Source organism: Corynebacterium sp. HMSC072A02 (genome assembly GCF_001810085.1).
Taxonomy (GTDB): domain Bacteria; phylum Actinomycetota; class Actinomycetes; order Mycobacteriales; family Mycobacteriaceae; genus Corynebacterium; species Corynebacterium hesseae.
In genome coordinates, this window is the sequence record NZ_KV799847.1 from 159,219 (window position 1) to 215,842 (window position 56,624).

A 56,624-nucleotide genomic window follows, 5' to 3' on the forward strand; every position below is an offset into this window, starting at 1 on the left:
GATGGCCTTGGCATAAGCATGCCAGGTTCTTCGGGTGGGTTGGCCCGCCTTCAGCCCAGTTATGCCGGTGATCAAGCTGGGTAAGAAAGGCAGGTTTCTCACACCCGCCGACCCGGCAGGTCCCGTCGCGGCCTTCGACGTGTTTGCGCATAATCAGGCCCGGTTGGTAGCCGTCTGCTTCGTCGATGTCACCGGTTAAATCCCGGGCTTTATCATGCGGCATAGCCTCTTGCCGCCAGCCGAAGCCTTCAATAAAGGTCGGGGCATTCTCAATATCGCAGGCCTGATAGGTATGTAGCACCACAGCGGCTGGAGGCTCAATCTCACCGGACAGCAGTTTCTTGACAGCATCAGGAATCGTCAGGTCGTGCTTGGCAGCGGTTTGGTGGATGAAGGCATCGAGTTTAATGCCGGTATCTTCAGTAACTTGGAGTTCTAGCCACGCAGAGGTGCCATTAGAAGAAAACCGGTAGGCATCCTTGGGGCGGGTATCACGAAAAGCGATGGAGTCATCCAGGGTTTTACAGATATCGCGGACTTTACGCCTGATCTGGCTACGGGTAGGAAAAGCCTGATTCGCCTTAGTGGGGGTGAAAAAGTCAGCCAGGATGGTGTCGATAAAATCCAGGGTTTCATCCGTCAGGGCTGTCAGGGCCGACATGGGCTGATCAATAGCAATCAAGGACTCGATGTCGAGCAGGCACGAGGTGTCTTGTATGGCTTTGACTTTCGGCAGGCTATCAAGCCGGTGGATAGCACGCAGACCTGCTTTGATGTGACCTTCGGGCAGCGACCAAGCAGCCACCAGGGATAGTGCGGTGGTGTTGATATCAGCCTGCAGGCTAGGCATAGCACCAACCCAGGTGTTGTAGATAGCGCGGCGGGCTGCCGCACGGGCCATCGCGTGTGGGTTATGAGGGTTGGTGGTGGAAAAGAAATAGGTTGGTGGGTGTGTGGCGGTGGTGGTCATGAATGTCTCCCCCGAGAAACATGAGTTAGAAGAAATGTTCTAACAATGATTCTACCGACCCTCACCGAACATGTCGATAATTAGTAGTGAATTCACGTCAAGTCGTTACTATAAACGGGGGTATCCGCGTCAAAATAGATTGGATGTGCGATACAAATGTGACAGGTTGCAAAACCGCCTAAACGCCAGTGAACTACGCAATTGATCGAGGTTTATGGCGGCCCTCTCTGCCCTGTCCAAAACCCTGCCGGCGGCGGGGATAGACTGGGCACAGCTGACCGTATGAACACGTATGAAGGGATTGTGAATGACTATCAAGGTGGGTGTCCTTGGCGCTAAGGGCCGCGTGGGGCAGGCAATCGTGGAGGGCGTCAACGCTGCAGAAGATCTGGAGCTTGTCGCTGAAATTGATCGCGAAACCCCGCTGGAGAAGCTAGTTGAAGCAGGCGCCGAGGTCGCCGTCGACTTCACTCAGCCCGCATCGGTTATGGATAATCTTGAGTTTTGTATCGCCAACGGAATCCATGCTGTTGTCGGCACCACGGGCTTCGACGAGGAGCGGCTAGCCAAGGTAGAGGAGTGGACTAAGAAGGAGGACGCTGGCAACGTTCTCATCGCTCCGAACTTTGCTGTCTCAGCTGTATTGACCATGGTGTTTGCTGCCCAAGCGGCGAAGTTCTTCGATAGCGCCGAGGTTGTTGAATACCACCACCCGAATAAGCTTGACGCGCCGTCCGGCACGGCGGTTCATACTGCGCAGGGAATTGCGAAGGCTCGTAAGGAAGCCGGCCTGGATGCAATGCCGGACAAGACCGAGCAGTCCCTTGACGGTGCACGAGGTGCAGACGTTGATGGCGTCCACGTCCATGCAGTTCGCATGCAGGGAATGGTGGCGCATGAAGAGGTAATCTTCGGTACCCAAGGGCAATCCCTGACCATCCGCCAGGATTCCTATGACCGCTCTTCCTTTACTCCCGGTGTTTTGCTTGGTGTGCGCGAGATTTCCTCCCACGCAGGTTTGACCGTGGGGCTTGAGAAGTATCTGGGGCTGTAATGGCAAAGGTCTCTGAGCTTGATGTCCAACTCATCGCGGCAACGGCGTTTCATGCACCACGCGGGGTGGATTGGAAGGCGGACGAGGGGGCGTCGGAAAGCGAGGCGTTAGTCGAGTTTGCTGGGCGTGCGTGTTACGAGTCCTTCGATAAGCCAAATCCTCGTACCGCGTCGAACCAGGCTTATTTACACCACATCTTGGAAGTGGGTCACGACGCGCTTCTGGAGCATGCCACCGCGACGCTGTATATAAGAGGGCTGTCGTGCTCGGCAACGCATGAGTTGGTGCGCCACCGGCACTTCTCCTTCTCCCAGCTTTCACAACGCTTCGTACACTCCGACGAAGCAGAGGTAGTGCTGCCCAAGTTCATTGCAGAAGATGAGCAGCTAACGCGGTTAACGCTACAAGCGGCCGATGAAGCGAGGTTTGTCTACGAAGAGCTGCTCGACGCCCTCGAGTCCAAACTGGAAGAGGAACCAAACGCATTGCTTCGTAAGAAGCAGGCGCGGCAGGCAGCGCGTGCGGTTTTGCCCAATCTCACAGAGTCCCGCATAGTAGTGACTGGGAACTACCGTGCGTGGCGCCACTTTATCGGCGCTCGGGCAACGGAGCAGGCTGATACTGAGATGCGCCAATTGGCGGTGACATGCTTGAAGCTGTTGAGAGAGCAATCGCCGGTGCTTTTCGACGACTTCCACATCACCACGTTGTCCGACGGGACCGAAATGGCTTCGAGCCCGTACGCTTAAAGGCTTTGCAGGAGACTCGCGCACGACCCCGATGCAGCCAATAGGGGCGAAAGCGGGTAATCTTGACGCCTATGAGCACAGGTATGACAGCACAGACAGGCGTCGACACCTTCGGACGCGTAGGCGTAGCTATGGTCACTCCATTTGACCAGGATGGCGCCTTGGATGTGTCCGCTGGTCGTCGCCTGGCAGCTCATCTGGTTGATAACGGTATTGATTCGCTCATTTTGGCTGGGACCACGGGTGAGTCACCGACGACGTCATTGGATGAGAAACTGGAGCTGTTTGCAGCTGTAAAGGAAGAGGTAGGCAGTCGCGCTAAGCTGTGTGCGGGAGCGGGAACCAATAACACCGCCACCAGCATTTCAGCAGCGCGCGCTTTCGCTGATGCGGGAGCAGACAGCCTCTTGGTTGTAACTCCGTATTACTCCAAGCCTTCCCAAGCCGGTGTGTATGCGCACTTTAGCGCTGTCGCTGACGCCGTGGACCTCCCCATTTGTCTGTATGACATCCCTGGCCGCTCGGGCATTCCGATTGAGACGGAGACCCTTCTTCGCCTCGCGGAAGTGCCGAATATCAAGGCCGTCAAGGACGCCAAGGGCGATCTTGTAGCGGCTGCACCGCTTATCCAGGAAACCGGATTGGCATGGTACTCCGGAGATGACGGGCTGAACTTGCCGTGGCTGGCCCTCGGTGCTTCAGGCGTTATTTCCGTGATTGGTCATATTGCCCCGCGTGCCCTGGCTGATCTCTACGTGGCCTTCGACGAAGGTGATATCGCACGTGCACGAGAGATCAACGCGAAAACTTTGTCCCCGCTCGTTGAGGCGCAAGGCCGCCTCGGAGGAGCAACTCTTGTTAAAGCTGCCTTGCGCCTGCAGGGCATTGAAGTTGGAGAACCTCGTCTCCCGGTTTCCGCGGCTGACGCGGATGAGATTGAGGTTCTCCGTCACGATTTGGAAAAGGCTGGAGTCCTTTAAGAATGACTGAATCCCGTAACCGTTCCCGCAAGGTGACCCGTAAGGCGGGTCCGCCTTCGGAGACTGAGACCGCCTCGAATGAGGCGGCTTCGCCGGTTTTCCAAGCACCGAAGGAATCGGCTGCTTCCGGCGCATCCTCTAAGGAGTCTGGAAACTCTGACGACGGCAACCGTCGTTCCCGTTCTCGTGGTTCCCGTGGCGGCCGTGGTCGCGGCCGCGGCGGCAACAACAACCACAACAACGGCAATAACAACAACGGTGGTCGTAACAACCGCAATCGCAACAACAACCGCGGCCGTCGCAACGTGCCTAAGTCCATGCAGGGCGCGGATCTGACCAAGCGTCTGCCGGAGCCGCCGAAGCAGCAGAAGGACTCTCTGCGTATCTATGCCTTGGGCGGTATTTCCGAGATCGGTCGAAATATGACCGTCTTTGAGTACCAGGATGAGATGCTCATCATCGACTGTGGTGTGCTCTTCCCGTCCTCCGGTGAGCCTGGTGTGGACCTGATTCTCCCGGACTTTGGCCCGATTGAGAAGAAGATTCACAAGGTCAAGGCGCTCGTCGTAACCCACGCGCACGAGGACCACATTGGTGCTATCCCGTGGCTGCTGAAGCTGCGCCCGGATATCCCGATTGTGGCATCCCGCTTCACTATTGCGTTGATTGCTGCCAAGTGTAAGGAACACCGCCAGAAGCCGAAGTTCGTTGAGGTCAATGAGATGTCCGATGTGAATTACGGTCCGTTCCGTTGCCGCTTCTGGGCAGTGAACCACTCCGTCCCGGATGCCCTCGGCGTCATGCTGGGAACCCCGGCTGGCAACATCATCCACACCGGTGATATCAAGCTGGACCAGACCCCGCTGGATAACCGCCCGACGGACCTGCCGGCCCTGTCGCGCTACGGCGACGAAGGCGTGGACCTCATGCTGTGCGATTCCACCAATGCCAACATCCCGGGTGTGTCCGCCTCTGAGGGTGACATTCCGGCAACGTTTAAGCGCCTAGTTTCTGGGGCCAAGCAGCGCGTGATCATCGCTTCCTTCGCCTCGAACGTCTACCGCGTGCAGGCGGCTATCGACGCCGCCGTGGCCGCCGGCCGCAAGGTTGCGTTCAACGGCCGCTCCATGATGCGCAACATGGAAATCGCGGAGAAGATGGGCTTCCTGAAGGTTCCGCGCGGCACCATCATCCCGATCGATGAGGCAGCCAAGATGGCTCCGCACAAGGTACTGCTCATCACCACCGGTACCCAGGGTGAGCCGATGGCGGCGCTGTCCCGCATGGCCCGTCGTGAGCATCGCCAGATCACCGTCCGCGATGGTGACCTCATCATCTTCTCCTCCTCCCTGATTCCGGGTAATGAGGAGGCCGTGTTCGGCGTTATCAACATGCTGTCCCAGATTGGCGCTGAGGTCATCACGAACAAGGAAGCTAAGGTCCACGCCTCCGGCCACGGCTATGGTGGCGAGCTGCTCTTCCTTTACAACGCTGCACGCCCGAAGAATGCCATGCCGGTGCACGGCGAGTGGCGCCACCTGCGTGCAAACAAGGAGCTGGCAGTCTCCACTGGTGTGGCCCGTGATCGCGTGGTCCTTGCGCAGAACGGCGTTGTCGTCGATCTGCGCAACGGCCGTGCTGAGGTCGTCGGCCAGATCCCGGTGGGCAACCTCTACGTCGATGGTGTGTCGATGGGTGATGTCGATGCCGATACCCTCGCGGACCGCACCAACCTGGGTGCCGGCGGTGTCGTTTCCATCACCTGTGTCATCGATAACCGCACGTCGCGCCTGCTTGAGCATCCGACGGTGTCCACGACGGGCTTCTCCGAAGATGACCGCGGTATCGTGCCTGAGGTCGCCGAGATGGTGGAGAACACCATGAACGACCTCGCCGCTGAGGGAGAGAACGATACCTACCGCATGGTGCAGAAGCTGCGCCGCAAGGTATCGAAGCTCATGGACTCCAAGTACAAGCGCGAGCCGGTGATTCTGCCGACCATCGTTCCGACGAACTCGGATATCCTGTTGCCTGACGACGACGAAGTTCACGCTTCGCGCGAATCGCTCTAAAGCTAAGGCCGCAAGCGCCCCAGTGTTCCCGCCTCCGGTGGGTATGCTGGGGCGCATGTCGTTTTCTTCAGCAGAGCGCGCCAAGATGGTGGCGTTGTTCCATGAGCTTGGCCCTGATGCTCCGACGTTGTGCGAAGGGTGGACAACCCGGGACCTAGCAACGCATTTGTGGGTGCGTGAGAACCGCCCTGATGCTGTGCTCGGTTCCTTTATTCCAGCGCTGTCCTCTCATACACGGAGCGTCGCGGATGGGGTCCGCGAGGGCATGACGTATGAGGAGCTGGTGGATGCGTGGGGGAGGGGAGCATCTAGGTTTAGCCCTCTGCGCTATGCAGACTCTGTGTTCAACGCGGCCGAGCACTTTGTCCACCACGAGGATATCCGCCGAGCTAATGGCCGCATTGAACCAAGAGATCTTTCACGAGCAGTCAACAAAGAGCTACTGGCGCCGTTGAAACTGCTAGGCACACGGCTGTTGTCGCACTCGCGCCTGCCCGTTGTCCTGGAGCCACAAGGTTTCCCGCCGATCGTGGCTGCGGATAGACACCGTGTGTCTGGACAAGGCGACGCTGTGGTTCGCGTACGAGGTACCGTGTCCGAGGTGCTCTTGTGGGCCTTCGGCCGCGACGTCGCTGATGTCGAGATTGAAGGCGATGAATCTGCAATCGTAAGGTCAAGCCTGTAGGCTGAACTGCTAATTTTCTTCGCCATACGTGTGTGGCGCATGTTGTTAATGGGGCTTTTGCTACTAGAGTGGCAATCATGTCTGTCAAGAACGCTCCGTCTCGCGCCTCCGGCCGAGGTCGCACGGCTAATCGCTCGCGACCGTCGGGCCGCACAAGCTACTCGCTGTCGTCTGCAACCCGCGCTGCCGAGACCTCCGAAGAGAGGACCGGCAGCGCCTTTCGTGCCGTTGGTCACGGGCTGGGCACCGTATTTGGCGCTACGGCCCGGGGCATGGGGAGCATGGCGCGGGGAGTCGGGCATGGCCTCGCCGGACTCAAGCCAGCTGAAGCGAGAGATCGGGACGAGGATCTTTATGATCCCGCTTATGATGCGTCCTATGACGAAGAGGCTTTTGATGATTACGACGATGTGAGGGAGCCAGGGGAAATTTCTGGACGCGCGAAGAATAAGAGAACTAGCAACAGGGCTGAGGGTGGCGCCTCGTCGAAAAGCAAGGTGACCCGTGCCCAGGACGTTGAGTCCGAGATGCCGACGACCATCATGGAGCGCCCCGCCCGGGTAGAGAAGAGCATTCGCGTCTCCAACCCGGATGCGGTCGCGCTCGTGCTGATTGGTGTGGCCATCGTCTTGGCATGCGCTACGTGGTTCCAAGTGGCTGGCATTATCGGTGAGTACCTCACCAATGCTGTGCGCTATGTGATTGGCGCGGGCGCCTATGTTCTTCCTGTTGCGCTCATCGCCGTAGCCATCGCGCTCATGATGGATCTTTCCGGCCCGGCCGGCCACTTCAAGCCGCGCGTGGTTGGCGGCACGGCCCTCATCGTGGTCTGCATGCTGAGCCTTATCCATATCTTTGCTGGGCTCCCGGACCTTACGTGGAATAAGAACGCCGCCGGAGAGGCCGGAGGCGCTATCGGTTTTGCTATCGGTGAGCTGCTCGTAGCAGCCTTCTCTAGCTACGTGGCCGTGCCGTTGCTCTTCCTATTGATTGTCTATGGGGCGCTCAACATCACCGGCATCACCCTGCGCGAAGCCTATGACTTCGTGGCTGCCCAATTCTCTGCGCTCGTCGGTGGACTCCGCGATCGGAAGGGCCGCTCGGAGTATGAGCTGCTTGACGACGCCTCCGCAGACGACTACGGCTATGTCAGCGATGACATCGACGCCATCGCCGAGGGGCGCGAGCGCCCCACGCGCCCGGTCCATACTCCGCGACCGCGCCAGCGCCAGCGCACGCAGCACACGCAGAGCTACCCGGCCGTTGCGCCGGATGAGAACGCCACGGTCTCCTTTGACTCGGCGGCACAGCCCATGAAGCAGGAACCGGTCCAACACGGCCGCCCCTCCTTTGATGCCGTGCCCGAGCGCCGCGTCGATGACACCGACGAGATCCCCGTTGTTCCGGAGCCGGAGCAGAAGCAGAAGGCAGCACCGAAACCTGTCGAGAAGCCGGTTGAGAAACCTGCGCACAAGCCTGCACAGCAGAAGCGTCCCCGCGTAGACGTTGGCGGTGCCGCCGGTGCGGCGCTGGGGGCGGCAGCCGCGGGGGCGTCGGCAAGCGCAGCGTCTGCTGGGGCGGCCGGGGAGGACGTTGTCTCTGCCGCACACTCCGAGGCCGTCCGTATGTTCCAGGAGCGTTCCGGGCGCGATGCGCGCACGGGCGCCAAGGTCGACGAGGATGTTCAAGACGCGGCGCAACAAGCACCCGCGGCCCCGAGCGGTGCGGAAGATACCGCACTGGGAGGCGGTTATGACGTGCCGACGACTGACCTGCTTACGGCCGGCAAGCCTGCGAAGGCTCGCACGGAGGCCAACGACCGCATCATCGAAGCCATCACTGAAGTCTTTGAGGAGTTTAAGGTCGATGCCCAAGTCACCGGGTTTAGCCGTGGCCCTACAGTGACGCGCTATGAGATTGAGCTGGGACCAGGCGTCAAGGTTTCGAAGATTACGAACCTGCAGTCCAATCTGGCTTATGCAGTGGCGACGGATAACCTGCGCCTGTTGACCCCGATTCCGGGCAAGTCTGCAGTCGGTATCGAGGTGCCTAATGCGGACCGTGAAATGGTGCGCCTGCGTGATGTTTTGGATTCCCCGGCATTGCGTGCTGATAACGATCCGATGCTCATCGGCTTGGGTAAGGACATCGAGGGCCAATTCACCTCCTTCTCCGTGAAGAAGATGCCGCACCTTCTCGTGGCCGGCGCAACCGGTTCAGGTAAGTCGGCGTTCGTGAACTCGATGCTGGTCTCGCTGCTCACTCGCGCGACCCCGGAAGACGTTCGCCTCATCCTGGTGGATCCGAAGATGGTCGAGCTCACACCCTACGAGGGCATCCCGCACCTCATCACCCCTATCATTACGCAGCCGAAGAAGGCCGCAGCGGCCCTGCAATGGCTGGTGGAGGAGATGGAGCAGCGCTACATGGACATGCAGGCTGCCCGCGTGCGCAAGATCGAGGATTTCAACCGCAAGGTTCGCAGCGGCGAATACCAGGCCCCGGCCGGCTCCCAGCGAGAGATGCGCCCGTACCCCTATATCGTGTGCGTCGTGGACGAGCTCGCCGACCTCATGATGACGGCGCCGAAGGAGATCGAGGATTCCATCGTCCGCATCACCCAGAAGGCCCGTGCAGCGGGTATCCACCTCGTGCTCGCAACACAGCGCCCGTCCGTGGACGTGGTTACCGGCCTTATCAAGACCAACGTGCCGTCCCGCCTGGCATTCGCGACGTCCTCGCTCACGGACTCCCGCGTCATCTTGGACCAGGGTGGTGCCGAGAAACTCATCGGTATGGGCGATGGCCTGTTTATCCCGCAGGGCGGGCGCCCAGTGCGCATGCAGGGCGCGTTCGTCTCCGACGAAGAGGTGCAGGCGGTTGTCGACGCCGCGAAGGCACAAGGCGCACCGAACTACACCGAAGGTGTCACGGAGGATAAAGCCAAGGACGCCAAGAAGGAGATCGACGAGGAAATCGGCAAGGACATGGACGACCTCTTGGAGGCCGTCGACCTCGTGGTCACGTCCCAGTTGGGCTCCACGTCGATGCTTCAGCGCAAGCTGCGCATCGGCTTTGCCAAGGCCGGCCGACTCATGGACCTCATGGAGTCGCGCGGTGTGGTTGGTCCCTCGGAAGGCTCCAAAGCTCGCGAGGTGCTGGTCAAACCGGAAGAGCTCGACACCATCATTTGGATGATCAAGGGGGCGGACCCAGCAGAGGCACCGAAGGAAGTCCAGGAAGCTGAAGGCACTGACGGTGCTGACGCGGAGTCAGCAGATACCCGCACCGTCGAAATCTCTGCCAACCCCTCCACGGGCGCGTTCTAAGTTCCGTGTAGGATAGGACGAGTCTTGGAGGGGAGTACCCCAATCCTCGGCGTCGATCGTCAACACGGCAACTGCGGTACAGTTCCCGGTCGCGCCGGCTAGCGTTGCTCTGCGTAAGCATCACTAGCGGGGGAGACCTCCGGTCTTTGTTGTCGCGTCGACCGGAGGGATAGCGCATTATGCACGTACCATTGTGGGTCTGGGCCATCACCATGGCGGTGATTCTGGGCTTTTTTATTTTCGATTTCTACAGCCACGTTCGCTCGCCCCATGAGCCTACGCTCAAGGAATCCGGTGGGTGGACGCTGTTCTATATGGCAATTGCCGTTGTCTTCGGCGGAGTTGTATGGGTGCTGTGGGACAGCGAACATGCCGCACAGTTCTACACCGGTTGGGTGACGGAACAGGCGCTGAGCGTGGACAATCTATTCGTCTTCTCGCTCATCATGGGATCCTTCAAAATCCCCCGCAGATACCAGCAGAAGGTGCTCCTCATCGGAATCGTTTTGGCCCTGGTATTCCGCCTCATTTTCATTTTGTTGGGCGCGGCAATTATCGCTGCATGGTCTGATGTCTTCTACATCTTCGCAATCTTCCTCATTTACACCGCAGTGAAGCTGCTCATCGATGAGATCAACGACGCCCCGGAGACAGACCCCAATGACATGTTGGTGGTCAAATGGCTGCGCAAGGTCGTACACGTAACCCCGCGCTACCACGGCGATAAGCTCACCCACCGTGAAGAGTCCGGGGAGAAGAAGGGGAAGTTCGCGCTCACCCCGCTGTTCGTGGCGCTGGCAGCAATTGGGCTTATCGACGTCATGTTTGCCTTCGACTCCATCCCCGCCATCTACGGCATTACCTCGGAGCCCTTCCTAGTATTCACCACCAACGCATTCGCGCTCATGGGCCTGCGTCAGATGTTCTTCCTCATCGATGGCCTGTTGGACCGTCTGGTTTACCTGCCCTATGGCCTGGGTATCATTCTGCTGTTCATCGGCGTCAAGCTGTTGTTCCACGCATTGCATGAGAACAACTTGCCGTTCATTAATGGCGGTGAGGATGTTTCCGCCGTGCCGGAGATTTCCACGCTGATGTCGCTGTTGGTCATCGTCGGCGTGCTCGCAATCACTGTGTTGCTGTCCGTGTGGAAAGACAAGCGCGACCAAGCTCAGGGTGGCGTGGTGATTTCCCACAACCACTACGACTGGGACGATGTTGGCAACAAGATCGTTCGTAACAAGCAGGGAGAGCTTGTGGGCAAGGCAGAGGACCTGCCGAAATCCGAGCTGCCCTAACTCCGAGTGCTGCCCGAGTCCCGGGCAGCATGGGGGAAGAGTTTAAAAGGAATTGATAACGGGATTCCACTCGCGGAAGGCACGGCCCGTAACGGCGCCTTCGGTGTAGAAGGGGTCCTGGTCCATGAGGGCGATTACCTCGGCCACCTCAATTGACTCGTCTTCAAACTGCAGGACGATGAGAGCCCCACCCTTGGAATCGGTGAAGGGGCCCGATCCGCAGATCTGGCCTTTCTCATGGAGCGCGCCGATGAACTCGCGGTGTTTCGGGCGAACATTTGCGATGACTGGGTTGGATGGATTGTATTCATAGGAGACAGCGAAGTACTTCATATTTTCCATGGTAGTGCTCGCGCGAGGGGTAGGGAGGCCACGGTAGGATGAAGGGCGTGAATGATTCTCAGGCTGCGCACAACCACTCTCAAACCGCGGATGTAAATCCCGAGGTCTCCAATTGGAATCTTCCCAATATCTTGACCAGTTTGCGCATCCTCTTTATCCCCTTGTTCGCCTGGTTGGTTCTGGCCGGACATGAGTGGTGGTCCTTTGTATGCTTTGCGCTCCTCATGCTCACAGACAAGCTGGACGGCGATATTGCACGCTCGCGTGGGCTCATTACAAATTTCGGCAAGATTGCGGATCCCATCGCGGATAAGGCTCTGATGACTGCGGCCTTCGTGTGCCTCAACATCACTGGTGCTCTGCCCGTGTGGATCACCGTCGTCATTCTCTTCCGTGAATTTGGGATCACTATTTGGCGCTTCTTCTTGCTGCGCCAAGGAAAAGTGGTGCCGGCTTCCCAAGGTGGAAAGCTCAAGACAGCGCTGCAGACCTTGGCGGTGGCGTTGTATCTCTGTCCGCTGCCGGGGTGGATGGACCTTCCGAGCTTCCTCGTCATGTTGGCTGCCGCCTTCGTTACTGTCCTGACCGGCATCCAGTATCTCATTGATGGCCGTAGGGAGAACCAGTGAGCATCGAGGAGCAACTAGTGTCCAGGCTCCGCGAGCGCGGCGAAACCGTGGCGTTCTGTGAGTCCCTTACTGCCGGTTTAGCCGCTGCCACGGTGGCGAGCGTGCCGGGAGCCTCGGCGGTGTTGCGGGGCGGTCTGGTGACGTATGCGACAGAGGTCAAGGCACATTTCCTCAACACCACCGTGGAAGAGCTTGACGATCAAGGCGTGGTGTCTGCCGCTACTGCCGCGCAGATGGCTGAGGCCGCAGTTGTCGAAACGCGTGCGGATTGGGGGCTAGGGCTGACTGGTGTGGCCGGGCCGGACCTCCAAGAAGGTAAACCTGCGGGAACCGTGTATGTGGGGCTGTGCGGGAGGGGCGACGGGGGCGTCGCCAAGCGAGGCGTCCTCTATGAGCTTTCTGCTGAGGGGCGCAACGCGATTCGTGCCGGTGCAGTTGAGGCAGCATTGAGTCTTCTCCTATCAACTCTTGAAGAAAAATAGTTGATTGTGGGAACAAGGAGGAGTGCTGGGCCGTTGTACGGAGTGATGAACACTTCAGTTGCATTACTTGATAAGCCCACCCAGACCAGCACGCGGTCGACGCGGACCCCTGAGCCGCTGCTGCGTGAGGCACTCGGACTGACGCTTCGCGCCTTCCGTGCGGATAAGGGCGTGACCCTTCGTGAGCTCGCCGGTGTAGCGCGCGTGTCCCCGGGATACCTTTCGGAGTTGGAGCGCGGCCGCAAGGAGGTTTCCTCTGAGCTTCTGGCATCCGTGTGCCATGCGCTTGATGTCAGTGTTTCCGATGTTCTCATCGAGGCCGCTGGCTACATGGCGCTGCCATCGATGGATGAAGAGCTAGCGTCCACCGCACCCGCAGCATCGGAACTGTAGAACCGCGGCGTAGCACTGCTTGCTTCGCTAATATTAGGCAGGCAGAGAATTCTTTTCGAACACTTTTTATAGACACAACGAACTGCTGAGAAAGGCACCTTCTGTTATGGCGAATCCATTCGTAAAGGCCTGGAAGTACTTGATGGCTCTCTTCGATTCGAAGATCGAGGAGAACGCTGATCCGAAGGTACAGATTGAGCAGGCAATCGAGGAAGCTCAGCGCCAGCACCAGGAGCTCTCGCAGCAGGCTGCGGCGGTCATCGGCAACCAGCGCCAGCTGGAGATGCAGCTCAACCGCCGTCTCAGCGAGATCGAAAAGCTGCAGCAGAACACCCGCAACGCTCTGAACTTGGCGGACAAGGCTCGTGCTGAGGGCGATGCGCAGAAGGCTACCGAGTATGAGAACGCAGCAGAAGCCTTCGCCGCCCAGTTGGTAACTGCCGAGGAGTCTGTTGAGGACACCAAGAAGCTGCATGATCAGGCACTGCAGCAGGCGGAGCAGGCTAAGAAGGCCGTCGAGCGCAATGGCATGGCCCTGCGTGAGAAGGTCAACGAGCGCTCGAAGCTGCTGTCCCAGCTTGAGCAGGCCAAGATGCAGGAGAAGGTTTCCGAGTCCCTCAACTCGATGAATGAGCTTTCTGCCAACGGCAACACCCCGTCCCTGGACGCGGTGCGCGACAAGATTGAGCGCCGTTACTCCAAGGCCCTGGGCCAGGCAGAGCTCGCGGAGAACTCCGTGTCTAACCGTATGCAGGAGATTGAGCAGGCCGGCGTGCAACTGGCTGGCCACTCCCGTCTCGAGCAGATTCGCGCGGAGATGAATAACCCGAAGGCCGTGGAGGGCAACTCCCAGCAGGCAATCGGCTCGGCAGGAACCCAGGCTCAGCCGAACGTGCAGAACGATGCCGTTCAGGCTCGCCTGCGCGAGCTGCGCGGAGAATAGGCTTAGTCGCCGACGCCGCGCGCTTGAAGCGCCTCACCCATGGCGCGTGCGCGGCGGATAGAGCGAATGATAACCGGGGTGCCAAAAGCGGCTAATGATGCCGTGGCGCCCCGGGCTTTTCGTGCGTCTAGCACCTCGACTACGGTTCCCAGCATGAGGGGAAGCAGTCGAATAGTAAGGGACATCGCCAGCGTGATGTTCTCAACGGGGACCCCGAGGCGCCCCAGCGGGGCAAGGGCGCGATCCAGGGAGTCCATCATCTCCGAGATTTTCGTCGTGAGTGTCAGCAGGACCGCCGCGCTAATGGCCGCGTAAATCGTGAGGAACATGATGGCAGCCGCCGTGAAGTCCTTCTGCCACCACTGAAATGCAGCGAGTGCGACGAGGAGATAGAGCGGCGGCGCGAGCTGGCCGAGCGCGACGCGGAAGGGGACCCGGGCAATGGGGAAGAGAGCAAGGGGGAGAGCGAGGCTTAGCGCTGCCCAGCCGATCGTGTGAACGGCCAGCGAAGTCACGAGGATGAAGCCGATGAGTACGAGGAATTTCACCGCGGCGGGGATGCGGTGGATGATGGTGTCGGCGTCGACATAGAAGCCGAGTGGGATGTTCTTGGGCATGATCGCTAGAGGGGGCGGGATTCCATGAGCTTCGTATAGAAGGGAATGACCTCGTCGGGTGTTCCATCGGCGGCTACGTGGTGGTCGTCAATGCACAGAACGCGGTCAAAGTCGGAGAGGAAGTCCAGGTCGTGGGTAACCACGATCAGCTGCTGCTCCAGGTTGGCGAACTCGCGGCGAATGCGGTCACGGTTGCGCAGGTCCAGCAGGGTTGTCGGCTCGTCGGCGATGATGACGGTCGGTTCCATGACCAGTACCGCAGCCAGCGCGAGGAGCTGTTTCTGCCCGCCGGAGAGCGAGTGTGGGGATTGTTCGGCCAGGGCCTTAAGGCCGAAGCGTTCGAGTGCGGCGTCGACACGCGCGGTGCGTTCCTCCCGAGGCAGCTTGAGGCGCCGCAGGGAGAATTCCACGTCATCGCGTACCTGCGGCATGACGATTTGGTTCTCGGCGTCTGAGAATACGAATCCCACGCGGCGCCGGATTTCTTTGCCGTGCTTGGCGACGTCCATGTTGTCCACCAAGACCTCACCGCGTGAGGGCTCACCGAGACCATTGATGAGCCGGACGAGGGTTGACTTGCCGCCGCCGTTGGCGCCGATGATGCCGATGCGTTGTTCGCTCAAGTTGAGGGAAACGTCGTTAAGCACAGGCGTCTCGTCGAAGGTGACGGACACGTTACGGAATTCAATGAGCGGCACGGGAGCTACTTCGCCTTAGCGGTGCGTCGGCCCATCAGGTCTGGGAACGCTGCATGGACGCCGACCGCAATGACAACCATCACGGCGACCTTGATGAGATCGGGGATGAGGAATGGCCCTTGGGCGATGGTGGCTGCACCGAAGGACATGCCAGAGCGGTACATCAGGCCGAGAATTCCGCAGAAGTACTGGACGGCGAGGCCAACGACGCCGGCGATAGCGAGGATGAGCGTCATTCCGCCCTTGTTGCGCGGGGCGCGGTAGGCGATGAGTCCGGCGATGGCCGGGGCGACCACATAGCCAACGAGGTAGCCAACCGTGGGGCCGGCGAGAGCGCTCAACGCGCTACGTCCGCCGGCGAGGATGGGAAGGCCGACGAGGCCGAGGGCAATGAAGAGCAGGCCCACGAAGAGGCCGCGGCGGCCGCCGAGGACCAGACCCGCGAGGATGATAACCGCGTTTTGAAGAACGATGGGTACGCCCGCGGTGGGAGTAGGAATAGAGACAAAAGCAAAGACTATGATGAGCGCGGTAAAGACCGCGACGTACGCGATGTCAGTCGCGACGGAATTCTTTTTCATGGGCCAAAGTTTATCCAGTGGGATAACTGTGCAGCAAATAGCACCTTTTGAACAGTGTTCAAGCACGAAATTTAGGACGCGCATCCACCCCGAACGGGGTATCTTTGGTGCATGGAAATTGGGCAGAAACAAGCGTGGCTTAAGGGTTTAGGGTGCCTTAGGGCGCGCTATGGGGCAGTAGCACTTCTTTCCGGTGTGGCTATAGGCGGCTTAGCTGGATGTTCGTTGGTGAATTCCGCGAACGTCATCGAAAATATCGATGAGGCCGCTGGGGTCGAGGGAGGGGAGCCGGGAAGCGTAGACATGCCGATCGGTGACATCTTCGATTCGGAGTATGAACGGGTGATCATTATTTGCCCTGGCGCTACCGAAAGGGATGTCCTCGCCGCCAGCGATGGAACCTGGCAGGGAGGTACAGATGAGGATGATGAGTGGGTGCCACCGGCGGCGGGTAGCGTTGAGCTGTACCGTGATGTGCAAGGGCCGGGGTATTCCAAGTATATGAGTAGCAGGGCTAACCTCGATGACCTGGATGTCTGCAGCTCGTTAGGGGAGGAGGTGGCCGTTCTTCAGACTGCTGAGAAGGTGACCTTCTCGCGGCAAGAGCAGGACGGTCCTTGGGTGCTTCAGTAGTGGAGGCTGTCGCTGGGACACGCGCTTGGGCGAAATGGAAAATCGAACACTTGTGTGTGTATTGTGGGACGTGGTCCGGCGGGCACGTTAGGGTGACTTCGTGGCTTGAGGAGAGGGCGCTAAGGCTGTTTGAGTCGCGCCAGGGAACCTCAGCTGCCACGTGGCAGTCTAATTAGGTGCCAGCTTTAATTAACGCGTAAGAACGCACTACAACTGACGCACGATAGTGAGGAAATGAATGGCTACGAAGAAGAAGTCCTCGGCAGCGAGCAAGGGCGATGATCGTCAAAAAGCCCTTGACGCTGCCATGGCGATGATTGAGAAGGATTTTGGTAAGGGTGCCGTTATGCGCCTGGGTGATGATGATCGCCCGCCAATCCAGGCTATTTCCTCCGGTAATACGGCCATCGATATCGCATTGGGCGTCGGCGGCTTCCCGCGTGGCCGTATCGTGGAGATTTATGGTCCGGAATCCTCGGGTAAAACTACCGTTGCTCTGCACGCGATTGCATCGGCGCAGAAGACTGGCGGTATTGCGGCCTTCATCGATGCTGAGCATGCTCTCGATCCGGAGTACGCACGTCTGCTTGGCGTTGATACCGATAACCTGTTGGTCTCCCAGCCAGATACTGGTGAGCAGGCTTTGGAAATCGCCGATATGCTCGTGCGCTCTGGTGCTATTGACATCATCGTGATTGACTCGGTTGCTGCGCTGACCCCCAAGGCGGAGATCGAAGGTGAGATGGGTGATAGCCACGTTGGCCTCCAGGCTCGTCTCATGTCCCAGGCGCTGCGTAAGATGACGGGTGCTCTGTACAACTCGGGGACCACCGCCATCTTCATCAACCAGCTGCGTGAAAAGATCGGCGTGATGTTTGGTTCGCCGGAGACCACGACTGGCGGTAAGGCGCTGAAGTTCTACGCCTCGGTGCGCTGCGATATTCGCCGCATTCAGACCCTCAAGGACGGTCAGGATGCCATCGGTAACCGCACCAAGCTCAAGGTTGTAAAGAACAAGGTCTCCCCGCCGTTCAAGATCGCTGAGTTCGACATCATGTATGGCGAAGGTATTTCGCGCGAGTCTTCCATTATTGACTTGGGCGTCGAACACGGCTTCATCAAGAAGTCTGGTTCCTGGTTTACCTATGAGGGTGACCAGCTGGGCCAAGGCAAGGAGAAGGCTCGTAACTTCCTCAAGGATAATCCGGATCTGGCGGATGAGATTGAGAAGAAGATCTTCGTCAAGCTCGGTGTGGGTGCTGCCGCTGCCGAGAGTGGCGACAACGTGGCCATGGATGTGCCAGGAGCAGATGATCCGCTGACGGATGAGTCTGTGGATCTGGTTCCGAACGTCGATTTCGACGACGACTAAACGGGATCTATGGCACAACCCTCATCGGAGAAGATTGAGAAGCTGCGCCAGGCCCTCGAATCCTATGAATCAGGTGACGCGGGCGGACAGCTAGTTGACGCAGAAGCCGAAGCTGCGAAGGCTCCCGTGCGTTCTCGTGCGCTCGGTCTGCTGGACCAGAGAGCGCGTTCCCGCAAGGAACTGCGTGACCGCCTCGTTGCTGCGGACTTCGAGCCCGACGTGGTCGAGGAAGTTGTTGATGACCTCGCAGATGTCGGCCTTGTTGATGACGCGAGCTTTGCCAAGGAATGGGTTCGCCAGCGTCATGCGCGGCGCGGCAAGTCGTCCCGCGCCCTCAACGTGGAGCTCAAGGAGAAGGGCGTTGATGCCGCTGATCGGGCCGCAGCCTTAGAGCAGATTACAGACGAATCTGAAGAGGCCGTCGCCCGCCAGGTCGCGGAGAAGAAGGCGCGGACGCTTAAAAAGGTTCCGGCCGACCGGCATGAAAGGGACAAGTTCCTGCGCCGCATCGTGGGAACGCTCGCGCGGCGCGGCTACAACCAGGAACTTGTCATGCGCATATCCATCGAGGCTCTTGATGCGCGCATCGCCGAATTAAAGGCATTATGAGTAGCCGGATGGGCCAGTTAGAATGTCCCCCCGTGAGCTCCCCCGAAATCAATAGCCAGCCCCGCACCTATGAGGTGCGGACTTTTGGCTGCCAAATGAACGTTCATGACTCCGAGCGCATCTCCGGTTTGCTCGAGGAAGCCGGCTACTCGGCGGCACCGGATGGCGCCGAGCCTGACCTCGTAGTCTTCAACACCTGTGCTGTGCGTGAGAACGCCGACAAGCGTTTGTATGGAACCCTAGGTGCGCTCAAGAAGACGAAAGAGAACCACCCCGGCATGCAGATCGCTGTGGGCGGCTGCTTGGCGCAAAAGGATAAGGACACAGTCCTTGACCATGCGCCGTGGGTCGATGCGGTATTCGGCACCCACAACATGGCGGCTTTGCCGACACTTCTTGAACGCGCTCGCCACAATGATGAGGCCCAGGTTGAAATCGTCGACGCGCTTGAGGCTTTTCCCTCCGTGCTGCCGGCCAAGCGCGAGTCCGCCTATGCCGGGTGGGTATCGGTCTCCGTGGGCTGCAATAACACCTGTACTTTCTGCATCGTTCCTTCCCTGCGCGGCAAGGAGGAGGACCGCCGCCCTGGCGACATCCTCGCAGAGGTTCAGGCCTTGGTGGAGCAGGGAGTGTCCGAGGTGACGTTGCTGGGCCAAAACGTCAATGCCTATGGCGTCAATTTCGCTGACCCGGACCTGCCGCGAGACCGCTTCGCCTTTTCCAAGCTGCTGCGGGAAGTGGGCAAGATCGAGGGGCTTGAGCGCCTGCGCTTTACTTCCCCGCACCCGGCAGAGTTCACCTCCGACGTCATCGATGCCATGGCGGAGACTCCGGCTGTGTGCCCACAGTTGCACATGCCGCTGCAGTCTGGCTCCGACAAGGTGCTCAAAGACATGCGCCGTTCCTACCGCACGAAGAAGTTCCTAGGCATCCTCGACGAAGTGCGCGAGAAAATGCCGCACGCCGCCATCACCACCGATATCATCGTGGGCTTCCCCGGTGAGACGGAGGAGGACTTTGAGGCCACCCTGGATGTGGTGCGTCGCGCCCGCTTTGCCTCCGCGTTTACCTTCCAGTATTCGCCGCGTCCGGGAACCCCGGCTGCGGTCATGGAGAACCAGATCCCGAAGGAGGTAGTGCAGGAGCGCTTCGAGCGCCTCGTAGCGCTCCAAGACTCCATCCAGGCCGAGGAGAACGCGAAGCTCATTGGCACCGACGTGGAGCTCCTGGTCCAGGCGGAAGGCGGCCGCAAGTCCGCCGAGACCCACCGTCTTACCGGTCGTGCTCGCGATGGCCGCCTCGTTCACTTTGCTCCCGTCGATAGTGAGGGCAAGGACATCTCCACGGAGATTCGCCCTGGCGATGTCGTACATACCACCGTGACGGATGCGGGTTCCTTCTTCCTCGTGGCCGATTCCGGTGTCAGTGAGCACCGCCGTACCAAGGCCGGTGACATGTCGGCTGCGGGGCAGACTCCCACCACGGCGCCGATTGGGGTGGGGTTGGGCCTGCCGGGCGTCGGCAAGCCCAGCGCTCCCGCTGATTCCTGTGGCTGCTAGAAAGGAGTAGGCTCCGATTCTATGAGTGATGACTTGAAGCAGGTGCGCGATGCTGTCGCCGCAGAAAAGCGCGCGGCGAAGACCATCGAACTGGGAAAGCACAAATATGCGCTCATCGTGTCTGTCGTGGTGTGGGTAGCGTATCTGGTGTTGCCTTATGCCGGTGACGCCCGTGGATGGGAAGCACTCTTCGTAGGCGGAACCGCCGAGGGAGTGCGAATTTCACTTATGGAGACCGTTAGCGCCTGGTTAGCGTTGGGTGGCGTGGGAATTCTGACTACCGCTACGATCCTTACGCGGCGGACGTCTGTGGCTCTCGCCGCATGGATGATGGTGACCATCTCCTTTTTCGTTAACTTGTGGGGATTCTGGTACCGCGGCGGTGCCGCTGAGGGGGCATCTATTGGCATGTACGTGGGCGCTGTGTCTACGTTGGTGGCCTTCCTGGTGTACTGCCAAGTGGCGTTGCGCCGCAGCCCTGAGCAGTTAGCCGCCGCGGAGCGCGTGCGGGAAGTCTCGGGGCAGCTTGACCACGTGGGAGTCCTGCAGAACGAAGCCGCGACCGCGCTTCCAGCGGAACAGAACCCGCTGCTTATCGACGACCGCCGCTCGCGCGCCGCCTCACGCCACCGGAGCCAGCAGGGCGAGGAATAAGCGTTCCTAGATTCGTGTTGTGGAGTGCATGGCTACACTCTTTGACTCTTTAGAACTGGGACGACTAACGCTTCCAAACCGCGTGACGATGGCGGCTTTGACCCGGTCGCGCGCAGGGCGCGACGGCGTCCCCACGCAGCTGCATGAGAGGTACTACACGCAACGCGCCTCCATGGGGCTAATCGTGACAGAAGGTGTGTTCCCAGCGGTGACCAGCCGTGCCTTCCCAGGCCAGCCTGGTATCGAGACATCAGAGCAGATAGCTGGGTGGCGTCGCGTGGCGAAGTCCGTTCACGATTCCGGCGGGCGCATCTTCATGCAGGTAATGAATGGCGGGCGTTTGTCTCATGCCAGCCTTCTTGAAGGGGCGGAGCCCGCAGCTCCCTCTGCACTGGCCTCCGGCACCGCGGTGAGAGATTTCGAATCCCGCAAGGAGTGCCCAGTTCCCCGAGCTCTCGACAGCGAAGAGCTGCCGCGCATCATCGATGAGTTCCGGCAAGCCGCACGCAACGCCATTGACGCAGGCATGGATGGCGTAGAGATCCACGGTGCCAACGGCTATCTTTTGCACCAGTTCCTTTCCCCAAGCTCCAATCACCGCGACGATGCTTATGGCGGAAGCCCGCAACATCGCTATCGCCTTGTGGAGGAGATCCTGCGTGCGGTGGCTGAAGAGATTGGCGCGGACCGCCTTGCGCTGCGCCTATCGCCGCAAAACAATATTCAAGGCATTGAGGAAAGCGACGTTGAGGATGTGCGCGCCACCTACGGTGGGCTGCTTCGCGCTATCGAGGACCTCGGCTTGGCCTATGTTTCCTTCCTGCACGCAGAGCCCACTGGTGAGCTCATCACCGAGCTGAGCACTCTTGTTCGCGCCAACGGGAAGACACGCGTCATCCTCAACTCAGGCTTTGGCCGCATCACCCAGCGGGAGGAAGCTGAGCAGCTGGTGCAGTACGGCGATGCCGTGGCGGTGGGGCGGCTGGCCATCTCGAACCCGGACCTAGTCCGCCGCTGGCAGGAGGAATTACCTGTCACCGCGCCGGATGAGAGAACGTTTTACACGGGAGGGGAGCGCGGCTATACCGACTACCCCGTTTACACAGTGAGCTCGTAGGCGCTGCTGGCGGAGATGACGTGCGCCCCGAGGCGGGCATAAAGCGCGTTCATCGCTGGATCGGCCTGGGCCACTGAGCAGTACGCACGGCGAACGGTGGGCCAGTGGTGCGTCACTGCGTACTGAGCGTGCTGTTTGGCGCGCGTGGCGAACCCGCGACGTCGGTATTCACGGTCGGTCACTGTGAGCGTCCACTCGCACACCTCGGGGTCTGCATCGCCGTGGCGGGAGAGTTCCGTGAGGGCGACGACTTTACCTTGGTCGAGAATGCCCACGAGCAGAGTGTGCGCATTGCGGGAGCGCAGCCGGGCGTGGGCCTCCTCGAGGCGCTTCCGCGTCCACACGATGGGCTCGACGCTCAAGTCACCGTAGACCGCGTCGGTGGAGGCGAGGGTGAGCAAGCGGAGGACGTCGTCAAGCAACGCGTCCGGAATGTCGTAGTCCGGCCAGACGTGCGCGCCGAGGACCGGGGAGGTGGCAGCGATGTCGATGTACATCTGGCGCTCGGCGTGCTTCTGGCGAAAGCCCAGTTCGAGGTAGGCCTGCGACATCGGGTCGTATGAGCGGTCCGCGTCCGGCGGGTACAGCATGCCAACCTGGGCATTCTTGCGGCCTAGCTGGCGGGTAAGGCGGAGGGCTTCGCGCGCCAAGGTCCGCGTGACCTCGAGGGCTTCCGGCTCCAGCTCTTCCCCGGGCAGGGGGAGGAGATCGGCGGCGAGGACGCACTCGATGTCGGCGTTATCTGTCTCTTCCAAAAGCGGAAGCGAGATGTGGATGAAACCGTCGAAGTCAATTTCTGGGCTGGGCTCGGCGGCCGAAATAACCGGCAAGCCCAACTCTCCAGCTGGGCCCAAGACGGAGTCTGTCAGACCAACGAGGTAGGTACGCGACTCCGTAGAACCTTGGAGACGCTGGAGCACGCGACGCGGAGAGCCACTGGCCGCGGGATCACCGCTGGCCTCTTGCGCGGCAAGGTTAGCGTCGAAGACGAAGCTGCGGAGACAGTCAGCCGGCTCAGCGTGGGCCGAGCCCGGCGGGGCGACGATGTGAACGAACACTCAGGCTATGCGGCGCGCTTACTTGCCGTTGACAGCAGCCGCGGCGGCATCCGCGAACTCCTGCCACTGCTTGGCCTGGGCGCGCAGATCCTCTGCCTTCTTGGTATTGCCCTTGGCCTCAGCTGCTTCTGCTTGAGCGGTGAAGTCATCCACCTTGGCCTGGAACTGAGCCACGCGGGCCTGGGCCTCTGGATCCGTCCGGCGCCACTCTGAATCCTCGGCATCGCTCACGCGCTTTTCCAGAGCGGAAATCTTAGCCTCGAACTCACGTACCTGATTGCGCGGGACGAAACCAATCTCTTCCCACTTTTCCTGCAGCTCTCGCAGCTTGGCCTTCGCCGCGTCGAGCGACTTGGTGGGATCAATCTGGGAGTCATATTCCGCAATGAGTGCGTCCTTGGCGGCGGCGTTCTCAGCGAACTGCTTGTCGCGCTCATCGTTGACGGCGTTGCGGGCGTTAAAGAAGTGGTCCTGCGCGGCGCGGAAGCGGGCCCAGAGCTTGTCATCGATCTCGCGCGGCGCGCGGCCAGTAGCCTTCCACTCCGTCATGAGGTCGCGGTAAGCGCGCGCCGTCTCACCCCAGTTAGTGGATTCCTTGATAGCTTCTGCGCGCTCAACCAATTCTTCCTTCTTGGCGCGGGCAGCAGCGCGGTTGCGGTCGAGCTCAGCGAAGTGCGAGCCGCGGCGGCGGTTGAAGGAATCCCGGGCGCGGGAGTAGCGCTTCCACAGGGCATCATCCGTGTGGCGGTCGATGCCGCGGATCTGCTTCCATTCCTCGAGGATGGCGCGGATGCGGTCGCCGGCGGCCTTCCACTCCGTCGAGTTAGCGGCGATGTCCTCGGCCTCTGCGGCGAGCTTCTCCTTCTTTGCGATTGCCTCCTCGCGGCGGCGGGCCTTATCGGCCTGTGCTTGTTCGCCGGCTTCGACGGAATGCTCGATGACGGTGCCCAGGCGCTGATCCAAGGCTGCGATATCACCAATTACCGCCTGCGTGGGCAGGGACTCTCGCAGCTCTGCCGCGGTAGCCTTAATCGATGCTGCATCGCCCGGATGTGCATTCAGGCGGGATTCCAGCAGCTCGATCTCGGTAGACAAATCATCGTAGCGCGCGCCAAAATGCGCTAGGCCTTCTTCGGGTGTACCGGCCTGCCATTCACCGATCTTGCGTTCGCCCTCGGGTGCTTTGACATACACCGAACCATCAGCATCAACGCGGCCCCACTGAGTGGGATCGTTCTTCACGGGCTGCACCGGGCGAGCTGCCGGGGCGGACGGAGTTGGGCCGGGACGAGAACCCTTGCGGGGCATGGCTCCAGGGGAAGGAATAGCGGACATGGTAGGAAACCACCTTCGGTACTATCGCGCCGCGCGACACGGCTGCCAGAACTTATGTCACACAACACTACCGTTTCAGCCGCGCAGCCGCGTGTTAACCCCGAAAAACTAACCTTATAGGATGGGAGTCGATGCAGAATCTCATGATTATGCCAGCCTCACCGGCCTTGGCGGAAGAACTCTCACCCAGCGATGATGCCTCGCGTGCGCTGCTCAGTGCTGCGTGCGAGTTGGCCCGTGATGCCGCACGCGTGAGCGGCAGCAGCCCCCTCCAGGTGGACATTGTGGGATCGCGCGATGTGCGCTGGCGTACCGAGCACACAGGGAGCTTGAAAGCATGGGGAGCACCGCAGGTCAACGTCGGCGGCGGGAATTTCCTTCCGGAAATCATGGCCCGCTACGTGCTTAGCCGTGCGCTTAATCTCACTTCCGATGAACCGGGCTTCGTGGTGGAGGATTCTCGCGCTGAGCTCGGTGAGGTTCGCCCCGGGCGCTTGACTGTGGTCTGCGTTGACGGTTCGGCCGGCCTGACCGAGCGCGCGCCGCTTGCGCTTGTCGATGGCGCACGGGATGCACACCTGTGGTGCGAAAGCATCCTAGCGGGAGGGGAAGGCCACTGCGACGAAGAGCGCCTCCGTGCTGCCGGTGTGCTCGAGACGAGCCTCTGGGCGCAGCTGGCAAGCGTGCACCCGCGTCACGCGGAACTGCGGGCGGCGGATTCAACCCTGGGGGTAGGACGCTATGTGGCGGGGTGGCAGTGCTAATGCCTGATATTCAAGCACCCGGCCCAACCCCTATCGCGGTGGTGGGCCCGACGGCCTCCGGGAAATCAGCGCTCGGGGTAGCCCTGGCCCACGAGCTCGACGGGGAAGTTGTCAACGTCGACTCGATGCAGCTCTACCGGGGCATGGATATTGGCACAGCCAAGCTGACAATGGAGGAACGCGAAGGCATTCCGCACCATCAGCTCGATGTGTGGGACGTGACGGAAACGGCGTCGGTAGCGCGCTATCAGGCCTCCGCCATCGCGGATATTGACGGCATCCGTGCACGCGGTAAAACCCCGATTCTGGTGGGCGGCTCCATGCTGTATGTCCAATCGCTCGTGGATAACTGGCAATTCCCACCCACTGACCCGCAGGTGCGGGCCCGCTGGGAGGCACGGCGCCAAGAGATTGGTACCGATGCTCTGCACGCGGAGCTGGCCGCTGTGGACCCAGCGGCCGCAGCCATCATCGAGGACAAAGACCCGCGCCGCACCGTGCGCGCGCTGGAGGTCATCGAGCTTACTGGGAAGCCCTTCAAAGCCAGCCAGCCACCGAAGAATGCTCCGCCCCGGTGGGGGACGATAATCCTCGGTCTGCGCACGGAATCCAGCTGGCTGAACCCACGCATTGAGCTGCGCAGCCGCCTCATGTTCGATAAAGGGCTCGTGGAGGAAGTTGAAAACCTCCAAGCCCACGGTCTGAAGGCTGACTCCACAGCAGGCCGGGCGATCGGCTACGCACAGGTGCTGCAAGCCCAGCGCGGCGAGCTGACATGGGAAGAAGCAGTGGAGCGCACCATTACCGGAACCCGCCGCTATGTGCGCCGCCAGCGTTCCTGGTTCAACCGCGACAAGCGGATCCAGTGGCTCGATGCTGCGACCGAGACGACGCCGCAGGCATTGCGCATCGTGGAAGGACAGTAGACTTTAAACCTATGAAGTTTGCAAAAGGCCACGGAACTGAGAACGACTTCGTCATCGTGGAAGGAACAGAAGCGCTGCCGCCGGAAAAGGTAGTGGCACTGTGTGATCGCCGAGCGGGAATCGGTGCGGACGGCGTGCTGCGCGTTATCCGCGCCGGTCAGCTGCTTGCCAATGGGGAGATTGAGGAACTCGCGCCGGGTATCGCTGCGGAGGACTGGTTCATGGATTACCGCAACGCAGATGGCTCGATCGCGGAGATGTGTGGCAACGGCACCCGGGTCTTCGCACACTGGGTCCGCTCACGGGGGTTGGTGGATACCGATACCTTCACCGTGGGCACTCGCGCAGGGGCCAAGCAGGTGACCGTGCACTCCTTTAACGACACAGCGGCCGAAGTCAGCGTGGAGATGGGCCCAGCACAGGTGCTCGGCGTCTCCACAGCGTCGATGGCGGGGGAGAGCTTTGCCGGCCTTGGCGTAGACGTGGGAAATCCCCATTTGGCGGCGGTTATCCCAGGCCTTAGCGCAGAGGAATTGGCTGGAAAGCGCCTCGAGCAACCGGTATTTGATACGGATTTCTTCCCGGCTGGCGTCAACCTTGAGCTGGTCACGCCCTTGCGGGATGGAACGGTTCACATGCGCGTCTTCGAGCGCGGCTCGGGTGAGACTCGTTCGTGCGGCACCGGAACGGTGGCGGCAGCGTGCGCCGCGCTTGCCGACGCCTCCCGCATCACCGGCAGCGTCCGCGTCATCGTCCCCGGCGGCCAGGTCCAGGTAGAAATCACCGAGGACGGTTCCACGCTGACGGGCCCTTCGCGCATCGTGGCAACTGGTGAAACGTCACTATAGAGCTTTCAGGACGGTGTTTAGCGTCCGTCCTCCTTTTCGTAATTGGTTCCCAAGGCCAAGGCGGCGCGGCGGGCGGCGAGCCAGGCTTCTTTGAGCTCGGCGGCGCGTTCATCGGCTACCTTGAGCAGGGATTCAAGCTCACTTGTCTCGGCATTCGGCGAGTTTACTCGAGCGTCGAGGCGGCGTAAGAAGCGTTGCGCGCCATGCATCTCGTAGTGGAACGCTTCGATGGCGGGGTTGGCGCAGTCGGCGTCGACAAGCGCCGGGCGGTGCAACGTGCGGTCGGCGAGGGACTCTGCGTCGTCGCTCGTGGCAAACGTCGCGTAATCCTCAAGCACTCCCGTGATGTCCTCCACCGTGAGCGCAATAGAAGCCCGCAGTGCCGCATGTTCAGAGGCGTTGGGGCGGGCGTCGGCAAAGAGCCACAGCGCTGCGCACACAAACGCGGCGAGGATAACCCCCGGCAGCTTCAGCGTCAGAATCAACACCGCAGCGGTAACCACGGCGAGAAGCAGCGCAAGGCCGCGACGCTGAGATGCGGAAAAACTCATGTGAACTACTCTACGGAAGTTCTAGTGACCGCCGCAGCCGCCGGAGCCGCAGGCGCACCCGCCTTCGCCGCCGCAGCCGCCGGTAGGCAGCGCGATCGAGGCGGTCAGCATTGCCGAACCCGCAAGAACGGAATCCTTTACCGGGAGGTCTCCAAAGCTCTCGGGCAAGCAGAGATCGAAGGGGAACGCACCATCCATGACCAGATGCATGAAGCGTTCACCGGTGAGCTGGTTGTGGCGCCACTCGGATTCCATGACCCGTGCTGCAAAGGTGCAGCCCGGGGTGGGGGTTTCGGCGCCGGAGCCAGCCGCGACAATGTCCGCGCCCGAGGACTCAAACGTGGCCGGGTAGCTTCCCTTCGCTGCTTCGTAGGCATCTGTGCTGTCGAATGCGGAGACGTTGAGACCCATCGCAGTGAGCTCTACTTGCTGCCACTGCTGGGTGTCTTCGTCAGCGAGGAGCGGGCCCTGCGCCAGATTTGCCGTCGCCTGCGCGAGCACGTTGCCGAAAGGATCAATGATGTCCAGGAAAGCCAAGACATCATTGATCATCGACACGTGGGCGAAGCCCTGGGTAACGCCCTCAAACCCAATGAAGGTGGCGAAAGGCTCGACGGCAAGGATATTGAGCTGCGCGCCGGAAGGATCCGCGAACTGGATAAGTTGTCCCCCGCGAACCTCCCCGGTCACTGCCAGTTGATTGGTGGAAATGGCTGCCTCAACGGCGTCCTGCCAGCGCTCGTAGTTGAGGCCGATGGCCTGCATCTCTGGGTGGGAGGTTTCTTTCACGGTCATGCGCACCATTGTATCTGTCGCAGAGGGGACTCAAAAACCAGCGCTGATACGTCACCGCGCTGCGGCAGTTCGTGGGAACAGGAAGCGGAGATTCCCAGTTGAGAGGGGCAACGTGCAAGAATAGGGAGCATATGACAAAAGAAACCCATGATGATCTCCTCGCGCAGGCTTTTGGTGAGCCCGCGCCCAATTCACAGGAGCCAACTACCGGTGATCTCGACCTTGCGGAGCGCAACGCCTTCCGGCGAGTAAACCGTGAGACCACCATCCGCGCGGAAGACACCACCGATGGCTACGAGGTGGAGTATCGAAAGCTGCGCCTTGAGCAAGTGGTGCTCGTGGGAGTGTGGACCGAAGGTACCGTGGCCGAGGTCGAGGCTACGATGGCGGAGCTAGCCGCCCTGACGGAAACCGCGGGAGCCGAAGTCGTCGAAGCCTTGTACCAGAAGCGAGATAAACCGGATCCGGGCACCTATATCGGTTCGGGCAAAGTGAACGAGCTCAAGGACATCGTGGCTGCTACTGGCTCGGATACCGTGGTGTGCGATGGCGAGCTAACCCCCGGCCAGCTCTCTGCCTTGGAGCGTGCGCTCAACACCAAGGTCATTGACCGCACCATGCTCATCCTGGATATTTTTGCGCAGCACGCCAAGTCCAAGGAAGGCAAGGCCCAGGTCTCGCTCGCGCAGCTGGAATACCTCTATACCCATACCCGTGGTTGGGGTGGAAACCTCTCGCGCCAGGCGGGCGGCCGTGCCGGCTCCAACGGCGGTGTCGGTCTGCGTGGTCCGGGTGAGACCAAGATTGAGACGGACCGCCGCCGCATCCGCACGCAGATGGCCCTGCTTCGCAAGGAGCTTAAGGCGATGAAAACGGCACGTGAGATTAAGCGTTCGCGCCGTGCGTCATCGACGATCCCTCAGATCGCCATCGCCGGCTATACCAACGCTGGCAAGTCCTCCCTCATTAATGCAATGACGGGTGCCGGCGTGCTGGTGGAGGACGCGCTCTTCGCGACCTTGGATCCCACCACTCGCCGCGCCGAGCTTGCCGATGGCCGCCAGGTCGTCTTCACCGATACCGTTGGGTTCGTGCGCCACCTGCCCACGCAGTTGGTGGAAGCCTTCAAGTCCACCTTGGAGGAGGTCCTCGCAGCAGACCTGATGCTGCACGTGGTGGACGGGTCGGATCCCTTTCCGCTTAAGCAGATAGAGGCCGTTAACCAGGTCATTTATGACATCGTGAAGGAGACCGGTGAGGAGGCACCGCCGGAGATCGTCGTGATCAATAAGATTGACCAGGCCGATCCGCTGGTGTTGGCGGAACTGCGTCACGTCCTTGACCGTGACAACGTTGTGTATGTCTCCGCCAAGACGGGGGAGGGCATTGATGAGCTCACCACGCGCGTGGAGCTGTTCCTCAACTCTCAGGATGAACACGTGCGGCTTCTCGTGCCGTTTACCCGCGGGGACGTGATCGATCGCATCCACACCCAAGGCACCGTGCGCGGCGAGGACTACACGGGGGAGGGCACGCTTGTCGACGTCCGCCTGCCAGCTTCCGTCGCCGCCGAGCTCAAAGAATTTCGAGTTTCTGACCAAGACGCTTAGGTTTCGGTGCTCGCGTGAGCCATAATTAAGGCTCGTGAGTAGTTTTGGCTGGGCCGTCCACGGGGACGGAAAGACGATTAAGCCGGGCGCGGTTGTCGCACCCGAAGAACGATTGAGCTGGGGCCGCACCATCGGCATCGGCATGCAGCACGTGGTGGCCATGTTTGGTGCGACGTTGCTCGTGCCCACCCTGACCGGATTCCCGGTCAACACGACGCTGCTGTTTTCGGGTTTGGGAACGATTCTGTTCCTCCTGATTACCCGCAACCGCTTGCCTTCCTACCTGGGCTCCTCATTCGCGTTCATTGCGCCGCTGAGCGCCTCCCAGCAGTACGGCATTGGCGCGCAGGCAGGTTCCGTCCTCGTGACTGGCCTGGTCTTGGTGGCCATTGGTCTCGCGGTGAAGGCGGCGGGCCGAAAGGTCCTCGACGCTGTCATGCCGCCGGCCGTCACCGGTGCCATTGTTGCGCTGATCGGCCTCAACTTGGCTCCCAATGCAGCCACCAACTATTCGAGCCAGCCGCTGGTTGCCACGGTGACGCTGGCGGTCATCATCCTCGCCACTGTCGCTGGGCGGGGCATGGTTTCGCGTCTGTCGATTCTGATTGGTGTCGTCGTCGGCTGGGCTTTCGCGGCCGCCACGGGCAACCTCGGTGAGGGCGCGGTGGAGTCTATCCGCGAGGCGGCTTGGATTGGCTTCCCGCAGTTCCATGCGCCGGAGTTCCACGTTTCAGCCATCGCGGCAGCACTTCCGGTGTTGGTCGTTCTGATTGCTGAAAATGTCGGCCACGTTAAGGCGGTCTCTGAGATGACCAAGCGCGACCTCGATGATCTCGCTGGCGATGCTCTCATCGCGGACGGCCTGGCTACCTCCCTGGCCGGTGGTTTCGGTGGTTCCGGCACCACAACCTACGCGGAGAACATTGGCGTCATGGCCGCCACCCGCGTCTACTCGACGGCCGCCTATTGGGTAGCCGCTGTTACCGCTATCGCGCTGGCCTTCATCCCGAAGTTTGGCGCGCTTATCTTCACCATCCCCACCGGCGTGCTGGGTGGTGCTTGCATCGTCCTCTACGGCCTTATCGGCATGCTTGGCGTGCGCATCTGGATGGACAACAAGGTCAACTTCAACAACCCGGTGAACCTTACTGCGGCGGCAGTGGCGCTCATCGCGGGCATTGGCAATCTCACGCTCGACGTCTTCGGTGTGACGCTCGAAGGTATTGCCTGGGGCTCGGTTGGCATCATCGTGCTCTACCCGGTGATGAAGAAGCTCTACGGCACCATTGGTGAGGGACGCGGCGCGAAGTACTAGAGGCGCTTCCGCCGATTAGCGAGGATAAGGGACCGGAGTAAAGGCACCTTCTGGACGCGTATTTACGCAAAACCCCAGGTGAATGTGTGCAGAAATCTGCATAAGGTGCTTGTACTTCGGTCCCTCTGCGGTATGAGGCAGCGCATCCACATGGTTCTACTCACATGGTTCGGGTCAGAAGGTTTTCTTGGGGTCAAGTGAACCTTCTAGGCACCTCTATATGGTTTCCTTGCCCCCAGCAAAACCGTTTGAGTAGAGCCCGATGACTAGAACCATTTGCTAGACAACCAAGCAACGAAAAGCTCCCGCCACCCTCATCAAAGAGGGAAGCGGGAGCTGCCGTTCTATAAACGGAAAGTGCTTTAGGAAGCGTCGAGGTCCTGCTCGATAAGGCCAGCAATCTTCTCGACAGCTGCCTCGTTCTCGGAGGTCACGGTGACTTCGTCGCCCTGCTCGGCGCCGAGAGCCATGATCATGAGGGAGGAAGCAGCATCGGTCTCATCCTCGTCCTCATCGCCAACGAGGGTGAGGAAGATGTCCTCATCGAACTCAGCGGCAGCGTCTGCGATGATGGAGGCCGGACGTGCGTGCAGTCCGACGGAGGAACCAACCTTGACGGTCTTAGAAGCCATGATGATAATCCTTTCGAATTACGGTATTTCGTGCTTACAAGTGTACGCGGGTTAAGGGTTAGGCGGCAGCCTTGGCCATGTCAGCCTTCGCTGCAGCCTCTTCAGCAGCCTTGTTGGGCCAGAATCGCTTCATCGCGATGACCGCGATGGTGGACACGATGACGCCGGCAAGGATGGCCACGAAGTACGCCCACGCAGGTTCGATGGCGAAGATAACGAAGATTCCGCCGTGCGGGGCGCGAGACATGACGTCAAGGGACATCGACAGCGCACCAGTGACCGCGCCACCGAGCATCATCGAAGGGATGACACGCAGCGGGTCGGCGGCAGCGAACGGAATGGCGCCCTCGGAGACGAAGGACAGGCCCAGCAGCCACGCGGACTTACCATTCTCCTGCTCCGCAGGCGTGAACAGGTTCTTGCGTACGAAGGTAGCGATCGACAGCGCAATCGGCGGAACCATGCCGGAGGCCATGACGGCGGCCATGATCTTCATGGAGGCCTCGTCACCCGTGGACAGGCCAGCGGTGGCGAAGAGGTAAGCAGCCTTGTTGACCGGGCCACCCAGGTCGGAGCACATCATCAGGCCGAGGATGATGCCCAGAAGGACGGCGGAGGAACCAGACATCGAGGACAGCCAGTTCTGCAGGCCTTCCATGATGGCGGCCAGCGGGGCGCCGAGAAGCAGGTACATGAGCAGGCCAGTGATCATCGTGGCAAGCAGCGGGATGATAACGACAGGCATGAGGGAGCCGATCCAACGCGGTACCTTCCACTTGCCAATCCACAGCGCAACAAAGCCAGCAATGAGACCTGTGACGAGACCGCCGATGAAGCCAGCGCCGAGAGTCACGGCAATGGCACCACCCGCGAAGCCCGGCGCGATGCCTGGGCGGCCTGCCAGCGCGAAGGCGATGTAGCCGGAGAGCGCCGCGACGATGAATCCCATCGATGCTTGACCGATGGCGAAGAGCACGGCGCCGATGTACAGGGCGAACCCTGCCTTCTTGAAGGTCATCATTTCGCCGTCGACCATGACGTCATGGCCCGGCAAGTTGGTCAGCGAGTAGTCGGTGGTGATGGCCTGCCACCCATTAGCCATGTCATATCCGCCGAAGAGGAATCCCAGTGCCAGGAGGAGGCCGCCCGCGGCAACAAACGGAACCATGTAAGAAACGCCGGTCATGATGGCTTGCTGAATACGCTTGCCCCAGCCCAGACCCTGGCCATCTTCCTCAGCGCTAGAGGAGGAAGCGCCGGCAGTTCCTGCCACCTTGTGCGCGTTGGGGTTCTTCGAGGCGGCGATGGCCTCATCGATCATCACGCCCGGTTCGTTGATGGCGCGCTTGACGCCAGATTCGATGACCGGCTTGCCGGCGAAGCGCTCACGGTCACGAACGCCCACGTCGGTAGCGAAAATCACGGCGTCGGCAGCCGCAATCGTGTCTGCCGAAACAGAGGTGTTGTTGGAGGACCCCTGGGTCTCCACGGTGAGCTCGACGTCGTCGCGTTCCTCGGCGGTTTGAGTGAGGGCGTCGGCAGCCATGTACGTGTGAGCAATGCCGGTCGGGCATGCGGTGACGGCCACAATGCGCGTCTTCTTCGACTCTGCAGCCTTGCTCGAAGCAGGAGCCGCTGCCGCTGCACTCGCACCTGCAGTGGATGCTGATTCGGTGGCCGCAGCCTTCTTCTTCGGCTTTTCTGCGTTGACAACGTCGAGGACGAGGGAGACGATCTCTTCTTTGGTCTTCGCAGTTCGAAGGGCTTCCAGGAAGTCCTTCTTCACCAGCGCGCGAGCGAGCTTCGAGAGAATCTTCAGATGGGCCTTGCCACCGCCTTCCGGAGCAGCGATGAGGAACACCAAGTGGGCGTCACCGTCGGGGCCGGAGAAGTCGACCCCGCGCGAGAGACGGGCGAAGGCTAGGGTGGGTTCAGACACGGCAGCAGAGCGGCAGTGCGGGATGGCAACGCCGCCGGGGACACCGGTGCCGGCTTTGGCTTCACGCGCGATGGCCGGGCCTGCCAGCTCGTCCACGGAGGTAGCGCGGCCGGTGTCGTGAACAAGCGAGGCCAGATTGGTAATGACTGTTTCGATGCTGTCACCGAAGTCGGCGTCGAGCGCCACGAGGTCGGTGGTGATGAGTCGTGATGACATCGGTAGGTACTCCTCAGTACTACTAAAGGTCGGTGACGGCAGAAACCGTCGTGTGTTCGATATCTAGTTCTTCGGGGGTTGGAATCTGGGTTCCCGGGAGTGCTGCGGCTGCTGAACCGTAGGCCACAGCCTGGCGCAGGGCATCGGGGTACGAGGCGCCGGAGCGGCGGGCGAGGATATAGCCGGAGAGCGAAGAATCGCCGGCACCCACGGTGGAGCGCAGGGCAATCGGCGGGGGAGTAGCAGCCCATGCTTCATTGGCCGTGACCAGCACCGCGCCAGCGCCGCCCAGGGTGACAAGAACCTCGGGGATGCCGCGCTTGACGACGACCCTCGCGGCCTCAACCACTCCGCTGAAGTCGCCGTCTTCGGCGGCGGCCTCAAGGGCCTGACCATCGACACCTGCAAGCTGGCCCAGCTCGAGGCCGTTTGGCTTGATGAGGTCGGGGCTGGCTACTTCGAGGTTGTCACCGAGAGCCACCATGGGCGCATCAGAGGTATCGACGGCTATGCGGAGGTCAGGGTTGGCTTCGCGGGCTACCCGGATGAGCTGCGTGTACCAGTCGGTGGGAACGCCTTGGGGGAGAGAACCTGCCATGACTAACCACTCGGCGTCGGCGCAGTGTTCTGCGAGTGCCTGTGCAACGGCTTGCTGCACGTCCGTATCGAGCGTGGCGCCGGGGCCGTTGAGCTTGGTCGTGCGGCCATTCGGCTCGGTCAGAGTGGTGTTGGTGCGCACCGCGCTGTGAGTGGGCACGGCCTGCACGGGAATCGATGCCTCGGCCGCGAGGGCCAAGAAAGGATCGGAGGCAACGGCGGGGAGCAGCGCCAAGCTGTCGACGTTGGCGAGCGTTACCGCGTGCGTAACGTTGACGCCTTTACCACCGGCAACGCTGGAGACGGATCCGGCGCGGTGAACAGCACCAGGTTCGAGTTCCTCGTTCAAGCGCACGGTGGCGTCGATGCTCGGGTTGGGGGTCAAAGTAAGGATCATCGTGGAGAATGTCCCCTTTCGCGGAGTGCGTATATTTGGGGCAAACGCGCCTCAGCGGCGTGAACAAGAGCTTCGGTGCGGATTGCCCGTTGTCAGCGTGAAATTAATGTTGCTTAATGTTGATTATTGCCCGTATGTGTCCGAATGTCAATGGAATCACTGTGGGTTTCGTTGCATTTTTGGCCGACTTGTGATGATCTGGAAAGAGAAAACATCGTCTCCGTAAGGAAATGTGTCATGGAAAACGCATCCCCATCCATCATTAAAGGCACCGGCGTCGTCGCTGGCGTTGCATACGCTGAGGCGGTGTGGGTCCGCCCACGCCCAGAACTGCCCACGGCTGGAGAAACCGTGGCGGAAGAGCAACGTGATGCCGAATACGATCGCTTCCTCGAAGCGGTAGATATGGTTGCTAGCCGGTTGGAACAGCGTGCAGCTGGGGCCGAAGGCCAAGCGGCTGAAGTTCTTGGCGCAACCGCCGGAATGGTCAAGGACCGAGGCTGGCACAAGGCAGTGCGCAAGGGTATTCGCGGCGGTAAGAACGCCGAGTATGCAGTTGTGGGGGCCACGGACAGGTTTGTCACCATGTTTGAGGCCGCCGGCGGCGTCATGGCTGAGCGCACGACGGACCTCAAGGACGTGCGCGATCGAGTGATTGCTCAGCTGCGCGGTGAGCAAGAGCCGGGTCTGCCCATGGTCGAAGGGGAGGCTGTACTGCTGGCTGACGATCTAGCCCCGGCGGATACTGCTACCTTGGACACCACCCACATCAAGGCGCTCGTGACCGAGCTTGGCGGGCCAACCAGCCACACCGCGATTATTGCTCGCCAGCTTGATCTTCCCTGCATCGTGGCAGTGGGCGCTAAGCTGCGAACGATTGAGGCAGGCACCCAGCTCTTCGTTGATGGCTCCGTAGGATCGGTGTCCCTCGGTGCAGATCGTGCCTCCGCGCTGAAGGCCGTGGAGGAATACCGTGAGAAGGCGGCACGAGTTGCCCAGTGGCGGGGACCAGCCCAGACCAAGGATGGCCATCGCGTGCAGTTGCTGGCCAACGTTGCTGACGGAAACGCAGCCCGCATCGCCTCTGACTCGCAGGCAGAAGGCATTGGCCTATACCGCACGGAGTTGTCCTTCCTCTCTGCCAGCGAGGAACCGACCGTCGAGGAGCAAGCGCGCATCTACGGCAAGGTTTTCAACGCTTTCCCGGAGTCCAAGGTCGTCGTTCGCACGCTCGACGCCGGTTCGGATAAGCCGATTTCCTATGCCACCTTGGACTCGGAAGAAAACCCCGCATTGGGCGTTCGTGGTTTGCGCATCGCCCGCGACAACGAGGCGCTGTTGACTCGTCAGCTCGACGCTATCGCCCAGGCCGCGGAAAAGCGCGGAGATGGGGCTACGACGTGGGTTATGGCGCCGATGGTGGCTACCGCAGTGGAAGCGAAATGGTTCGCTGGTCTGTGCCGCGAGCGCGGTTTGACCGCCGGCGCGATGATTGAGGTTCCCGCCGCAGCCTTGATGGCGGATACCATCATGCCGCACCTCGATTTCGTGTCCATTGGTACCAATGATTTGACGCAGTACACCATGGCCGCGGACCGTCTGTCGCCGCAGCTGGCCTACTTGACCGATCCATGGCAGCCTGCTGTCCTTCGCCTGATTCAGCACACCTGCGTGGTGGGGCGCGATAACAACGTTCCGGTTGGCGTTTGCGGCGAAGCCGCAGCTGATCCCATGCTTGCCTGCGTGTTGACTGGCCTCGGTGTGACTTCGCTGTCGGCGGCGTCGACTGCGGTGGCTGGCGTCGGTGCGCAGCTGGCTGAGCTCAGCCTTGAGCAGTGCCAGAAGATGGCAGAGGCGGCTGTCAACGCCGAAAGCCCAGCGGACGCTCGTGCCGCAGTGATTGCGCTGCTGGAGGAATACCAGTCCGCTTAGAGCGCTGAATTGCACAGGAGGTGTGCGCCCTCATCATGCGGGGTGCACACCTCCTGAATTGATCTATGGGTGCTGAATTGATCTATTGGTGAAACCGCCTACTTGTCCGCGGCGACAATCACTTCGATGCCGTGCTCGCGCAGAGCCTCAACGTAGGAATCGGGGGCGGCGGCGTCGGTAATGACGACATCAATCTCATCGAGTGATGCAAAGCTGACCAAGTAGTCATTGCCCAACTTCGATGAATCACACAGCACGACAACGCGGTGTGCATTGGTGACGAATGCTGACTTGATAGCCGCCTCTTGCGAATCGGCCGTAGAGAGCCCGTGGTCAATGGTTAGCGCATTGGTTCCGATGAAGGCGACGTCGGCACGCATCAGGGCCATGGTGCGAAGCGCAGTGTCACCGACGACGGCCTGGGTAATCGCGCGCACGGTGCCACCCAGCAGCTGGACGTCAGATACCCCGTTGCTGGCTAGTGAAAGAGCGATCGGGAGACTATTCGACACAATGCTGAATTGCCCGGCCGAGTAGCGCTGGCCTATGAGATCGGCAAGCGCATTCGTGGTGGTTCCGGCATCGAGAAAGATGCTGCCGCCGTCGGGAAGCTGCTCCAGTGCGGCGCGTGCGATTGCCATTTTGGCGCCCGTGGCCGAACGTTGGCGAGTATCAAGGGTGAATTCGGCGGTCTGGAAGGATTGGGAGGCGACTGCACCGCCATGAACTCGGTGCACAACTCCCTCTCGGTCCAAGACTGCGAGATCGCGGCGAATCGTCTCAGCGGTGACATCGAAGCGCTCGGAGAGCTCGGTGACATTGACTCGTCCTTCTACAGCGGTCAATGACGCAATTTGTCGGCGACGCTCTTCTGCGTACATGGTTCCTCCAAATGAAGTCTGCCTGTGGTGGTCACTGCGCCCGCCGGTGAAGGAAAACGGGGCTGGGGCATGTGAACGAAAAGAACAACGGATGTTGTGGCGATACTTCTATTGTCCCACTGAATGCGAACAAAACGGAACTAAACAAAGAAAAGCTCACATCGAACGCGTGCCTTAGTCACTAAAACCTACGGTTGTACTGCAAGTATCCGAATGTGTGATCTCGGACGCTAAAACGGTCGAAATCGGGCATGTACACACACAAGGGGGTAAAAAGAAACAATCCCCCAGTCCGGTTCGCCCGCACCGAGTGGGTGATTGGTGTGGAGCGGGGAAGGCCTGAGGGAGCGCTGAGGTGGATGGTTTCTAGAGTTTGCGGAACACGGATACTACTTTGCCCATGATTTCGGCTTCATCGCCCTTGATGGGTGAGTAAGCGTCATTGTGGGGGAGGAGCCATACACCGGAGGAATCTCGGTGAAATTCCTTCACGGTCGCTTCTTCGCCATCCAAAAGTGCGGCTACGAACTCGCCTTCTTCTGCAACAGACTGCGAGCGAATAATAACCCAATCCCCGTTGAGGATTCCTGCATCCTGCATTGAATCTCCCACGACTTGCAGCATATATAGTTCGCCGCTGCCTAGGATTTCACCCGGCATGGGGAAGTAGGCGTCGATGTTCTCCTCGGCGGTGATGGGGGAACCAGCAGCAATGCGGCCCACAACAGGAATGTAGTTTGGGGTGGCGGCGTCTTCGGGTGCGTCAGGGGTGGAGGTTCCCGATGGTGCGATTGCCTGCCCGGTCTTTCGTCCGGGCTTTTTGGGGTCGTCGGCGCCGGGGAAATGGCGCACATCAACAGCTCGTGGCTTGTTTGGATCGCGGCGAAGGAAGCCCTTCTCTTCCAGCTGCTTTAACTGATAGGCCACGGACGAGGTGGACTGGAGGCCTGTTGCGTCACCGATTTCGCGGATGCTTGGCGGATAGCCGCGCAACATTACGGCGTCATGGATTACTTCCAAGATGCGGCGTTGGCGAGGGGAAAGTGAATCGAGGGAAGGGTGGTCGCTTCGCTTCGGATTGCGGGCCATTCTTGCTCCTAGGAACTGTCGGGGTGTGCAGAGTTGATGTGCGCGGCTTTGGCGTGCCGGACATAAGTGGGAGTGGGCTGCTGGTGATACTTCCGCTTCCCTTTTTAGCACGGAAAGAAAAAATGTTCGACTAACGCCGCCCGAGTGTGGACAAATTTTCGAAGGCCTGCTATAAATCGAACATACACACCAAATCGAACGGTTGATCGAAGGTGATGTTCGAAGATGTCGGGCTTGGTTCGTACACTTCGGGCATTGTCTCAATGAATAAGGAAGACCTAGAAAGGAACCGTCATGGCTATCGCATTAAACAATGCCTCTGTACTGCGCGGGGTGGCCCTCGAGAAGTCTAGCAATCGGACTGTGCTAGTGCCGCCAGCGGCGGTCTGGGATCCCGCTCAGTCTCGGTCGCTCACGTCTGATGCCCCGCGCAACCTTCCATATGGGCCGTCTCGTGTTCGAACTCTTGCCGTAAACGATAGAACACAGTGCCGTCCAGAAATTCCGGTGAATTCCCAGGTTTCGGCCGCCGGGGCAACATCGGGCAGCCGTCGTAGTCGGTCGAACGTAGGTAACTATGTGCTCGGAGCAGTCTTTGGCGCCGCGGTATTCATCGGCACAGTATGGGGTGGCCTCAGTATCGATAGTGAGGTTGACAGTGCGAGCACCTCTTCGACCACGACGGTCGTGTCTTCGCGCTAGAATTCCTTGGGCCAGCAGCATGTGCGCATTGGTCGAAAGGAAGGATACGGCACTGTGTATTGCCCGTTCTGTCACAACGAACAATCACGCGTTATTGACTCGCGCGTAATCGACAGCGGAACCTCGATCCGGCGGCGTCGCGAATGCGCCGCGTGCAAAGGTCGCTTCACCACCATCGAGAAGGCAGTCTTGTCAGTAGTCAAGCGAAATGGCTTGGCTGAGCCTTTCAGTCGCGACAAGCTGATCCGAGGCGTCAAACGCGCATGCCAGGGGCGCGACGTTAGCGATGATGCTTTGAAGAAGCTCGCTCAAGAAGTTGAAGAGACCGTGCGCAGTCACGGCTCCTCGCAAGTCAACGCCAATGACATCGGCCTTGCCATCCTGGAACCTCTGCGAGATCTCGATGAAGTGGCCTACCTGCGCTTTGCGTCCGTGTATAAGTCTTTTGAAAGCGCCGACGACTTTGAATCAGAAATCCGCCTCATGCGTCGGCGCGACCGCGATAGCTTTTAGCGTAATTTATCCACTGCCTTTTGGATTCTCCTCAAAGACACCGCGTGGGCAGTGCCCAGGCGTTGTGCGAAGAGCGATACGCGCAGTTCCTCAATCATCCAGTAGATGTCTTTAACCTCTCGCGTCTTTTCACGGCCAGGAGGCAGGGAACGCAACCGATTGGCCACATAGGCTTTGGCCTCGTCGACGTCTGCCTGCCGGTCAGCATCGCGGTCCGGGTCCACGTTCATTTCCTCAAGCCTGATGCGCGAGGCCTGGATATAGCGCGGTAGATGGCGCAGATGTTGGATCCCGTGGACGGTGATGGCGTGCGCGGGCAACAGGAAATTGAGCTGGGCCCGAATATCATCGATGGCCGGCCCCTCCCAGTGCTTCAGCTCAGCATTCAGATTGGAATACTCTGCCAGGCCCGGCGCAATTGCAACGACTGCCTGGCGCACTCTGCCCGGGACCTCCGGTTTGACCGCGTTGAGCAATGCATTGAAGTCACCGGGGGTGCGCACGGGGCCGCCCTTTTCCATCATGATGTCGCGTACTGCGGCTACCCGGGCATCGCTGACAAGTCCTTCCGCCCCGCCGTGGGGGTAGGAGTCGACGGCTACCCGCTGCTGTAGAGGAAGCCCTTTGACCATCTGCTGCGTATTCACCGTAATTTCTCGGAGCAGCAAGGTTAGGGTGGTGGTGATCATGGAGGCGTCGGCAGCCGCCTTGGTGGGATGGACCTTGAGCGCCACGCCGTCCTTGGTCGCTACGAGCGCGGGGTAGGCGGTGACCTCATGCCCATCGACGACGGTTACCACTTCCTCATCGATGGCGCCGAGCGTATCCTCCGTCCATTCCTTGACCGCAGTGGATTCGGCGGCGCGGCCAACGCGTGAGACCGAGGAGGAAATGTGGCCGGCTTGGCGTTGGACCAGAGCCTGCAAGTTGCGGTCTGAGTCGATGACCTTGCCCCGCTTGTCCACTGCGGCATAGTTCATGCGCAGATGCGGAGGGAGCTGGTCGGGGCGGAAATCGCCGGCGTTGATGCCTTGGCCGCCCATCTCTTGCAAAATCGCAGCGAGTTGCTCGGTGAGTGTGCCCTCATAGGGCAAGAGCTTGGGCAGTGCGCGTTCAGCGAACTCGGGTGCCGGAACCACGGTGCGTCGAAGCGCCTTCGGCAGCGAGCGAATGAGCTCAGTTACGAGCTCTAGACGTAGGCCCGGTACCAGCCAATCGAAGCCTTCTGTGTCCAACCCCGCGAGGAGCGGGACGGGAACCATGAGCGTGACACCGTCGAGTGGATCGCCCGGCTCGAACTTGTAGGACAAGTCGTAGTCGATGCTTCCCTTCAACCAGCGGTCGGGGAAGGCATCCTCGGTGACATCGTGGTCCTCCTCAAGGAGCGCTTCTGGGTCGAAGTCCAAGGAATGCTTGTTCTTCTGCTTTTTCCACCAGGAATCGAAATGCCGAGCGGTGGTGACAGACGCAGGGATTCGCTGATCGTAGAAATCGAAGAGACTGTCTTCGTCCACGACGAGTCCGCGCCGGCGGGCCTTCTCCTCATATTCGGAGGCCTCGGCGAGTTTGCGCTTGTTGTCGTGGAAGAAGTGGTGGTGGGTGGTCCAGTCGCCGTCGACTAGCGCGTTACGGATGAACATATCGCGCGCTGCCTCAGGATCCACGCGGTGATAGGGCACGGTCCGGTCGGCGACAACAGTGACGCCATAAAGCGTCGAGCGTTGGGTGACGACCGCAGAGCCGCGCTTTCGCGACCACGTCGGGTCAGAATAGTTGTGCTTCAGCAAATCCTTCGCCAGCTTTTCAACCCATGCTGGGTCGATGGCAGCAACGTCGCGCGCCCACAGGCGCGACGTTTCCACCAACTCAGCCGCCATGACGAACTCGGGCGGTTTCTTTGCCAGTGCCGATCCGGGGAAGACGAGGAAGCGGGTATTGCGTGCACCAATGAACTCCTTAGAGTTGCCATCACGCGCGCCGATATTAGACAACAGTCCAGAAAGCAAGGCCATATGGATGTCATCGGGGCGACGCTCTGTGCTTTCCTGGGCTTTCCACCCGAGCTGCTTGGCGACGTCCCGCAGCTGCCGCACCAGATCGAACCACTCGCGGATGCGCATATAGTGCAGGAAGTCGGCCTTCATCCGTTTGCGGAAAGCATTGCCGCTCATCTCATCGCGAGCTTCCTGGACAAAGTCCCACAGGTTGAGCATGGCCACAAAGTCGGAGGTTTTATCCTTGAAGCGGGCATGTGCCTGGTCGGCTTGAGCTTGCTTGTCGCTGGGCCGCTCGCGCACATCTTGAATCGTCATGGCAGCAACGATGACCATGACGTCGTGGAGACACCCGGAAGTCTTGGCCTCGACCAGCATGCGGGCCATGCGTGGATCTACGGGGATGCGGGCAAGATCGCGGCCTATTCGGGTCAGGACAGGTAGTCCGTCTTTTTCTTTGCCCTCGAGGGCGCCCAGTTCGTGCAGAAGAAGTAGGCCGTCTCGTACGGCCTTCGGCTCAGGGGGTTGGACGAAGGGGAAGTCAGCAATGTCACCAAGGCGCAGCGAAATCATCTGTAGGATGACGCTGGCCAGGTTGGTGCGCAGAATCTCGGGATCCGTAAACTCCGGGCGGGATAGGAAGTCCTGCTCGCTGTACAGCCGGATGGCGATGCCATCCGCAACGCGGCCACAGCGGCCCGAGCGCTGGTTGGCGCTTGCCTGGGAGATCGGCTCGATGGGGAGGCGCTGCACCTTGGTGCGCGTGGAATAGCGCGATATACGCGCCGTTCCCGTATCCACGACGTAGCGAATGCCGGGCACCGTCAATGAGGTCTCAGCAATGTTGGTGGAGAGCACGATGCGCCGTCCGCGGTGCGAGCGGAAAACGCGATGTTGTTCCTGGTTGGACAGGCGTCCGAAGAGCGGAGTGACCTCCACGTTGCGCCAGTGGCGCCCCTCGATGGCCTCCATGGCGTCGCGGATATCGCGCTCTCCGGGGAAGAAGCACAGAATATCTCCTTCGCCTTCGGCCATGAGCTCCTCGATGGCTTCGCAGAGGGCGTCGAGAGGATCGAGGTCGATGGTCTTGCCGCCCGATTCGACCTCGAGCGGGCGGTAGCGGATCTCCACGGGGTAGGTGCGCCCGGAGACCTCGATGATGGGGGCAGGTTTGCCCCCAGCGTCCGCGAAGTGTTCGGCGAAGCGCTCGGGATCAATCGTTGCTGAGGTGATGATGACCTTCAGATCCGGACGCTTGGGAAGCAGCCGCTTGAGGTAGCCCAAGAGGAAGTCGATGTTGAGTGAGCGCTCGTGTGCCTCATCGATAATGATCGTGTCGTAGGCATTGAGGAAACGGTCGCGCTGCATCTCTGCCAGCAGGATGCCGTCGGTCATGAGCTTCACGGCGGTGGTGGAGGAGACTTTGTCATCGAAGCGAATGGCATAGCCGACTGTGTCCCCGATGGACTGATCAAGTTCTTCTGCAATGCGCTCGGCGACGGTACGCGCTGCTAGTCGCCGCGGCTGGGTATGGCCAATGAGCCCCCGCCGGCCGCGGCCGAGTTCCAGGCAGATTTTTGGAATCTGTGTGGTCTTTCCCGAACCGGTTTCACCAGCGATGATGACTACCTGATTCTTTTCGATCGCCTCGGCGATATCGTCGCGGCGTCCGGTGACGGGAAGCTCCTCGGGGTAGGTAATCGGCGGCACGTTGGCATCGATGGTGCTCACCTTGTCTTGGGCGGCTGTGATATCGGCCTGGATCGCAGCCAGGGCCTTGGGAGAACGAGCCTTGCGCAGGCGGCGACGGAATGCGCGCTCATCACTCAAAGAAACTGTTGTGAGAGCGCCGTAAAGATCTTCGCGAGTAGCAGTCATAGTTGACCTAAAAGTCTACTCGGAAGGCTAGTCGCTCACAGGTCCAGGTAGAGAAATTGGTACCCTCGTGGTGACTGTGTGAACAATGATTAAAGAAGGGCACAATCAATGACTAATCCTTTTGGTTCGAATCCGGAGGACAACGGCTCCAACGGAGGGTTCGGAAGCAACCCGCAGAACGGCCCCAGTAATTCCTCCGGGAACACTGGTGGACTTCCAAAGTATGAACCCACCAGCCACCCAGAAGACCAGGCTGGTTTCGGTCAATCCGGCAACTATGGCAACTATGGCGGCGGAGCTTACGGCTCTCAGTCCTATGGTGGGTACGATGCTGGCCAGCCGGGTTATGCCGGTGCGAGCTATGGGAATAGCTCCGGTCAAGAGGGCCTCGGCCCAGGTGCCGGTCCGGCCTATACGGGTCCAGTCAGCGCTATCGAAGCGATCAAATGGGGATTCAAGGCCGCGCTCGGCAACGCACTTTTGTGGGTGTTGGGAGCCGTCGTCGTGCTTGCTATTCAGTTTGTCCCACAAGTTGGAATCAGCGTTGGTGCGCAGAGTGCCGATGGGGCGGAGACCTCCGTCATGTTGGACCTCTTCTCCTTCGCGGTGTCTATCCTGTCCTTTGTCATTTCTCTGGTTGTTTATCGTTTGGCCTACCGTGAAATCGATAAGCCGAGCCCCACATGGGGAACCCTGTTCCAGGGAGTTCGCTGGGTGCCGCCGCTGGTAGTGAATCTTGTCTTGGGCATTCTCGCAGCGATTGCCCTGGTGATCGTCATCGTCGTCCTGTTTATGGTGGTCCTCGGCGGTGTGGAAGGTACGGACCTCCAGAACCCAGAGCAGCTCAGCCAGAGCGATGTTTTCGCGCTCGTTGGCTCCATCTTTGGTGGGCTCCTTGTAGTGATGTTGATTGCGCTGTTTATTCAGCCCTTCTTTACCCTCATGCCCTGGTTGGCAGCCGATACTTCCTCGATCGGCGAGGCTTTCTCCCAGGGACTCAAGCTGGGCAAGGAAAACTACAGCCACCTTTTGCTGTTTATTGTCCTGTCTGGCCTCTTGGGTTTCGCGTCCCTTATTACCTTGGGCTTGGCTCTGATTATTATCGCGCCGGCCCTTCAGCTGGCGACAGCGCACCTGTGCCGCCAGTGCCAGGGTCGTTATGCTCCCGCAGCTTAAGGTCTAAACCAGACCTATAACGCAACGCCGCCTAAGCTTTCCGCTTGTTTAGCCACCGCCTACCGAGGCGGGCCGGGCTACAAGAGGTAAGCCAACGGCGGCGTTGTAGTTTTTAATGCCATCAGAGTTGGGGGGCTCGAATTACGAGGTCGGGAAGAGGGCTCGGGAGCGTTCCGCAGCGTCCTGGAAGGCGGCGGTGACCAAAGAGCCAAAGGCGCGAAATTCATCAGCGCGGGCAGCAGACGATCGGAAAACGAGTCCAACCGGGCGCTCCGCTGTTACCGTGGGGGCGAAACGGGCGACCGCAAGCTGCGGGTTTTGGCATTCCGTTGCGAGCGCTGATTCAGGGACAAGGGTAGTGCCTAGATTTCCCATGACGAGCTGCAGGATAGTGGTCAGCGACGATGCTCGGGTGACGGCATTGGTGGCTTCGGAGGGGTTTACCTTGGCGCGACGGCATAGGTCGAGGACTTGGTCGCGGAGGCAGTGGCCGTCGTCAAGCAGCAAAAGGTCAAGGTCTGCAAGCTCTTCGAGTGTGAGATCCTCGCGCCCCGCGAGCGGGTGTCCTGCCGGTGTTACGACGGTAAAGGATTCGCTATAGAGAGGAGTCTCGACCATCCCGGTGGCCTCGGTGGGCAGTGCGGCCACAGCGAGGTCTAAGCTGCCCTCGCGCAGCTTGTCTAACAGGTGTTGAGTCTGTTCCTCGACGAAGCGTGGTTCTAGATCGGGGTAGGTTTCGCTGATGGATTTCAGCAGCCCCGGCAAAATATAGGGCGCGATGGTGGGGATGATTCCGATGGTGAGGGGGCCAGTTAACGTACCGCTTGCACCGTGGGCTTGGCTGAGGAAGGCATCGGACGCTTCGAGCGTTGCCTTGGCGTAGGGGAGGAGCGCCTCGCCGGTGGACGTCACGATGACTTTGCGGGTAGAGCGCTCGATGAGCTGGACTCCCAAGCCTTGTTCGAGGGCGACGAGTGCTTGGGAGAGCGAAGGCTGGGAGATATCGAGTTTGGCGGCCGCGGAGCCAAAGTGTTTGTTCTCCGCAATCGTGACGAAGGTGCGCAACTGGGCGAGGGTTGGGCGATACTCCTTATTGTTCATGCCTATAACTCTAACATCTCTAATTCGTCGGGCCTATTGACGTGCGAGGGGGTTCGTGGCATACTTAACAAGCGAGCGGCTGCGTACCAGCTAAAAGGTAGAATGGTGTGCGGTCGTAGAGATTTACATCACTTTTGTGCATTGTTGTGACTATTGAAGGAGTTGAATCTTCTATGCCTATCTTGACCGTTGGTGAGAAGTTCCCAGAGTTCGAACTGACTGCGCTGAAGGGCGGCGACCTCCACGACGTCAACGCTAACCAGCCGGAGGATTACTTCGAGCAGGTGTCTTTGGACAAGTACCAGGGGATGTGGAAGGTTGTATTCTTCTACCCGAAGGACTTCACCTTTGTGTGCCCGACTGAGATCGCAGCCTTCGGCAAGCTGGATGAGGAATTCCAGGACCGCGATACCCAGATCCTCGGCGGCTCCACCGACAATGAGTTTGCGCACTTCAACTGGCGTGCAACCCACCCGGAGCTGAAGGAAGTCCCGTTCCCGATGTTCTCTGATATTCGCCACGACCTCATCCGCGCCCTCGGTGTGGAGAATGCCGACGGTGTTGCTGACCGCGCGACCTTCATCATTGACCCGGACGGTGTTATCCAGTTCGTGTCCGTGACCCCGGACGCTGTGGGCCGCAACGTTGATGAGGTTCTGCGCGTGCTCGATGCGCTGCAGTCCGAAGAGGTTTGTGCCTGCAACTGGGAGGCTAATGACCCGACGAAGAACATTGACAAGCTCGAGGTCGTTCAGTCCGCACTGTAAGACAACGCTAAGCACAACCGTCCAACCATAAAGGAGTTACTCAGTGTCCATCGACAACCTGAAGTCCGCACTTCCGGCGTATGCCAAGGATCAGAAGCTCAACATCGGTACGCTGACGCGTACGACCGAGCTGAATGAGGAGCAGCTGTGGGGCAGCTTGGTCGCTGCTGCGGCCGCCACCCGTAATGATCTGGTCCTGAAGGAGATTCTTGAGGAAGCCCGCGAGCACCTCAGTGAAGAGGCAGTTGACGCAGCTCTCGGCTCCGCCACGGTGATGGCTATGAACAACGTGGCCTACCGCGCAAAGAGCTGGTTGGGCGATGATTTCGCTCAGGTCAAGTTTGGTCTGCGCATGAACATCATTGCTAAGCCTGGCGTAGACAAGGCAACGTTTGAGCTGTGGAGCACCGTTGTCTCCGCTATCAACGGCTGCGAGCACTGCTTGACTGCACACGCCAATACTCTGTTGGAGGAGGGCGTGACCAAGGAGCAGATTTGGGAAGGCGTCAAGGTCGCAGGCGTTGTTCAGGCTGTGGCGCAGGCGCTGCAGGCTGAGGCTGTGCGCTCCGCTGAGTAGATAAACAGCATGCCTTCTTAGGCGCACGATAGAGAAGTCCCACTCCCGTGATTATGTACAGGGGAGTGGGACTTTTTGTGCCTCAAAGGGCTGGGGAGGTTTGCGGCCTTCTAGCGGATGACCCCGCCGAAGGCAACGCCGATGCCATAGGTAATGGCTAGCCCGAGCGCGCCACCAATGACGAGGCGGAAGACGGAACGTGCGGCATTTGTACCGGCGAGGCGAGCAGACACGTAGCCCGTAATCGCCAGGGCAATGAGAGTGATCACGGCGACGACTGCTGCGGCCATGCTCATCGGGGCTATAAAGATTGACAGGAGGGGTAGCGCTGCACCGGCAAGGAAAGATACTGCCGACCAGAAAGCGGCGTGCCAAGGGTTCGTCAGGTCCTCACCATCGATGCCCATCTCCAGCCTCAGGTGTGCCTCCAAGAGCCTATCTTTGGCGGCGATCTCATGTGCGGCGGTGTCTGCGGTAGCGGTGTTCATGCCGTAGTCAGCCAACATGGATACGAGTTCGGCGTGTTCTTGTTCAGGAAGCTCCGCCAGTTCGCGAGTCTCCTTGGCTATCATCATCCGTTCGGAGTCACGCTGCGCTGACACCGAGACGTATTCTCCCAGCGCCATCGACGCGGCTCCCGATACGGTTGCGGCCAAGCCGGCGGTGAGGATGGCGCTTGCCGACGCCCCCGACCCCACGACGCCGAGCAGAAGTGCAGCGACGGAGACGATGCCGTCATTGGCGCCGAGAACTCCCGCCCGAAGGGAATTTAACCGCGCGTTGTGTGAATCGCCATGGGGCTCATTGGCATGGTGTGCCATTTCCAGCTCCTTGAATCCTAGAGAACTGCTCTTACTCCAGTATCGTCGCTGGTCAGAGTCCTGTAAAGCGTGTATAGGCTTCGCTGTGTGTAGGGAGTGAAGGCTTAGGTAATCGTTCCCGTCCACTCACCGCAGGGGATGCCGTCCACTGACAGGCCCATCGTGAAGACTTCCTCTTTTAGATTAAAGTGGGCGGTGGGCAGCGTGATTGCGAGTGCCTCGGGGGAGTAGTTGTATTGATAATCAACTGGACGGTGGGCGTCCCTCGTGTCTTCTCCGTATGAAGCGATCTCCATCGAGCTGAGGTTGGCTTGCTCGAAGTGGGCGATGAGCTGAAGGTCGAGGGTGTGCAGCTTAAAGACGACGTCACGGTGGTGGGGCATGCCTCCGAGGAGCCAATGCACAGTGACTGAGTCCTCATGCGTCTCAAAACGAACGCCGGCAAGGTGGATGCTGGTGGCTGGGGATTTTGGGTTAGTCATAGTGGCGCCCACTGTACTCCCCATGTCGCTACTTGAAATCGAGGGAAAAGTATTCAGATTTGGTTAAGTGCAGAACCTTTTCAAAGAGCCAGCAAAAGAGCAGCGCAAGGGCGAGGGGAAGTACGACATAAACGAAGGTAATGATCATCACGTTGCCGGCGCTCCATCCCCACCCTTCGTAATTGAGAGCCGCCAGCGGGCCCATGAGTCCGGAAATTCCGAAACCGGCGGAGATTGGTGTGCCCGAGATCCCTAGAGCGCCACCAATGCCGCCCAGGATTGCGGCGGAGCAAATAACGGGAAGGAAGGTGACAGGCTTGGACAACATGTTGGCCATCTGCACTTTGGGAGAGCCCAGAACATGCAGGATGGAGGTGGCGAAGCCGTTGACGCGCCAGCCGGCAACGAGGAGCGTGAACCCCGCAGCAACGGCTCCGAGGTTGGCGGTGCCAGAGGCGATGCCGTCGATAAAGATGGCGGTAGCAATGCCGACGGTGGAGACTGGGGAGACGATCATGACTGCAAAAAGAACAGCGAGGACTACACCCATGAGGACCGGCTGCAAAGTTGTCGCACCGTTCACGAGGTCACCAAGCCACAGCGTAAAGACCTTGACGATGGGGAAGGTGATAACCCACCCGATGCTGCCCGCAACGAGCGTCACAATGGTGGACAGCAGCAAGATGGAGTAGTTCTTGAGCCTATCGCCGATGAAGAGGAGCAAACCAACTGCCATGGCTGCGGTTAATCCAGAGTTGATGACGAGCCCGGTGCCTTTGAGGAAGAAGCCGCCTTCGGGATTGACGGTGGCCACCCCGGAGCCGCAGAAAGAAGCAATGCCCACGGCTGCGGTCTGAATCGGCGTCATCTTGAATTCGATGCCTACGAGGACACCAATCATCACAGGTAAAAGGCTGGCGGCTAGACCCGTCAGCGCTATTACTGTGGACGCGCCGGACCAGAAGGGGAGCAGCGCCTTGGCCAACTCGCCGAGCAAGGCCTGCGGGACGAGCGACACGACGACGGCGATCGAGATGCCGTTGAGAACCTTCATGGTGAAGGATCCGAGGGTGAGATGCTCGGCCGCGGGCGCGGCGCTGGCGTGGGGGATGGGGGAAAGCTGGCGTTCGTCTATCTGCTGTGGCGTACTCATTCCCCAATCATACGCATAATATGCGGTTGACGGAGAATAATAACAAAGAAAGGGCGTATTTAAATTCCCTAGTATTCCACGCGTAGTTCGGACAGCCGGACTTCACCAGCCTCATCGGAGGCATCCAAATCGACAGTGCCAACGATGTGGTAGGAGTTGTCCCCCTCTGGGTCCTTGAGGATCTGCCGGACGGTCCACGATCGTGAACCCCCGACGCTACGAGCCCCTGAGCCCTTGGCGCCCTTGTCCAGGACAAAGTACTCCGGGCCCCGTGCTGCTGGCCCAGTATCGATGTCATCGTAGTCATCGAAGTAGTCATCGAGAGCTTGGCCAAAGTCGGGGATCTCCTCCAAATAATCCAACAAATCTGCCAAGCGATCTTCCTTCTCCAAGGCAAAGAGCTGCGCGAGCCGGAAGAAGTAGTTGCGCACCATGATGCCAAAGGCACGCTGATTGGCTGTCAAGGCGGTGGGATCCTCAACGCCGAAGGCCAATTCGCGGTCCAAATCCGCCTGGGAAATGGGGGAGTCCTCGCCGGCCATTTCAGCCCACTCGTCGACGAGCGAAGAATCAACCTGGCGGATAAGCTCTCCGAGCCAGACGATGATGTCCTCGAGCTCCTCGGTAAGGAACTCGGCAGGGATCGACTGTTTGAGCGTGCGCCAAGCATCAGTGAGGTAGCGCAGGATGACGCCTTCAGAGCGGGCGAGTCCGTAGGTGGCGACAAGGTCGGAGAAGGTCATGGCGCTCTCTAGCATGTCGCGAACCACGGACTTAGGACGCAGCTCAAATTCCTTGGCCCAAGGATTGGTTTCGCAAAAAGTGTCGTAGGCCTGCTCCAAGAGCTCTTCGAGTGGCTTCGGCCACGTGATGTCTTCCACGATGGCCATGCGTTCGGTGTAGTCCACCCCGTCTGCTTTGAGCGCCGCGATCTCCTCGCCACGGCGTTGCTTTTGCTGAGCAATCAGGACTTGGCGAGGATCATCGAGCACCGCCTCGAAGACGGAGATAACGTCGAGTGCATACGTGTCCGAATCCGGATCCAGCAAGGTGAGCGCCGCCAACGCGAAGGGCCCCAAAGGTTGATTCAAGGCAAAATCGCGCGGCATTTCCCGCACCACGTGGTAAGGGCGGCCATAGATATCGAGGCCCTTGGTGGATTTTTGGACCACGCCTGAATTGAGAAGCCCTCGAAACAGGCTCAGCGCCGTTAAGATGTCTTCGTTCTGGCGCGCACGCGTGTTGTGGCTCGTACGCAGCAGGTGTTTTAGGTGTTCGTAACCGTTGCCGTGGCGGGCGAGCACATTGAGCAGCATGGAATTGGAGACTCGGAATTGGGAAGTGAGCTGCTCCGGTTCGGCGTCGATAAGCCGGGCATAGGTCTGTTCCGACCACGAAACCTCGCCATCGCGCGCGGACTTCTTCTTCAGTTTCTTTAGGCGCGCCGGGTCATCGCCCACGCGCCGCCGCGCTTTGGCGTTTTCGATCTCGTGCTCCGGCGCCTCTACGACGACCGTGCCTTCCGTGTCATAGCCTGCTCGGCCGGCGCGACCGGCAATCTGGTGAAACTCGCGGGACTTGAGGATCCGCTGACGGGTTCCGTCATACTTGGCCAGGCCCGTCATCAACACCGTGCGGATCGGTACATTGATGCCAACACCTAAAGTGTCGGTACCGCAGATGATCTTGAGCAGACCCTTTTGGGCCAACCGCTCCACCAAGCGCCGATACTTCGGCAACATGCCGGCATGGTGTACACCAATTCCCTTACGAAGCAGCTTAGACAGGTCCCTGCCGAACGTCGTGGTGAATCGGAATCCCGCGAGCTCAGCGGCAATGGACTCCTTCTCCTCTGAGGTGATGATCTTTGACAGCGACGTCAATGCTTGCGCGCGCTCTGAGGCCTCGCGCTGGGAGAAGTGGACCACGTAGACAGGTGCCTTGCCACCAGCGAGCAATTCCTCGATGGTTTCATGGACAGCGGAAAAGACGTAGGAGAAGTCCAACGGGACCGGGCGGGTTGTCCCAGCCACGAGCGTCGTCGTGCGTCCGGTGCGCTCAGTTAAGTCCTTCTCCAGCCACGTCGTATCGCCCAAGGTCGCGGACATGAGCAAGAACTGTGCCTTCGGCAATTCCAACAGCGGAACCTGCCAGGCCCAGCCGCGATCCGGCTCGGAATAATAGTGGAATTCATCCATGACCACCTGATCGATGGCGGCTTCCGCGCCATCTCGCAGTGCAATATTGGCGACGATCTCCGCGGTCGCAGCAATGATGGGCGCGGAACCGTTCACCGTGGCATCGCCGGTCATCATGCCAACGTTTTCTGGGCCAAAAATCTCACAGAGAGCGAAGAATTTCTCGCTCACCAAGGCCTTGATAGGGGCGGTGTAGAAGCTGCGCTGCCCTCGCGCTAAAGCTATGAAGTGGGCGGCATTGGCTACCATGGACTTACCGGATCCGGTAGGCGTGGCCAAGATGACGTTATCCTGCGCGAGGATAGCTAAAGAGGCCTCTTCCTGCGCCGGGTACAGCGAGATTCCACGGCCGGAGGTCCACGATAAAAACGTGTCCCAGATGGCCTCATCAACCATCGACTCGGGGACTTCGGCGAGATCGGGCAACATCTGAGAAAGGTTCACCCGTCCCACCTTAGGCGAAAGCCTTAGAGCATAAGTCTCCGCCCTGCGGCTGTGAAAGACCGAGACTCCTCGACAGCCGCGGCGTGCTGAGCTTATCTGAGGTTAGACGTCATCGTCCATGTCTGAGCCGGGGCCCTCGTCGCGCCCGTAGTTATCCTCGCGGTCGTCGATGTCTTCAGAGAGGATATCCGGGTTGTCATCGAGTCCGGCAAGGAAAGCCTCGAAGTCAGCCCCGATTTCCTCGCCCGTAGGCATGTGCTCTTCACCCGGCATAATGGCCTGCGGATGGCGGGAACGGTAGCGCTCCATATAAGCGTCGTACTGCTCTTCCAACTGGCGGACCACGCCCGCGATCTCTTCAGAATCCGTCACCTGCTCCTCGAGCTGCTGGTTGACGCGAGCCACGTCTGCCTCCAAGCTACCCAAGGGAATGTTGAGGTCGACGGCTGAGGCAACCGAATCCAGAAGACGGAGCGTGGCCGCTGGATAAGGCGAGGCCGCCAGATAATGCGGCACATGCGCGGTATAGCCGGCCACGCGGCGGCCCTTCTTATCCAAGGCACGCTCAATATACAGGGCGGCTGCGCCGGGGACCATCATGGTGGATTCCATGCGTACCATAGAGTTAAGGAGTTCCGGGGCATTGCCGTGCGCAGTGACCACCGTGGGGCGGGTGTGTGGCACCGGCATGGGCGCGGAGTAGAGCATGATGGTGTTCTTGATATCGAACTTTTCAACCAAGTTCACTACCGCATCCGTAAAGGCCTCCCACCGCAAGTCCGGTTCCGGTCCGGACAGCAGCAAGAAAGGCGTGCCGGAATTATCCCGCAATACCTTGATGCCCAAATCCGTGTTCTCAATCTCCACGGTGCGGTCATGGTCGATAGTGACGGCAGGGCGGCGTGAACGGTAGTCAATGAGTTCGTCGTTATTAAACGAGGCCAGCTGGCGGTTTTCCAACGCGGCTTTGAGGTGATCAGCACTGGCTTCAACGGCCTGGCCTGCATCGGCGTAGCCATTCATGGCAACGATCATTGTGGGGCCTGCGCCTGGAGTGGAATCATCCTTGACCACTGGAGCGGGGTACTCCAGCTCGTACATGCGGCGCTGTTCTTCCTGCATGGTTGTGACTCCTCCTTCTAGCCGTGTGCTTGTTCTCGAGCGTACGACCTCAATCAGTGTTCTGTGACATGCAACGCTTAAGGCTTACCGCCTATTCCCAGAGGCGACTGGGCGTCCGGGGCGAACGCGAAGCTGGTCCGTACACGCGGGGCTCCCGCAGGGAACCAGTGATGATCGTTCAAGCATGCCATATGGAGGCTGGTTGTGCCAGGATTCCACTTGCTGGGTGTGGAAAACCGGGCTACTTCCAGTGGACTGCGCACTAGCCCGGACTCGTTATCCACAGATGTGCCGTGGACGGTCTTAGTGCTCTAGCGAACTGAGGTAAGTGTGGTTCAGGCTACAAGGTATGAACACACTCTCAACGCATACAGACCGCACTCCACCGATAACGACCCCAGGTCACCTCCTCGCAAACATCCCTGGCCTCCTAGGCTTCTATCCCACTGAATCGGTGGTTTTCATGGCTATCGATACCACCCCGCGAGGCCCAGCCATGGGCCCGCTTGCTCGCGTCGACATTGCTGATGCCCAAGGGGCAGTAGCGGACATCTCGCCGTTACTGGCCGAGCACGCCCGCGAAGGTGTGTTTGCATTCCTTATTTCGAAGCGTCCCCTCACCGAGCTCAGGGAGGTGGCTCACTGGCTATATGGCCTAGACCGCGCCGAGGACGGGCTGGAGGTCGACGCTGCGTGGCATACCCGGGAAATCACCAAACATGAGGCTTATGTCTTGCTTCATGGAACCGTCAACGCGGATGGAAGCGGGCCAATGAAGAAGTGGGTTGAGGGGACAATACCGGCGCTGACCGACGCCCCCTCGATGCGCTCTTGCGTCGACCACAATGTTGTACCGGAGCTCAATAGGGAGGAGTTCTTTGCTGTCTTTGCCGCAGGGAACCAGTATCTGGATGCTGCCGAAGCCGATGCCTTGGCACGGCAAGCGCGAGAAACGGCGACGCAGTATCGTGCGCAGGTAGCAGCTGTGCGGGGAAAGAAACGAAAGGACCTCTTGGATCACTTGCTCGACGATGCTCGGTGGGCGCTTCACCAGGTGGCGTCGGTGGAGGAGGCTGAGCAGGACAGTGAGCTGCTGGCAACCTGTGCTGTGTGGCTGTCAACGACGTGGACGCGCGACCTTGTCGTGAACGTGTGCGCGACGTCGGGCGAAAAGGGAGCGCATCTCCTTCTGGCGGCGGCGCGGACATTCGGCGGCGAGTTGCGGGCAAACGCGCTGACTCTCTTTGCGCTGGCGCAGCTGGAACAGGAGTGGGATATCCTCGCGGGTCCTGCATTGCAGCTCGTCGTGGAAGAATTTCCCAGCCACCGCCTAGGCTCACTCCTGTGCCAGGCATACCGTCATGGCCTGCACGAAAAGATTCGGGACTCAATTCATACAGGCGCCCTCAAAGCCTATGAAAACGCTATAGGGGAAGGGGAGGAGCATTCAGAGGATGCGGCTAGCGATGCGCAGAATGTGCCCGCTCGCCGAGCTGCTGGGTGAAGTTCCACGCGTCTGTCACGATGGTGGTCAGATCGGTGCGGCTGGGGTTCCACCCGAGCTCGGATTTGATCTTTTCCGAAGAGGCCACGAGTGTTGCGGGATCCCCAGCGCGGCGAGGTGCAAGCTCAGCCGGGATGGGGTGACCGGTTACTTCGCGGCAGGCCTCAATGACCTGTTTGACGGAGTAGCCATCCCCGGAGCCAAGGTTGTAGATGCGGTGCGTTCCTGCGGCGTTGCTCTCCAGCGCTAGGACGTGGGCCTCTGCCAGGTCTCGGATGTGGATGTAATCCCGGACCGCGGTGCCGTCGGCGGTGTTGTAGTCATCGCCGAAGATGTAAATCTTGTCGCGGTGCCCCAGCGCTACCTGCAGGACGAGGGGAATGAGGTGGGTTTCTACTTCGCGGTTTTCTCCAATGGTGCCGTAGGCTCCGGCGACATTGAAGTAGCGCAAGGAGGTCGCCCCAAGGCCGTAGGCAGTGGCATAGGACGTGATCATGTAGTCAATTGCGAGCTTGGACGCGCCGTAGGGATTCGTTGGCTGCGTAGGCATCGACTCCGTAATTGGCACTTGCGCTGGCTCGCCGTAGGTTGCAGCGGTCGAGGAAAAGACGAGGTTTGTGACCTCGAATTCCCGCATGGCGTTTAGGAGCGTCAGCGTGGTTACGACATTATGTTGCCAATAGTCAGCGGGGGCTTCAACGGATTCACCGACGAGGGAACGCGCCGCAAAGTGCAGCACGCCGTCGAATCCACCTTCAGACAACACCTCACGGGCGACATCAGCGACGTCGCCTTCAACGAGACGTGCCTGCTCTGGGATGGCCTCGCGGTTGCCGGTAGAGAAGTTGTCGATGATGGTGACGTCGTGGCCTTTTTCAACCAAGACTGCCGCGCACACACTGCCGACATATCCGGCACCACCGGTAACTAACAGCTTCATCGTCTTACTTCTCCTTAACTCGGATGGCGTGGGCGAGATCGTCGACAAGCTCGACAGTATGGCCCGACTTCGTCGTCAGCGTAATGGTTCCGCTCTCATTGACCACCGTCACCTGCGAACCGATTTGGATTCCGCAGGAATAAAGATCATCGAAGGTCGAGCTGTCGGCCTGCAACACCTCATTGATTTGCACGATGGTGGCTTCAGTTTCTTGTCCCGTGGGGAGGTCGATGGCGCGGGTTCCCAAGTCGAGCTCCACCGGGGTCGTGCCCAACTGTGCCAAGCCTGGGATGGGGTTGCCGAATGGTGAGCGCGAGGAATCCTCCAATACCGCGACGACGCGCTTTTCTACCTCTTCACTCATGACGTGTTCCCACCGGCAGGCCTCGTCGTGGACCTTGTCGATGTCCAGTCCAAGGACGTCTGTGAGCAAGCGTTCAGCTAGGCGGTGCTTGCGCATGACGTTGGTTGCCAATTCGCGGCCCTGTTGGGTGAGGTCGAGGCTGCGATCAGTGCGCACGTGGAGCAGACCATCGCGCTCCATACGAGCCACGGTCTGGGATACGGTCGGCCCAGACTGCTCTAAACGCTCTGCGATCCG

Annotated in this window: 51 protein-coding genes (1 of these 51 only partly in view); 28 read left to right on the forward strand and 23 right to left on the reverse strand. The window is 59.9% G+C overall.

Going from position 1 to position 56,624, the window contains the following annotated elements; all coding sequences use genetic code 11:
* On the reverse strand, positions 1-970 hold a 970-nt coding region (locus HMPREF2698_RS05965; protein ID WP_070562878.1), incomplete at its 3' end, for an HNH endonuclease signature motif containing protein.
* Positions 971-1,277: 307 nt separating this feature from the next.
* On the opposite strand from HMPREF2698_RS05965, the gene dapB reads away from it, so the two are divergent.
* The 7 genes from dapB (at position 1,278) to HMPREF2698_RS06000 (ending at position 11,137) form a co-directional block, all read left to right on the forward strand.
* Positions 1,278-2,024, forward strand: coding sequence for a 4-hydroxy-tetrahydrodipicolinate reductase (dapB, locus tag HMPREF2698_RS05970; protein ID WP_070562881.1), 747 nt, complete (start codon positions 1,278-1,280; stop codon positions 2,022-2,024).
* On the forward strand, positions 2,024-2,773 hold the full coding sequence (gene thyX / locus HMPREF2698_RS05975) for an FAD-dependent thymidylate synthase (RefSeq protein WP_070562884.1): 750 nt from the start codon (positions 2,024-2,026) through the stop codon (positions 2,771-2,773). Before dapB ends, thyX begins: the two co-directional genes overlap by 1 nt.
* 71 nt (positions 2,774-2,844) lie before the next feature.
* On the forward strand, positions 2,845-3,753 hold the full coding sequence (dapA, locus tag HMPREF2698_RS05980) for a 4-hydroxy-tetrahydrodipicolinate synthase (protein WP_070524512.1): 909 nt from the start codon (positions 2,845-2,847) through the stop codon (positions 3,751-3,753).
* Positions 3,754-3,755: 2 nt separating this feature from the next.
* A complete protein-coding gene (locus HMPREF2698_RS05985; RefSeq protein ID WP_083303801.1) occupies positions 3,756-5,825 on the forward strand; it encodes a ribonuclease J in 2,070 nt (689 codons plus the stop codon).
* Positions 5,826-5,868: 43 nt separating this feature from the next.
* On the forward strand, positions 5,869-6,510 hold the full coding sequence (locus tag HMPREF2698_RS05990; RefSeq protein WP_070562887.1) for a TIGR03085 family metal-binding protein: 642 nt from the start codon (positions 5,869-5,871) through the stop codon (positions 6,508-6,510).
* Between the two features lie 77 nt (positions 6,511-6,587).
* Positions 6,588-9,839, forward strand: a complete 3,252-nt coding sequence (locus HMPREF2698_RS05995) for a DNA translocase FtsK (protein ID WP_070562890.1) — start codon at positions 6,588-6,590, stop codon at positions 9,837-9,839.
* A gap of 179 nt (positions 9,840-10,018) precedes the next feature.
* Entirely contained in the window at positions 10,019-11,137 is a 1,119-nt protein-coding gene (locus HMPREF2698_RS06000) for a TerC family protein (RefSeq protein ID WP_070562893.1), read from the forward strand.
* A 42-nt stretch (positions 11,138-11,179) separates the two neighbouring features.
* Here HMPREF2698_RS06000 and HMPREF2698_RS06005 read toward each other — a convergent pair whose 3' ends face one another.
* A complete protein-coding gene (locus tag HMPREF2698_RS06005) occupies positions 11,180-11,470 on the reverse strand; it encodes a YciI family protein (protein WP_070524508.1) in 291 nt (96 codons plus the stop codon).
* 47 nt (positions 11,471-11,517) lie between these two features.
* Between HMPREF2698_RS06005 and pgsA the strand changes: the two genes are divergently transcribed.
* From pgsA to HMPREF2698_RS06025, 4 genes are all read left to right on the forward strand, one after another.
* A complete protein-coding gene (pgsA, locus tag HMPREF2698_RS06010; RefSeq protein ID WP_180952027.1) occupies positions 11,518-12,108 on the forward strand; it encodes a CDP-diacylglycerol--glycerol-3-phosphate 3-phosphatidyltransferase in 591 nt (196 codons plus the stop codon).
* On the forward strand, positions 12,105-12,590 hold the full coding sequence (locus HMPREF2698_RS06015) for a nicotinamide-nucleotide amidohydrolase family protein (protein WP_070562896.1): 486 nt from the start codon (positions 12,105-12,107) through the stop codon (positions 12,588-12,590). Before pgsA ends, HMPREF2698_RS06015 begins: the two co-directional genes overlap by 4 nt.
* Positions 12,591-12,635: 45 nt before the next feature.
* The gene (locus HMPREF2698_RS06020) at positions 12,636-12,983 is read left to right on the forward strand and encodes a helix-turn-helix domain-containing protein (RefSeq protein ID WP_070531432.1); all 348 of its coding nucleotides are present in this window, start codon (positions 12,636-12,638) and stop codon (positions 12,981-12,983) included.
* Positions 12,984-13,089: 106 nt separating this feature from the next.
* Positions 13,090-13,926: a PspA/IM30 family protein gene (locus HMPREF2698_RS06025; RefSeq protein ID WP_070531429.1), complete on the forward strand. Its 837-nt coding sequence runs from the start codon at positions 13,090-13,092 to the stop codon at positions 13,924-13,926.
* A 2-nt stretch (positions 13,927-13,928) separates the two neighbouring features.
* On the opposite strand, the gene HMPREF2698_RS06030 is transcribed toward HMPREF2698_RS06025, so the two are convergent.
* From HMPREF2698_RS06030 to HMPREF2698_RS06040, 3 genes are read right to left on the reverse strand one after another with little or no spacing between them, the layout of a single operon-like run.
* Positions 13,929-14,543 (reverse strand): energy-coupling factor transporter transmembrane component T family protein, encoded by a 615-nt coding sequence (locus tag HMPREF2698_RS06030; protein WP_070562899.1) that lies wholly within the window; start codon positions 14,541-14,543, stop codon positions 13,929-13,931.
* A gap of 5 nt (positions 14,544-14,548) precedes the next feature.
* Positions 14,549-15,241: an energy-coupling factor ABC transporter ATP-binding protein gene (locus tag HMPREF2698_RS06035; protein ID WP_070562901.1), complete on the reverse strand. Its 693-nt coding sequence runs from the start codon at positions 15,239-15,241 to the stop codon at positions 14,549-14,551.
* 5 nt (positions 15,242-15,246) lie between these two features.
* Entirely contained in the window at positions 15,247-15,822 is a 576-nt protein-coding gene (locus HMPREF2698_RS06040; RefSeq protein WP_070562904.1) for a biotin transporter BioY, read from the reverse strand.
* Between the two features lie 228 nt (positions 15,823-16,050).
* Here HMPREF2698_RS06040 and HMPREF2698_RS06045 point away from each other — a divergent pair, with 228 nt between their 5' ends.
* The 6 genes from HMPREF2698_RS06045 to HMPREF2698_RS06070 all read left to right on the forward strand — a co-directional run bounded on the left by HMPREF2698_RS06045 (position 16,051) and on the right by HMPREF2698_RS06070 (position 21,766).
* The gene (locus HMPREF2698_RS06045) at positions 16,051-16,455 is read left to right on the forward strand and encodes a hypothetical protein (RefSeq protein WP_141748930.1); all 405 of its coding nucleotides are present in this window, start codon (positions 16,051-16,053) and stop codon (positions 16,453-16,455) included.
* Between the two features lie 238 nt (positions 16,456-16,693).
* Complete coding sequence (gene recA, locus HMPREF2698_RS06050) at positions 16,694-17,827, forward strand: recombinase RecA (RefSeq protein WP_070524502.1); 1,134 nt, start codon at positions 16,694-16,696, stop codon at positions 17,825-17,827.
* A 9-nt stretch (positions 17,828-17,836) separates the two neighbouring features.
* Positions 17,837-18,436, forward strand: coding sequence for a recombination regulator RecX (gene recX / locus HMPREF2698_RS06055; RefSeq protein ID WP_070524501.1), 600 nt, complete (start codon positions 17,837-17,839; stop codon positions 18,434-18,436).
* 8 nt (positions 18,437-18,444) lie between these two features.
* Positions 18,445-19,995: a tRNA (N6-isopentenyl adenosine(37)-C2)-methylthiotransferase MiaB gene (gene miaB / locus HMPREF2698_RS06060; protein WP_083303802.1), complete on the forward strand. Its 1,551-nt coding sequence runs from the start codon at positions 18,445-18,447 to the stop codon at positions 19,993-19,995.
* Positions 19,996-20,016: 21 nt separating this feature from the next.
* Positions 20,017-20,649 (forward strand): Rv2732c family membrane protein, encoded by a 633-nt coding sequence (locus tag HMPREF2698_RS06065; RefSeq protein WP_070562913.1) that lies wholly within the window; start codon positions 20,017-20,019, stop codon positions 20,647-20,649.
* A gap of 28 nt (positions 20,650-20,677) precedes the next feature.
* Positions 20,678-21,766: an alkene reductase gene (locus tag HMPREF2698_RS06070; protein WP_083303803.1), complete on the forward strand. Its 1,089-nt coding sequence runs from the start codon at positions 20,678-20,680 to the stop codon at positions 21,764-21,766.
* Here the strand turns inward: HMPREF2698_RS06070 and HMPREF2698_RS06075 are convergent.
* Both HMPREF2698_RS06075 and HMPREF2698_RS06080 read right to left on the reverse strand, forming a co-directional pair.
* Positions 21,748-22,824, reverse strand: coding sequence for a GNAT family N-acetyltransferase (locus HMPREF2698_RS06075; RefSeq protein WP_070562919.1), 1,077 nt, complete (start codon positions 22,822-22,824; stop codon positions 21,748-21,750). The genes HMPREF2698_RS06070 and HMPREF2698_RS06075 overlap by 19 nt on opposite strands.
* Positions 22,825-22,842: 18 nt before the next feature.
* On the reverse strand, positions 22,843-24,159 hold the full coding sequence (locus tag HMPREF2698_RS06080) for a DUF349 domain-containing protein (protein WP_070562922.1): 1,317 nt from the start codon (positions 24,157-24,159) through the stop codon (positions 22,843-22,845).
* Between the two features lie 131 nt (positions 24,160-24,290).
* On the opposite strand from HMPREF2698_RS06080, the gene HMPREF2698_RS06085 reads away from it, so the two are divergent.
* From HMPREF2698_RS06085 to dapF, 3 genes are read left to right on the forward strand one after another with little or no spacing between them, the layout of a single operon-like run.
* On the forward strand, positions 24,291-24,923 hold the full coding sequence (locus HMPREF2698_RS06085) for a hypothetical protein (RefSeq protein WP_070562925.1): 633 nt from the start codon (positions 24,291-24,293) through the stop codon (positions 24,921-24,923).
* A complete protein-coding gene (gene miaA, locus HMPREF2698_RS06090; RefSeq protein ID WP_070562928.1) occupies positions 24,923-25,849 on the forward strand; it encodes a tRNA (adenosine(37)-N6)-dimethylallyltransferase MiaA in 927 nt (308 codons plus the stop codon). Before HMPREF2698_RS06085 ends, miaA begins: the two co-directional genes overlap by 1 nt.
* 11 nt (positions 25,850-25,860) lie before the next feature.
* Positions 25,861-26,697 carry a diaminopimelate epimerase gene (dapF, locus tag HMPREF2698_RS06095; protein WP_070562931.1) on the forward strand — a complete coding sequence of 279 codons (837 nt, stop codon included), beginning with the start codon at positions 25,861-25,863 and terminating at the stop codon, positions 26,695-26,697.
* Positions 26,698-26,714: 17 nt separating this feature from the next.
* Here the strand turns inward: dapF and HMPREF2698_RS06100 are convergent, their stop codons facing one another.
* Both HMPREF2698_RS06100 and HMPREF2698_RS06105 read right to left on the reverse strand, forming a co-directional pair.
* The gene (locus tag HMPREF2698_RS06100) at positions 26,715-27,248 is read right to left on the reverse strand and encodes a hypothetical protein (protein ID WP_070524492.1); all 534 of its coding nucleotides are present in this window, start codon (positions 27,246-27,248) and stop codon (positions 26,715-26,717) included.
* A 21-nt stretch (positions 27,249-27,269) separates the two neighbouring features.
* Positions 27,270-28,052: a hypothetical protein gene (locus tag HMPREF2698_RS06105; protein ID WP_070562933.1), complete on the reverse strand. Its 783-nt coding sequence runs from the start codon at positions 28,050-28,052 to the stop codon at positions 27,270-27,272.
* Between the two features lie 122 nt (positions 28,053-28,174).
* Here HMPREF2698_RS06105 and hflX point away from each other — a divergent pair, with 122 nt between their 5' ends.
* Together hflX and HMPREF2698_RS06115 are read left to right on the forward strand one after the other, a co-directional pair.
* Positions 28,175-29,653 carry a GTPase HflX gene (gene hflX / locus HMPREF2698_RS06110; protein ID WP_070562936.1) on the forward strand — a complete coding sequence of 493 codons (1,479 nt, stop codon included), beginning with the start codon at positions 28,175-28,177 and terminating at the stop codon, positions 29,651-29,653.
* 34 nt (positions 29,654-29,687) lie between these two features.
* Entirely contained in the window at positions 29,688-30,968 is a 1,281-nt protein-coding gene (locus HMPREF2698_RS06115; RefSeq protein ID WP_070531384.1) for a uracil-xanthine permease family protein, read from the forward strand.
* Between the two features lie 362 nt (positions 30,969-31,330).
* Here HMPREF2698_RS06115 and HMPREF2698_RS06120 read toward each other — a convergent pair whose 3' ends face one another.
* The 3 genes from HMPREF2698_RS06120 to HMPREF2698_RS06130 are packed head-to-tail and all read right to left on the reverse strand — an operon-like array spanning position 31,331 to position 34,749.
* Entirely contained in the window at positions 31,331-31,600 is a 270-nt protein-coding gene (locus HMPREF2698_RS06120; protein ID WP_010190265.1) for an HPr family phosphocarrier protein, read from the reverse strand.
* Between the two features lie 58 nt (positions 31,601-31,658).
* Positions 31,659-33,755 carry a PTS fructose transporter subunit IIABC gene (locus HMPREF2698_RS06125; protein ID WP_070562939.1) on the reverse strand — a complete coding sequence of 699 codons (2,097 nt, stop codon included), beginning with the start codon at positions 33,753-33,755 and terminating at the stop codon, positions 31,659-31,661.
* Positions 33,756-33,777: 22 nt separating this feature from the next.
* Entirely contained in the window at positions 33,778-34,749 is a 972-nt protein-coding gene (locus HMPREF2698_RS06130; protein ID WP_070531378.1) for a 1-phosphofructokinase family hexose kinase, read from the reverse strand.
* Between the two features lie 237 nt (positions 34,750-34,986).
* Here HMPREF2698_RS06130 and ptsP point away from each other — a divergent pair, with 237 nt between their 5' ends.
* Positions 34,987-36,681: a phosphoenolpyruvate--protein phosphotransferase gene (ptsP, locus tag HMPREF2698_RS06135; protein WP_070524477.1), complete on the forward strand. Its 1,695-nt coding sequence runs from the start codon at positions 34,987-34,989 to the stop codon at positions 36,679-36,681.
* 98 nt (positions 36,682-36,779) lie between these two features.
* On the opposite strand, the gene HMPREF2698_RS06140 is transcribed toward ptsP, so the two are convergent.
* Together HMPREF2698_RS06140 and lexA are read right to left on the reverse strand one after the other, a co-directional pair.
* Positions 36,780-37,562 (reverse strand): DeoR/GlpR family DNA-binding transcription regulator, encoded by a 783-nt coding sequence (locus HMPREF2698_RS06140; protein ID WP_070524475.1) that lies wholly within the window; start codon positions 37,560-37,562, stop codon positions 36,780-36,782.
* A 366-nt stretch (positions 37,563-37,928) separates the two neighbouring features.
* A complete protein-coding gene (lexA, locus tag HMPREF2698_RS06145; RefSeq protein ID WP_070531375.1) occupies positions 37,929-38,651 on the reverse strand; it encodes a transcriptional repressor LexA in 723 nt (240 codons plus the stop codon).
* A gap of 756 nt (positions 38,652-39,407) precedes the next feature.
* On the opposite strand from lexA, the gene nrdR reads away from it, so the two are divergent.
* Entirely contained in the window at positions 39,408-39,866 is a 459-nt protein-coding gene (gene nrdR / locus HMPREF2698_RS06150; protein WP_010190258.1) for a transcriptional regulator NrdR, read from the forward strand.
* Here the strand turns inward: nrdR and hrpA are convergent.
* A complete protein-coding gene (gene hrpA / locus HMPREF2698_RS06155) occupies positions 39,863-43,738 on the reverse strand; it encodes an ATP-dependent RNA helicase HrpA (protein ID WP_070562942.1) in 3,876 nt (1,291 codons plus the stop codon). The two genes, nrdR and hrpA, sit on opposite strands and share 4 nt — an antisense overlap.
* A gap of 108 nt (positions 43,739-43,846) precedes the next feature.
* Between hrpA and HMPREF2698_RS06160 the strand changes: the two genes are divergently transcribed.
* Complete coding sequence (locus HMPREF2698_RS06160; RefSeq protein ID WP_070524469.1) at positions 43,847-44,914, forward strand: ABC transporter ATP-binding protein; 1,068 nt, start codon at positions 43,847-43,849, stop codon at positions 44,912-44,914.
* Positions 44,915-45,055: 141 nt separating this feature from the next.
* Here the strand turns inward: HMPREF2698_RS06160 and HMPREF2698_RS06165 are convergent, their stop codons facing one another.
* Entirely contained in the window at positions 45,056-46,015 is a 960-nt protein-coding gene (locus HMPREF2698_RS06165) for a hydrogen peroxide-inducible genes activator (protein WP_070524467.1), read from the reverse strand.
* A gap of 173 nt (positions 46,016-46,188) precedes the next feature.
* Here HMPREF2698_RS06165 and HMPREF2698_RS06170 point away from each other — a divergent pair, with 173 nt between their 5' ends.
* Together HMPREF2698_RS06170 and HMPREF2698_RS06175 are read left to right on the forward strand one after the other, a co-directional pair.
* The gene (locus HMPREF2698_RS06170; protein WP_070524465.1) at positions 46,189-46,782 is read left to right on the forward strand and encodes a peroxiredoxin; all 594 of its coding nucleotides are present in this window, start codon (positions 46,189-46,191) and stop codon (positions 46,780-46,782) included.
* 43 nt (positions 46,783-46,825) lie between these two features.
* A complete protein-coding gene (locus tag HMPREF2698_RS06175; RefSeq protein WP_070524463.1) occupies positions 46,826-47,359 on the forward strand; it encodes an alkylhydroperoxidase, AhpD family in 534 nt (177 codons plus the stop codon).
* 110 nt (positions 47,360-47,469) lie between these two features.
* On the opposite strand, the gene HMPREF2698_RS06180 is transcribed toward HMPREF2698_RS06175, so the two are convergent.
* The 5 genes from HMPREF2698_RS06180 to HMPREF2698_RS06200 form a co-directional block, all read right to left on the reverse strand.
* Positions 47,470-48,180 carry a VIT1/CCC1 transporter family protein gene (locus HMPREF2698_RS06180; protein WP_070562945.1) on the reverse strand — a complete coding sequence of 237 codons (711 nt, stop codon included), beginning with the start codon at positions 48,178-48,180 and terminating at the stop codon, positions 47,470-47,472.
* Between the two features lie 104 nt (positions 48,181-48,284).
* Positions 48,285-48,662: a hypothetical protein gene (locus HMPREF2698_RS06185; protein WP_070522231.1), complete on the reverse strand. Its 378-nt coding sequence runs from the start codon at positions 48,660-48,662 to the stop codon at positions 48,285-48,287.
* Positions 48,663-48,690: 28 nt separating this feature from the next.
* Positions 48,691-49,716 carry a PTS sugar transporter subunit IIC gene (locus HMPREF2698_RS06190; RefSeq protein ID WP_369815747.1) on the reverse strand — a complete coding sequence of 342 codons (1,026 nt, stop codon included), beginning with the start codon at positions 49,714-49,716 and terminating at the stop codon, positions 48,691-48,693.
* A gap of 167 nt (positions 49,717-49,883) precedes the next feature.
* Entirely contained in the window at positions 49,884-52,457 is a 2,574-nt protein-coding gene (locus tag HMPREF2698_RS06195; RefSeq protein ID WP_070521984.1) for a DEAD/DEAH box helicase, read from the reverse strand.
* 102 nt (positions 52,458-52,559) lie between these two features.
* Complete coding sequence (locus HMPREF2698_RS06200) at positions 52,560-53,579, reverse strand: PAC2 family protein (RefSeq protein WP_070521987.1); 1,020 nt, start codon at positions 53,577-53,579, stop codon at positions 52,560-52,562.
* Between the two features lie 349 nt (positions 53,580-53,928).
* On the opposite strand from HMPREF2698_RS06200, the gene HMPREF2698_RS06205 reads away from it, so the two are divergent.
* Positions 53,929-55,083: a DUF4192 domain-containing protein gene (locus HMPREF2698_RS06205; RefSeq protein WP_070521990.1), complete on the forward strand. Its 1,155-nt coding sequence runs from the start codon at positions 53,929-53,931 to the stop codon at positions 55,081-55,083.
* Here HMPREF2698_RS06205 and galE read toward each other — a convergent pair.
* Both galE and HMPREF2698_RS06215 read right to left on the reverse strand, forming a co-directional pair.
* On the reverse strand, positions 55,040-56,023 hold the full coding sequence (gene galE, locus HMPREF2698_RS06210; RefSeq protein ID WP_070521993.1) for a UDP-glucose 4-epimerase GalE: 984 nt from the start codon (positions 56,021-56,023) through the stop codon (positions 55,040-55,042). The two genes, HMPREF2698_RS06205 and galE, sit on opposite strands and share 44 nt — an antisense overlap.
* 4 nt (positions 56,024-56,027) lie before the next feature.
* On the reverse strand, positions 56,028-56,624 hold the 3' portion of the coding sequence (locus HMPREF2698_RS06215) for a metal-dependent transcriptional regulator (protein ID WP_070521996.1). The gene runs 84 nt beyond the window's last position; 597 of the gene's 681 nt are visible here — the last part of the coding sequence; its start codon lies beyond the right edge, outside the window; its stop codon occupies positions 56,028-56,030.

Excerpts from the sequence above, each read along its gene's own strand:
- HMPREF2698_RS06130 (WP_070531378.1), bottom strand. The coding sequence starts at position 34,749 with ATGATCCTTACTTTGACCCCCAACCCGAGCATCGACGCCACCGTGCGC.
- HMPREF2698_RS06040 (WP_070562904.1), bottom strand. The coding sequence starts at position 15,822 with ATGAAAAAGAATTCCGTCGCGACTGACATCGCGTACGTCGCGGTCTTT.
- HMPREF2698_RS06120 (WP_010190265.1), bottom strand. The coding sequence starts at position 31,600 with ATGGCTTCTAAGACCGTCAAGGTTGGTTCCTCCGTCGGACTGCACGCA.
- HMPREF2698_RS06200 (WP_070521987.1), bottom strand. The coding sequence starts at position 53,579 with ATGCAGGAAGAACAGCGCCGCATGTACGAGCTGGAGTACCCCGCTCCA.
- HMPREF2698_RS06205 (WP_070521990.1), top strand. The coding sequence starts at position 53,929 with ATGAACACACTCTCAACGCATACAGACCGCACTCCACCGATAACGACC.
- recX (WP_070524501.1), top strand. The coding sequence starts at position 17,837 with ATGGCACAACCCTCATCGGAGAAGATTGAGAAGCTGCGCCAGGCCCTC.
- lexA (WP_070531375.1), bottom strand. The coding sequence starts at position 38,651 with ATGGCCCGCAATCCGAAGCGAAGCGACCACCCTTCCCTCGATTCACTT.
- HMPREF2698_RS06080 (WP_070562922.1), bottom strand. The coding sequence starts at position 24,159 with ATGTCCGCTATTCCTTCCCCTGGAGCCATGCCCCGCAAGGGTTCTCGT.
- HMPREF2698_RS06000 (WP_070562893.1), top strand. The coding sequence starts at position 10,019 with ATGCACGTACCATTGTGGGTCTGGGCCATCACCATGGCGGTGATTCTG.
- pgsA (WP_180952027.1), top strand. The coding sequence starts at position 11,518 with ATGAAGGGCGTGAATGATTCTCAGGCTGCGCACAACCACTCTCAAACC.
- HMPREF2698_RS06105 (WP_070562933.1), bottom strand. The coding sequence starts at position 28,052 with ATGGTGCGCATGACCGTGAAAGAAACCTCCCACCCAGAGATGCAGGCC.
- HMPREF2698_RS06190 (WP_369815747.1), bottom strand. The coding sequence starts at position 49,716 with ATGAAGGTTCTCAACGGCATCTCGATCGCCGTCGTCGTGTCGCTCGTC.
- HMPREF2698_RS05985 (WP_083303801.1), top strand. The coding sequence starts at position 3,756 with ATGACTGAATCCCGTAACCGTTCCCGCAAGGTGACCCGTAAGGCGGGT.
- dapF (WP_070562931.1), top strand. The coding sequence starts at position 25,861 with ATGAAGTTTGCAAAAGGCCACGGAACTGAGAACGACTTCGTCATCGTG.
- dapA (WP_070524512.1), top strand. The coding sequence starts at position 2,845 with ATGAGCACAGGTATGACAGCACAGACAGGCGTCGACACCTTCGGACGC.
- recA (WP_070524502.1), top strand. The coding sequence starts at position 16,694 with ATGGCTACGAAGAAGAAGTCCTCGGCAGCGAGCAAGGGCGATGATCGT.
- HMPREF2698_RS06065 (WP_070562913.1), top strand. The coding sequence starts at position 20,017 with ATGAGTGATGACTTGAAGCAGGTGCGCGATGCTGTCGCCGCAGAAAAG.
- ptsP (WP_070524477.1), top strand. The coding sequence starts at position 34,987 with ATGGAAAACGCATCCCCATCCATCATTAAAGGCACCGGCGTCGTCGCT.
- thyX (WP_070562884.1), top strand. The coding sequence starts at position 2,024 with ATGGCAAAGGTCTCTGAGCTTGATGTCCAACTCATCGCGGCAACGGCG.
- HMPREF2698_RS06025 (WP_070531429.1), top strand. The coding sequence starts at position 13,090 with ATGGCGAATCCATTCGTAAAGGCCTGGAAGTACTTGATGGCTCTCTTC.
- galE (WP_070521993.1), bottom strand. The coding sequence starts at position 56,023 with ATGAAGCTGTTAGTTACCGGTGGTGCCGGATATGTCGGCAGTGTGTGC.
- miaA (WP_070562928.1), top strand. The coding sequence starts at position 24,923 with ATGCCTGATATTCAAGCACCCGGCCCAACCCCTATCGCGGTGGTGGGC.
- HMPREF2698_RS06180 (WP_070562945.1), bottom strand. The coding sequence starts at position 48,180 with ATGGCACACCATGCCAATGAGCCCCATGGCGATTCACACAACGCGCGG.
- HMPREF2698_RS05995 (WP_070562890.1), top strand. The coding sequence starts at position 6,588 with ATGTCTGTCAAGAACGCTCCGTCTCGCGCCTCCGGCCGAGGTCGCACG.
- hrpA (WP_070562942.1), bottom strand. The coding sequence starts at position 43,738 with ATGACTGCTACTCGCGAAGATCTTTACGGCGCTCTCACAACAGTTTCT.
- miaB (WP_083303802.1), top strand. The coding sequence starts at position 18,445 with ATGGGCCAGTTAGAATGTCCCCCCGTGAGCTCCCCCGAAATCAATAGC.
- dapB (WP_070562881.1), top strand. The coding sequence starts at position 1,278 with ATGACTATCAAGGTGGGTGTCCTTGGCGCTAAGGGCCGCGTGGGGCAG.
- HMPREF2698_RS06005 (WP_070524508.1), bottom strand. The coding sequence starts at position 11,470 with ATGAAGTACTTCGCTGTCTCCTATGAATACAATCCATCCAACCCAGTC.
- HMPREF2698_RS06020 (WP_070531432.1), top strand. The coding sequence starts at position 12,636 with ATGAACACTTCAGTTGCATTACTTGATAAGCCCACCCAGACCAGCACG.
- HMPREF2698_RS06185 (WP_070522231.1), bottom strand. The coding sequence starts at position 48,662 with ATGACTAACCCAAAATCCCCAGCCACCAGCATCCACCTTGCCGGCGTT.
- HMPREF2698_RS06125 (WP_070562939.1), bottom strand. The coding sequence starts at position 33,755 with ATGTCATCACGACTCATCACCACCGACCTCGTGGCGCTCGACGCCGAC.
- HMPREF2698_RS06030 (WP_070562899.1), bottom strand. The coding sequence starts at position 14,543 with ATGCCCAAGAACATCCCACTCGGCTTCTATGTCGACGCCGACACCATC.
- HMPREF2698_RS06100 (WP_070524492.1), bottom strand. The coding sequence starts at position 27,248 with ATGAGTTTTTCCGCATCTCAGCGTCGCGGCCTTGCGCTGCTTCTCGCC.
- HMPREF2698_RS06170 (WP_070524465.1), top strand. The coding sequence starts at position 46,189 with ATGCCTATCTTGACCGTTGGTGAGAAGTTCCCAGAGTTCGAACTGACT.
- HMPREF2698_RS06070 (WP_083303803.1), top strand. The coding sequence starts at position 20,678 with ATGGCTACACTCTTTGACTCTTTAGAACTGGGACGACTAACGCTTCCA.
- HMPREF2698_RS05990 (WP_070562887.1), top strand. The coding sequence starts at position 5,869 with ATGCTGGGGCGCATGTCGTTTTCTTCAGCAGAGCGCGCCAAGATGGTG.
- HMPREF2698_RS06085 (WP_070562925.1), top strand. The coding sequence starts at position 24,291 with ATGCAGAATCTCATGATTATGCCAGCCTCACCGGCCTTGGCGGAAGAA.
- hflX (WP_070562936.1), top strand. The coding sequence starts at position 28,175 with ATGACAAAAGAAACCCATGATGATCTCCTCGCGCAGGCTTTTGGTGAG.
- HMPREF2698_RS06140 (WP_070524475.1), bottom strand. The coding sequence starts at position 37,562 with ATGTACGCAGAAGAGCGTCGCCGACAAATTGCGTCATTGACCGCTGTA.
- HMPREF2698_RS06165 (WP_070524467.1), bottom strand. The coding sequence starts at position 46,015 with ATGAACAATAAGGAGTATCGCCCAACCCTCGCCCAGTTGCGCACCTTC.
- HMPREF2698_RS06160 (WP_070524469.1), top strand. The coding sequence starts at position 43,847 with ATGACTAATCCTTTTGGTTCGAATCCGGAGGACAACGGCTCCAACGGA.